This is a genomic window from Aliagarivorans marinus DSM 23064 (genome assembly GCF_000429485.1).
GTDB classification, from domain to species: domain Bacteria; phylum Pseudomonadota; class Gammaproteobacteria; order Enterobacterales; family Celerinatantimonadaceae; genus Aliagarivorans; species Aliagarivorans marinus.
Window position 1 is genome coordinate 57672 of record NZ_AUBY01000021.1, and the last position, 44860, is coordinate 102531.

The following is a 44860-nucleotide window of genomic DNA, read 5'->3' on the forward strand; positions in this document are numbered from 1 at the left end:
CGAAGCTCTTCCTGAACACGATTGCGTTCGGCTTCTACTTCGGTTTTACCTTGAGCGATGATTTTTTCGCGTTCACGATTGGCCTGTTCTTTGGCTTCATCGATGATTTGCGCTTTTCGTTTGTTCGCCTGATCGACGATCTTGTTCGCTTCAGCTTTGGCATCCTTGAGATGATCAGTTGCCTTTTCTTTAGCGAGTTTCAGATCCTTAACCGCACGCTGCGCGTCGGCCAAGCCATCGGCGATTTTCTTTTGACGGGCTTCGATCGCATCGATCAATGGTGGCCACACAAAGCGGTAGCAGAACCACACAAAGATGGCGAACGAGATCAACTGCCCGAACATGGTAGCATTGATATTCACAATGACACCTCCCTATGTTTCGGATTGAACGACGACTTAGCCCAGCAAACCGACAAAGGGATTAGCGAATACGAAGAACAGGGCAATACCTACGGCGATCATAGAAATCGCATCCAACAGACCTGCGATAATGAACATCTTGGTTTGAAGAGCAGGGGCGAGTTCAGGCTGACGAGCTGAGGCTTCTAGTAACTTACCACCCAGCAGAGCAAAGCCGATTGCAGTACCCAGTGCGGCCATACTCAGCATGATTGCTACGGCGATAATAGTAAAACCAACAACAGTTTCCATGACAAAATCTCCAATAAATAAATCGGTTTTTACGTTGTTAACTAGTGATCTTCATGAGCCAACGCCAGATAGACGATTGTTAGCATCATAAAGATAAATGCTTGAAGCACGATGACCAGAATGTGGAAGATCGCCCAAGGGACCGATAAGGTCCACTGGAACCACATAGGCACCAATGCCGCAATAAGGATAAAGATCAATTCACCTGCATACAGGTTTCCGAAAAGACGAAGGGCAAGTGAGAAAGGTTTGGCCAACAGGGTTACCGACTCCAACAAGAAGTTGAAGGGGATAAACGCCCAATGGTTAAAAGGATTGAGGGTCAATTCCTTGGCAAAGCCTTTCGCGCCTTTGACTTTAATGCTGTAGAACACAATCAAGATAAACACCCCAAGGGACATGCCAAAGGTAATGTTCAAATCGGTTGTCGGTACAATCTTAAAGTACTCGGCCCCCATCAGATGGAAGAGTTGAGGTAGCCAATCAACAGGCACCAGGTCCATCAAGTTCATCAGGAAAACCCAAACGAAAATGGTTAGACCCAGAGGTGCGATAAAACGGTCGCTGCGATGGAAGGCATCGCGCACGGCGTTATCAGCGAACTCGATAAGCATCTCAACGAAACATTGAAACTTACCGGGTACCCCTTCTGTTGCACGTTGTCCTACGTAATAAAATACTCCGAGGAACAAGGCACCTAAACCAACTGAAAACAGGAGTGAATCAATGTGCCAGGTCCAGAATCCGGCGTTCTCACAATGGTGATTGAATGCGATATGGCCATCAGCCATACACATTGAAGCATTCGTGAGGTGGTGCTGGATATAACCTGAAACAGAATCAGCAGCCATTTATCATCCTATTTTTGTTGCTTAAAAATAGTGAGGCAGTCCATTGCGTCATCGTGCTGAAGATAAAACCGAGCAGCAGCGCCAAAGGCACTACCTCGAGCAGGGCAAACGCCATTACGAATAGCATGGATACGAGGGTGAGTTTGAGAACCTCTCCAAGGTAAAAACTTAATACCACGTTTTTGCCCTGCCGCGCCCCGACGAATAAAAACGCCATGGCGGTGAACAGTGCATTGGGCAGTAAAAAAATTAATCCCCCGAGCAACACGGAAAGAGCCACTTCCTTGTCGAATAAGTAACCGCTTTTCAACGTGAGCAAGGCAACGAACCCGGTCTGAAAAGCTACGAAGTACAGCGCCTTAGTGCGCACTCCGTTGGCTAAAGTGTCAGACATCCTCTACCTCTCTGTCGTTACAGTCAGCCAGTTTACACTTTTTTTAGCGTGAGCAAAGTCACAATTAGCTAGCTAAAAGCAATTTGATTATACGATGAACCGGCGATGATGCAATCAAATGTTGCCAACAAGTGAAGGGTTTTTTAAGAAGTTAGAGGTAAAACGGGGGAAACCCCCCGTTTAGTGAGGAAAATTTAGCTTTTTGAGAACCTAAATGTAAAGTTAAATGTTAAAAAACAAACTCATCAAAAATAGATTAAATTGATGTTTCTTCATCTATCATTTGGTTCAAAATACCATCGAGCTGCTCCAAAGAAGCATATGATATCACCAGCTTGCCGTTTCCTTTTTTGCTTTGCTGGATCTTCACACCAGCACCAAAGCGTTCACTGAGGCGCTGTTCTAAACTTTCGATATTAGGATCGGCTTTTTCGACTTTAGTCTCAGGTTTCGGGTTTAGAAGTTTTTTTACTAACTTTTCGGTATCCCGAACAGTCATCGCCTTGGCCACCACGGTGCGCGCCGCATCACACTGAGCCTCATCTTCCAACGCCAGCAAGGCGCGGGCATGACCCATTTCGATATCGCCGTGCTCCAGCAAGCGCTTCACCTCGGCGCTCAAGCTGTTAAGACGTAGCAGGTTGGTTACCGTGGTTCGCGACTTACCGACCGCGTCGGCAACTTGCTGATGGGTCAGCTCGAACTCGTTCATCAAGCGGTCAAGGGCGACCGCTTCTTCCATGGCGTTAAGGTCTTCGCGTTGGATATTCTCGATCAATGCAATGGCAACGGCATTCTCGTCGCTGACATTCTTAATCAGGCAGGGCACTTCGTGTAGATGGATCTGCTGGGCGGCGCGCCAACGGCGCTCACCGGCGATGATCTCGAAGCTCTGCTCACCCAACTGGCGCACCACAATCGGCTGGATCACCCCTTGGGCTTCAATGGAGCGAGCTAGCTCCTCGAGCGCTTCCGAGGACATGTCCTTACGCGGTTGGTACTTGCCGGGGCTGAGCCACTCGATTGGCAGCTTACGCAGCTCTCCACGGTTGTTGTCGACCGTTTCCTGAGCGTTATCGGCCTTGGTATCTTCTTCAACCTGACGCTGCCTGGCGCTGCTGCTGGTGCTCAGCAGTACGTCCAAGCCCTTACCTAAACCACGTTTTCTCGCCACCATATTGTTTTCCGTGCTCATGAATTCGCCGCCAAGGCCAATGCTTCTTCTTCGTGGCGGCGAATAATTTCTCCCGCTAAAGCCAAGTAAGCCTTGGAACCATTAGATGTTTTATCATAATACATCGCTGGTTTGCCAAAACTAGGGGCTTCAGCCAGGCGCACATTGCGCGGAATGACGGTTCGGTAGACTTTTTTGCCGAAATGTTGCTTGAGTTGCTCACTCACATCCGCCGCCAAACGGTTACGCGGATCGAACATGGTACGCAGGATACCTTCCACTTTCAGATCGGGATTGACCACGGCCACCAGCTTGCTGATGGTGTCCACCAGTGCGGTTAAACCTTCCAGCGCGTAGTACTCGCATTGCATCGGCACCAACACGCTGTCGGCAGCGGCCATCGCGTTCACAGTCAGCATGTTCAGTGAAGGCGGGCAATCGATAAAGATGTAATCATACTGAGCGCGCACCGGTGCTAAGGCATTACGCAGACGCACCTCACGTGCAAACAGCTCCATCAGGCGGATCTCTGCGGCGGTCACATCGGAATTGGCAGCAATCAGATCGTATTGACCGGAGGTGCTCTCAACGATGACTTGCTCAATGGGATCTTCATCGATCAGCAGGTCATAGACGGTTTTAGGATCGTCGTACTTGTCGACGCCAGAGCCCATGGTGGCATTGCCCTGCGGATCGAGATCGATCAACAACACCTTGCGCTTGGTTGCCGCCATCGAGGCGGCCAGGTTGACGCTGGTGGTGGTTTTACCCACGCCACCCTTCTGGTTTGCTACTGCAATGACTCTTCCCACGCTATTGGCCTTCGCTCAGTTTGTTGATAATCACCAGATGCCGTTCGCCTTCAAGCTCTGGCACAACTAAAGAATGCAGTTTATCAACAATATAACCCTCGTCGAGTTGATCGAGTTCATGTTGATGAAGCTGCCCCTTCAAGGCATAAAACTTACCACCTTTGGCAGGGAGGTGAGAACACCAATTGAGCATATCGGAAATAGAGGCGAAGGCACGGCTAAGCACGCCATCGAACTGTTTGCCCTGAAACTCTTCAACCCGGCTCAACACTGGAGTCACGTTTTTCAGGTCCAGCGCATGCACCACTTGGCGGATAAAGCTGATCCGTTTTCCCAAGCTATCGAGCAACGTAAACTGCTTGTCTGGGTTGATAATCGCCAGTGGCAGACCCGGCAAGCCAGGTCCGGTACCCACATCAATTAAAGCGCCATCAGGTAAGTGAGGACTTACCACTAGGCTATCGAGAATATGTTTAACCAGCATCTCTTGCGGGTCACGCACCGAGGTGAGGTTGTAGGCTTTGTTCCATTTTGCCAGTAGTTCTACCAGCTGCACGAGTTGTGCTACCTGTTGCTCAGTCACAGACAGTTCTGTCTGAGCAAGCAGGTCTTCAAGACGTTGTTTTAACACCCGATCATCCTAAGCTGACTTTTTCGCCAGATCGTGTTTTTTCAAATATACCAGAAGCAAGGATATCGCAGCCGGCGTGATACCTGAAATCCGCGAGGCCTTACCCAGTGTTTCAGGGCGCGCTTCGCTGAGCTTGGCGATCACTTCGTTAGACAGGCCACTGATTTGGCTGTAATCGAGATCCTTGGGAAGGAGTGTGTTTTCGTGTTTTTGCGCTTTTTCGATCTCTTCGAGCTGGCGCTTGATGTAACCCGCATACTTGATTTGGATCTCTACCTGCTCAGCGGCGGATTGCAACTCCAAGCCCGGACCAAAGCCGTCGATTTCCATCAGTTGCTGGTAGCTCAACTCAGGTCGACGCACCAGCTCTTCCAAGCTGCTTTCACGGCCCAGCGGATGCTTGAGCATCGGGTTGAGCGCAGGCACTTGCTCAGAGTTAGGGTGTACCCAGATCCCACGCAGCCGTTGGCGCTCTTGCTCAACCGCTTCCATCTTCTGGTTAAACATTGCCCAGCGATGATCATCGATCAGACCAAGCTTACGGCCCTGTTCGGTAAGACGGATATCGGCGTTGTCTTCACGCAGTAGCAAGCGGTATTCGGCGCGGCTGGTGAACATGCGGTAAGGTTCTTTGGTGCCCAGAGTGGCAAGGTCATCGACCATTACGCCCATGTAAGCTTGCTCACGCCCAGGTGACCAGGCCTCTTTCTGCTGCGCTTCCAGCGAAGCATTCATACCGGCAATCAGGCCCTGCGCACCGGCCTCTTCATAGCCAGTAGTACCGTTAATTTGCCCAGCAAAATACAAACCTTTCAGGTACTTGCTTTCAAGGGTTTGGTGCAAATCACGGGGATCGAAGTAGTCGTACTCGATGGCGTAGCCGGGGCGCACGATGTGGGCGTTCTCCAGACCTTTCATCGAATGCACCAACTCTACCTGCACGTCGAACGGCAGGCTGGTAGAGATCCCATTAGGGTAGACCTCATGAGTGGTTAGGCCTTCAGGCTCGATAAAGATCTGATGATTGTTCTTATCGGCAAAGCGGGTCACTTTGTCTTCGATGGACGGGCAGTATCGAGGGCCGGTACCTTCAATCACACCGGTGAACATCGGGCTACGATCCAGGCCGTTGCGAATAATCTCGTGGGTGCGCTCATTGGTATGGGTGATGTAGCAAGGGATCTGCTGCGGGTGATCCTGTTGCGATCCGATAAACGAGAATACCGGGGTTGGCGTATCACCCGGCTGCGCCTGCATCACCGAAAAATCGATAGAGCGGGCGTCGATACGTGGCGGCGTACCGGTTTTAAGGCGCCCTACACGCAATGGAAGCTCACGCAAGCGGTCTGCCAAGGCAATCGATGAAGGATCGCCTGCACGGCCTCCTGAGTAGTTATTCAAGCCGATATGGATGGTACCCGCAAGGAAAGTGCCCACCGTAAGGACCACGGTTTTAGCACGTAGCTGCAATCCCGATTGGGTCACCACCCCGACAACACGCTCGCCTTCAACGATCACATCGTCACAGGCTTGCTGGAAAATGGTCAGGTTAGGCTGATTCTCTAGCTTTTCACGAATCGCTGCTTTGTAGAGGATCCGATCCGCTTGGGCGCGGGTTGCGCGAACAGCAGGGCCTTTACTCGAGTTCAAGGTGCGGAACTGGATCCCAGCTAAATCAGTGGCTTGAGCCATTAAGCCGCCCAGTGCGTCGATCTCTTTAACCAGATGCCCTTTGCCGATCCCACCAATCGCGGGATTACAGGACATCTGACCCAGTGTTTCCACATTGTGGGTTAACAGTAAGGTGTTGCTACCCATACGCGCAGCAGCGGCAGCCGCTTCGGTACCAGCGTGACCACCGCCAATAACGATCACATCATATTGCTGTTGATAGAACATCTGTACTTCCTCAATCGAGCCTGAGTAAAAAGGGGGCGATATTCTACTGCTTTAGCCTCTCAATGGGAATCATTCGATCGAAATCGGATCAAGGGCGATCCAATATAAAAATATAAGATCTATTTAAAGATCTTTTATTGGATCTACTATTAGGATCCACCCTTTCTGTGGAAAAGCCGTTTTTTTCTATAAGTATCATAGATATAACTCGGATCAATAGGTGTGAAAGATCCGGGATCTGATCGCGTATAAGCTGAGATCATTTTAGCTAGTTATACACAGAGCGATGGGGTCTCAAAGTTATCAACTTGAATAACTATGAGTAATTCAGCGGAAAGATCATGGTTTATCCACAGTTTAGATCGTGAAGTTTCTGCTTCCACTGGTCTAACCACTCTGATGCTGTGTCCTCAGGTAGAGCCTCTTGCTCGACATCGATTTCTATCAGTTCCACCAGTGCCGTTGCCCCTAGCGCTTGCAGCTGCTTATCAAAGGCATGTCCGGCGCCACAGAAGGTGTCATAGCTACTGCTGCCAATGGCTGCAACTGCATAATGGGTGCCAGCCAAGTTAGGTTGTTCGCTTAACAGTTGCTCATAGAGAGGTGCTAGGTTATCTGGAACGTCACCTGCACCGTGGGTTGAGGTACAAACAAGCCAAAACGCGCTGGGGTCGAGATCGCTCAATTGGCTATCAAGGTGCAGGGTGACCTGATGATCTTCCAGCTTTTGCGCCAACTCTTCGGCTACGTACTCCGTTCCACCCAAGGTGGATCCAACCAATAGATCGATCTTCACGCTAGTTGCTCCTGTAAAACTTATTCAACACCGTCATGGTGTAGCTAGTGTATAGCATGTGGGTATCTATATAGCTATATGCATAGGATCCTTGTTTAGATTCATCTTTTAGCGATAGTTAATGTGCAAAAGATCTATGCACAGGCCCGACTACTTGTTTGTTATTTGTTATGTTTTTGATAAAGAAATAAACTAGTATTGACCTGACGTTGATGTGCAACATGGAAAGTTGAAAGATGGATCGTTTGTTAAAAACAGGCGCACTTGCGCTTGCATTATTATGTTCTTCAGGCCAACTACTGGCTGATTCAATCGCTTCCTACCCAGAAAACTGGCGCGACTGGCCCGTCGTGAGCGAGAGTATGGTGCCGGGAAGAGATGTCGTGCTACCCGAGGATACCCCACTGTTTATCCAAGAGGCGGTAAGCGCCTACAACTGGATCAACGATGGCCAAGGCACCAAGCTCACGGTGCACGTTCACCCTGACAAGATCGAGCAATACAAAACCCATGGCCCCTATGATGATGGGATCACCGTGATAGGTGTGTACGAAACCCCCGGGGTGATCTTTGTGACCGAACATTTGGCTGGCCAGCCGCTCTATGGCACCTACGACTACCACGGTGTCGATATCAGTGAGCAGCACGCTACCTTTGCGCCAGAGTTCTGCGAGCGTTGTCATACTGCCTACCAAGATATCTGTATTAACGGCACCTGCAGTACTTCGGTTATCGAACTGTTCGATTGATACTGTGATGGCGAAGCAAGTACTGCGATTGTTAACCATCAAACAGATGCTGCTGTTGTCGCATCTGGTGTTGGTATTTGCGCTCGTCACCTCATTGAGCTTGTCTCGCTATCTGAGTGAGTGGCACAGCCAACTGGCCCAAGCCTCGGAGCATGCATTATCCGCTGCAAATCCGATCATCGATCTGGTATCGCCGGCTGCGGCGGGTCTTAACTACACCAATGTGAAACTCGAAGGCGCGATGGAGCTCTACCAGCAAACCCCGCGACTGGTGTATTTTCATGCCCATGCCTATTCCGATTTCAGCAGTCAGCCGTTTGGCTTTGCCTATGAGCGCGACAGTGAGCGAGCCTGGCAAACCAACTTGAGTCAGCAAGATTTAGAGGCTCAGCAGCTGCACGTTAAGTTGCTCAAGCATCGTTTGTCCTCCGGCGAAGGGGATCCAGTTAAATACGGCTTTTTGCTGCAGCGTGCCATCGAACGGCTGCAGCGGATCCGCGACGATATCCACCAAACCAAACGCGCTGAGTTTCTGCTCACTGTTCCGGGTGATGTTAAACGCGCCTATCTATTGGATGAGCCGAATCGCTTGATGATCTTCAGCTTGCCACTGCGTAATGCCAATCAAGGTGAACTGGTTATTGCTTTTGATATCAGCCGGTTACTTGAAGCAAGGCGGGCGATACAGCGACAGGTATTGGTTGAAGGCGGGATTGCCTTGCTGTTTTCCAGCCTACTGATTTGGGGCGTCACCTACTGGCTGGTGAGTCCGCTGCGCGCGCTGGCGGGGGCGATGAGCAAGAACGTTCGTGACGTTGACGCTGAGAAGATCCCCGGTTTGGAGCGTACCGATGAGATTGGGGTGTTGTCTAAGCGCTTTTCCCAGCTTATTCAAGAAGCCAATCTACAACTTGATGATTTAGAAGAAAAATCTTCGATCGATCACCTTACAAGATTGGGCTCGCGGCTGAAGTTTGCCTCGGTGTCCAGTTCGTATATTGGCCAGGCACAGCGCGCAGGACAATGCCTTGGCTTTTTGATCTGCGATCTTGACTACTTTAAGCGTTACAACGACAGCATGGGCCACCCGAAGGGGGATGAAGTGCTGCGTAAAACCGCCGCCACCATCGAAGTCACCCTGAAGCGCGAGAGCGATATGGCGTTTCGCCTCGGCGGCGAAGAGTTTGTGGTACTGCTGCAAACCACCGAGCCCGGACAAGTACACGATATCGCCATGTCGATCGTTGAGAACGTGGCCGAGCAAAACATCCTTCACCCCAACCATCCCAGCTCTTCGCGAGTGACTTTATCGGTGGGCTCGTTGGCGGTGAGCCACAGCTTGCTTGGCAAGGTTGAATCGGTGGAGCAGCTCTATCAAAGCGCCGATGAGGCGCTTTATCAGGCCAAAGAAGCCGGACGAAACTGTATTAAAGCGGTTAACTGGAACAACGTTGCGCAACTACCACAAGGAAAGGGGAATGCAGCAAACTAAGCAAAAGCGATTATGGATAGACACCGATATTACCCTGGGGGAGAAGAACACACCGATAAGCTACTGCGATGTCGACGATGCCTATGCACTTACCGCCTGTCTGCGCTCGGCGGAGGTTGAAGTAGTTGGAGTCAGCTCGACCCTGGGCAACAGCGACGATATCGCCACCACCACACGCATTGCTAAAGACTTTATTCAGCGCTTTGGACCTAACAGCGTCGAGGTGTATCAAGGCGCGGCGAGCGGCTATCAGCAGGCTCGCCAGCAGCCGATGCCAGAGGCGCTAGATGCCATGGCCAAGGCTTTAGAAGAAGATGAGCTCACCATTTTGTGTATCGGAGCCGCCACCAATATTGCCTTGCTGGTTGAGCATTATCCGCAGCTGCTGCGCAATATTAAAGAGATCGTGCTATTGGCGGGGCGACGCAGTGTCGATCAGCATTTTATTGCTGGTCACTGGCAGCCCAAGCCTTTCCGTGACCTTAACTTCGAGGTAGATGTTGCTGCGTTCGAGCGCGTACTCGATACCGCAATCCCGCTAACGCTGGTTCCCTATGAGGTCTGCACGTCCACCCAGATTGCTCAAAAGCAGCTGAATGAGATGCTCAAGGGCAGTGAGGTGTCGCGTTTTATCGCTGACAAGTCGGAGCCTTGGCTACATGAGTGGGAAATCATGTTTGGTGCAGGTCACTTTATCCCCTTCGACATGGTCGCCGCTGCCTATTGCATCAACCCAGAGTGGTTTAGCTGCCATCAATGGCAATGCCGTATCGAGCAAGCAGACAGTGACACTCAAGCCCACCAGCAAAAGGACTATCTGGTGTGTAACGCCGATATCCGGGATGGCTGGCGAGTGCGCTACTGCAGCGCCGCCAAACAGCCATTGCAGGATCCCTTGCTGCAGCGAATTTGTGCCCACGATATGCAGCACTTTGTGCTAGGGATGTCGCATATCAATATCATCGTTGACGATATCGCAACCGCTACCGCCTTCTATAGCAAGGCCTTGGGCTTTCAGTTAGCCCACGACCAAGATGGCCAGGCGATGGATTATCAGGGCGTTACCATGAGTAGCTTTGCCCTCGATGCGGGGATTGATGATGGCAAGGTGAATGTGGATGTGCGTTTCCTTCACCACCCGCAAGCGGGCCTCTACCTCGAGCTGATGTGTTACCACTATCCGCATGGGCGAAGTGAGTTACCTGCTCAGCCGCGCACCTACGATTTAGGTGGTCCTCGGCATATCGCCATGGAAGTGAGTAACTGCAACGAGGTGTTTAACTACCTAAAAGGCATTGAGGGGGTCAAGATGATCTCGAGCCGCGATAACTATCATCCCGGTAAACTCGATGGCTTCCCGATCTCCTTTTTCTACTGGATCGACCCCTACGGCGTACAGTGGGAGATGGAGGAAGGACGCCAAGTAGGCAGTAGTGTTCGTGGGATTATCTAGGTTCCGAGAGCAGTAAAAAGGGCGCCTGACGGCGCCCTTTTTTATCAGTAGTGAAGCCTTGCTTAGTGGTAGTTAAGCTCGGTCGCCTTACCGTGGAACACATAGTAGGCGTAGACGGTGTAAAGCAGAATCACCGGTACCACAATCACTGCTCCAATCAAGATAACGGTTAGCGCTTCCGGCGAGCTGGCTGCTTCCCAGATATCCAATTGGCCAGGCACTACTTCAGGGAAGAAGCTGAACGCCAGACCAACGAAGCACAGGATGAACACAGCAACAACTAGCAGCAGCGGCATCCAGCTGTGGCGGTCGTTAACCTTAGGCATACGACCCAGCAGGAAGTCATTGCCGATAAAGGCGGCGAAGCACAGGGCTGGGATAAGCAGGGCAAACATCACCAATGGGAAATCGAACCAGCGATCGAACACACCCGGGTTAACGATGGGGTTAACGATCGACACCGCGATCACGCCCAGCATACAGGTGCGACCGGCTTTGCGGGTCCAATCGACGGCGCGTTTCTGCAGTTCACCTTCGGTCTTCAGGATCAACCAAGCACCACCGATGTAGCAGTAAGCGGCAGTCACGCCCAGCGCGCTGAGTACCGCAAACAGCTTGGCGCTGATGCTTTGCTCAAAGCCCATGATGTACAAGCCCAGCATGTAGCCTTGCGATAGGGTGGTGATCAGCGAGCCTGCTTTAAAGGTGCGATCCCAGGTTTGCTTGTGGTCGATGGCCGCTTTAGCGCGAAAATCGAAGGCCACGCCACGCATAATCAGACCGATCAGCATAATTGCCACGGGCATATACAGGTGATAGAACACCAAGCTGTTGGCCGCCGGGAAGGCGATCAGCATCAAGCCTACCGCCAGTACCAGCCAGGTTTCGTTGGCGTCCCAAAACGGGCCGATAGAGGCGATCATGGTGTCGCGGTTCAGTTCGTCCTGTGCCGACAGTGGCAGCAGGATCCCTACACCCAAGTCATAACCATCGAGGATGGCATAGACAATCACTGCCAGCCCCATTAAGCCGATGAAGATTACCGGCAACCAATATGCGTCGATCATGCTTGTACTTCCTTAGTCTGATTGCCCAGGTTAGTCAGGTTGCCATCGGCAACTGGCTCGTTGGTCTCAAAATCTTCGATCTTCACAGCCTTCAATGCCATCGAACGAATGGTATGGATGTAGGCTGTTAGCAGCACTGCATACACGATCAGATACAAGGTGAGCGACAAGCCAACGTTGGCTGGCGGCACGGTGGTTACCGCATCGGCGGTCTTCAACACGCCGGTGACCAGCCATGGCTGACGGCCGATCTCGGTGACATACCAACCCGCCAAGGTCGCTACCCAACCAGAGAAGGTCATGGCTACCAGGCCTTGCAGCATCCATTTCGGCAGCTCGCCCCGCTTACGCAGCTGCCATACGCCATACCAGCTTAGGGCGATCATCAGCAGACCCAGGCCTACCATCACGCGGAAGCTGAAGAATACCGGCGCAACCGGTGGCTGCTCATCGGGGAAGTCTTTTAGGCCGCGAACTTCGCCGTCTAGCTCGTGGGTCAGAATCAAGCTGGCGAGATTCGGAATACCAATCTCGAACTTGTTACGCTGATTTTCCTGATCGGGAATCGCAAATAACAGCAGTGGCGCGCCATTCTTGGTTTCCCAAGCACCTTCCATCGCGGCAACCTTTTGTGGCTGATACTCAAAGGTGTTCAGGCCATGCAGATCACCGACGAAGGCTTGCACAGGCGCGAGCACTGCCGCAATCACCAAGCTGACCTTCAAGGTCATTTTCGGTGCACGCTTGGTATCACCTTTAAGCAGGCGATAGGCTGAGATACCCGCTACTAAGAAGGCTGCAGTCAGACCCGAAGCCAACAGCTTGTGACCTAAGCGGTAAGGGAATGAGGGGTTAAAGATAACCTCGAACCAGCTAGTCACGTGAGCCACGCCATCGCGCATCTCAAAGCCGGCTGGGGTTTGCATCCACGAGTCCAGTGCCAGAATCCAGAACGCTGACAAGGTGGTGCCAACGGCAACCATTAAGGTGGCAAAGGTGTGAACCTTTGGCGGCACCCGTTTGATACCGAACAGCATGATCCCTAAGAACGTAGCCTCAAGGAAGAAGGCGGTAAGCACCTCATAGCCAAGCAGCGGACCGGCCACGTTACCGACGGTCTCCATAAAGCCAGGCCAGTTGGTACCAAACTGGAACGACATGGTAATACCGCTCACCACGCCTAGCGCGAAGGACAGGGCAAAGATTTTTACCCAGAAACGGTAGGCACGCATCCACACTGGATCGCCAGTTTGGTCATGGCGTACCTTGAAGAACAACAGAATCCAACACAACGCAATCGTGATGGTTGGGAATAAAATGTGAAAGCTGATATTCGCAGCAAACTGAATGCGCGACAGCATTAGTGTATCAAGCATGGGACGACTCCGTTATCCTTGCTCTTTATCGAGATTGGTATCACTTCCATTTCCACCAACCACCTTCTCTTTGAGTTCGACAACTTTGCTAATCCCTGAGCCAAGTTTCATTAAGCTTTTCAGCGTTTCTGGTTTCAAGTTGTTAAGGCTGCTAGACCATTGGGTCAGCAAGCTAAGTAGATCATGGATCTCGGCCAACTTCTCCTTGGCATAAGGAGAGTCATCGGCTGAGTCGTCGTTCAAACATTGCTCCAACAAGTTGAGAGTGGGATCTATCTCCCGACGCCGGCGTTCTTCAAAGACAATCTTGCCCAGCTCCCAAATGGAACCGGCAACACTGAAGTACTCGCGGCGTTCCCCGACCTGATGGTGCAGTTTGACCAAGCGCCATGACTGAAGCTCCCTCAGCGCCATACTGACGTTGCCGCGGCTGATCCCCAACGCTTCTCGGATCTGCTCGGCATGCAATGCTTGCTCGTGCAGAACTAAGAGTGCCAGGACCTGACCAACGGAACGACTAAAGCCCCAATGGCTGGCCATTTCGCCAAAATGCAATACAACACTTTGGTTTTGCGCCGTTAACATCACTGTTTGAGGTCGTCCTTTTTTGTTAACTATTTTGAAGTTTCAGAAACAATTGAAAGTTTATCGATTAATTGATTTAAGTCAATTATCGAACAGCACTTGTTGCGCGATTTATGCACGGATTTTTGGACAGAAGCAGAAAGTTGCGACCAAGCAGGCTGTTTGGTCGCAACGATAGGAAGGGCTTATTTACCGATACAGAATGAGCTGAAGATGCGCCCCAGCAAATCATCGGAAGAAAACTCGCCGGTGATCTCGCTGAGTGACTGCTGACAAAGCCGCAGCTCTTCTGCCAGTAGCTCTCCGGCGTGGAACACCTGTAGCTGGGTCTTACCATTGTCGAGGTGCTCTGCGGCTTGTTCAATGGCTTGTAAGTGGCGTCGGCGGGCGGTGAATCCGCCTTCTGCAGCGCCTTGATAGCCCATGCAGTGCTTAAGGTGCTCGGTGAGCTGCTGCATGCCCAGACCGCTCTTGGCTGAGAGCTTGAAGACTGGGTGGCCATGGTCCATCACCACATCGAGGTTTTCACCGGTGACATCGGCTTTGTTGCGGATCACCGTCATGCCGATATGCGCCGGTAGCTTTTGCACGAACTCCGGCCAGATCTTCAGTGGGTCCAGCTCATCGGTGGTGGTGCCGTCGACCATAAACAGTACCCGATCAGCGTTATTGATCTCTTCCCAGGCGCGTTCGATACCGATTTGCTCCACCACGTCGGCATTGTCACGCAGGCCGGCGGTGTCGATGATGTGCAGCGGCATGCCATCGATGTGGATATGCTCACGCAACACGTCTCGGGTGGTACCGGCGATGTCGGTGACAATGGCAGCCTCTTTGCCCGCCAAGGCATTAAGCAGGCTAGATTTACCCGCATTAGGGCGACCGGCAATCACTACCTTCATCCCTTCGCGCATAATGGTGCCTTGCTTGGCTTGGGACTGAACCTCACTGAGCTCATTGATAATCGCTAGCAGGTCACCTTCAATCTTACCGTCGCTGAGAAAGTCGATCTCCTCTTCGGGGAAATCAATGGCCGCTTCCACGTAGATGCGTAAGCGGGTGACGCTCTCTACCAGCGAATAGATCTTCTTGGAAAACTCGCCTTGCAGCGAGTGTAGGGCGCTGCGGGCGGCTTGCTCGCTGCTGGCTTCGATTAAATCGGCGATTGCTTCTGCTTGTGCCAGATCGAGTTTGTCGTTGAGAAAGGCACGCTCACTAAATTCGCCAGGCTTGGCCATGCGCACGCCGTCGATGCGCGATATCTCGCGGATCAGCATGTCGATAACCACTGGGCCGCCATGACCTTGTAGCTCGAGTACGTCTTCGCCGGTGAACGAGTTCGGGCCTTTGAAGAACAGCGCAATGCCCTGATCGAGGGTTTCCCCTTCCAAGCTATTAAAGCTGAGGTAATCGGCGCGCCGTGGCGGCGGGCATTTTCCCAGTACTCGCTCGGCAACTTGGCTGGCAGCGGGGCCTGAGACTCGGATGATTCCTACACCACCTCGGCCGGGGGCGGTGGCTTGGGCAACGATGCTATCGGTTGAACTCATTTACTTACCTATATACAAAAAATGCCATCCAGCAGCACTGAATGGCATTTTAACCAGAGAGGCGACTGCTTACTTCTTAGTACTCAGGCCTTTCTTCTCCAGGTTGCGATAAATCAGGGTTTGCTGGATCAGGGTAACGATGTTACTCATCAGCCAGTATAGAACCAGACCTGCCGGGAACCACAAGAAGAACACCATGAAGATTAGCGGCATGAAGGTCATCATCTTCTGCTGCATTGGGTCGGTCACGGTGGTCGGTGACATCTTCTGGATCAGGAACATACTGGCACCCATCAAGATTGGCAGGATGTAGTAAGGGTCCTGAACTGACAGGTCAGTAATCCACAGGAAGAACGGTGCGTGACGTAGCTCAACGCTCTCCATCAGTGACCAGTACAGGGCAATGAAGATTGGCATCTGTAGCAAGATAGGCAGACAGCCACCCAGTGGGTTCACTTTCTCTTTCTTGTACAGCTCCATCATCGCTTGAGAAGACTTCTGACGGTCATCGCCATACTTCTCACGGATTTCCATAAGCTGAGGCTGCAGCATGCGCATCTTCGCCATCGAGGTGTACTGCGCTTTGGTTAGCGGGTACAGCGCACCTTTAACGGTGAAGGTAATCAGGATGATAGCCACACCCCAGTTGCCCACAATGCCGTGGAAGAAGTTAAGCAGTTTGAACAGGGGCTGTGCCAGGAACCACAACCAGCCGTAGTCTACGGTCAGGTTTAGGTGGCGGGCGGCTTTGGCCATCTCGGCCTGATCTTTTGGACCAATCCAGATAGCGCTGTCCAGCTGAACACTTTGCTGAGGCTGAATCACCGCTTCAGGGGCTTTGTAACCTATGAAGGCAAAGCCATTCTTGTTATCGCTGTACAATTCATTCTGCTGGTCTGGGTTTGGCAACCAAGCGCTAACGAAGTAGTGCTGCATCATCGCAACCCAACCACCTTGAGTGGTGATACTCAAGTTGTTTTTGGCCATGTCGTCGAAGCTGTACTTCTTGTAGCGCACTGAGTCGCTTGAGTAAGCACCGCCGCGGTATACCGGCATTACCATGCTACGGCCTTCGCTTGAGGGGTTCTGCTTGAGCTGCGCGTATGGCCGAACAGCGATGATCTGGTCGCTGTTGTTGGTAATGTTGTAATCCACCTCAACGCGGTAGCTACCACGGTTCAGGGTGAAGGTTTTTACAAATTCGTTGCCTTGCTCATCGCGGTAGGTCAAAGGCACAACCAGCTGGTCGGCATCGGCGTCCAGTTCAAAGCTGTCTTGCTCAACGGCAAAGATAGGACGACCGTTGGGATTCGCATCGGGACCGTTGCGGCCAATCAAACCACTTTGTGCGATGTAGGCGAAATCTGAGCTCTCTTCCAGCAATACGAACGGCTGGTCAGAGTCTTGCTCAACGGTGTGTTGAAGCAGTTTGGCTGAGGTAATGTCACCACCACGGGTGGTAATCTCAAGCTTTAACACATCGCTTTTGATCTCGATGGTTTTGCTGCTGGCTTCAGTTGCAGCCATATTCGGGCTGCTAGGAACATCCGTGTTGGTAGAAGAAGGAGTATCAAGGGTCTGCTCGACACTTTCAGAAACGGTTACTGGTTGCGGTCCGTAATCCATCTGCCATTGTTGGAAGATAAGAAAACTGACGAACAGCAAGCCAATAATCAAAAAATTACGTTGCGATTCCATAATTTAGTTATTCACTGTCAGTTCTTTTGGAACCTGGTACGGGATCTTCACCGCCAGGATGTAAAGGGTGGCATTTTAATAGACGTTGGCCAGTTAACCAACAACCTTTGACCACCCCATGAATTTTTATTGCTTCTATTGCATAGTCAGAACACGAAGGGTGAAAGCGACAGCGAGGCCCCAGCATTGGGCTTATCAGATACTGATAAAGCTTTATCGGGCCGATGGCGATTGCTCGAAACGCCGCCGTAATCTTTTCCATGACTTCTCCAATAGCTGGTTCAACTGCTGGTCATCAAGTTTGGACACTCCTGCTTTGGATATCACCACGATATCGACGTTAGGAAGTCGGTGTTGATGCAAACGAAAACTCTCACGCACATGCCGTTTGATTCTGTTTCGGCCGACAGCGAGTTTTTCACTTTTCTTCGAAATGGCTAAACCGAGTCTAGGATGACCCTGCTGGTTAGGGATTGCAAGAAAGGTAAGCTGTGGAGAACCCACGCGTTGGGGATTGTTGGAGAATACGTGTTTGAAATGCATGGGAGTTAACAGACGTAACTCCCTGCTGAACGAATGTCTTAGCACTTAATTAGGCAGACAGACGTGCACGGCCTTTAGCGCGACGACGAGCCAGAACCTGGCGGCCGTTCTTAGTAGCCATGCGAGCGCGGAAGCCGTGGCTACGCTTGCGCTTTAGTACGCTTGGTTGAAAAGTACGTTTCATAAGTAATTACTCTTGCTAGCTAGTTTTTACTATATAGAGGAGAAGTCTCTAGGAGAAATCCTACCCCTGGTAAAAAAGAGGCGAAATTCTAATCATTAGCCCAGTCCAAGTCAAACGAAAAGTGACATCGGCGTAGACTTCAGAATAAAAAAAGATCTAAAGGATCTTTTGCGCCGCAATTGTAGGTTAAATGTGGATCAAATCCCAGCCCTGATCAGCGGGTAAATCGCGCTAAAAATCGCTGGGTGCGTGGATCTTTCGGGCTGCCAAACACTTGTTCTGGCGATCCCTGCTCGACGATGCCACCATCGCTCATAAACACCACCCGATCGGCTACTTCTCGGGCGAAGGCCATCTCATGGGTCACGATGATCATGGTCTGTTTTTGCTCTGCCAAGCGCTTAATCAGGGTAAGCACTTCGCCAACCCATTCGGGATCGAGCGCAGAGGTGGGCTCATCCATCAATATCGCTTGTGCTTGGGTCGCCATCGCCCGGCCGATACCGATACGCTGCTGTTGTCCGCCGGAGAGTTGGCTTGGGTAGTGTTGGGCTTTATCGGCCAAGCCGATATCGCTTAGCACCTGCAGCGCGGTTTGCTCGGCTTGCTCGCGCGACTGCTTCCATACGGTTTTTAGCGGTTCGGCGATGTTTTGCACGGCGCTAAGGTTGGCGTACAGCGCGTAGTTTTGAAAAACGAAGGGGAGTTGTTTGCGTAACTCACGCACATCGTTGTCGTGGTTTTGTTTAGCATCAATGCTTAGTCCATTGATTGCAATCTGCCCGCTATCCGGCGTTTCCAGGAAACTGATGCAGCGCAGCAGAGTCGACTTACCGGTGCCCGATGGCCCGATGATCGCCACCACCTCGCCGGTGTTTACTTGCAGGCTGATATTGTTGAGGATGCTTTGCCCATCAAAGGACTTGCTGATGTTGCTGACGGTAATCATTAGTAAGCCTTAGACAGATGTGCTTCGAGTTTGCTTTGTAAATGGGTGCTGATGAGCACAATGCCCCAATAGATAAGCGCTACCGCAAGGTAGCTTTCGAAGAACTTGAAGCTCGACGATGCCTCCATTTGTGCCTTCGCCATGATCTCGGCCAGTCCCAGCGTGAATGCCAGCGAGGTGCTTTTTAGCAGATCGATCAGGTAGTTCATTAGCGAAGGCAGGGCTGTGCGCACGGCTTGGGGAAGTACGATACGGCGCAGGGCTTGAATCCGGGTCATGCCAAAGGCATAGGAAGCCTCCCATTGGCTGCGTGGCACCGCCTGAATCGCTGCGCGTAGGCTCTCTGCCATATAAGCCGAGAAGTGCAGGCTTAAGCCAATCACTGCGGCACTAAAGGCGTCCAATCCAATCAGCGCGGGTATCAGTTGGGGGAGACCGTAATAAAGGATAAACAGTTGGACCAGTAGTGGGGTACCGCGAAAGAACGAGATAAACACCACCACAAAGCTATTCGCCAGCGGGAGTTTAAACACCCGAATCAAGGCTAGCACCAGTGCAAGCGCCAGCGCGATGACCGAGGCCATCGCTGCCATTTGCAAAGTTATCCCCAAGTAGCGAAATAGGATTGGGAATAACCCTGCTAAGTAGTTGAAATCGAAGCTACTCATTTGCGAGTAATATCCCCGTCAAACCACTTCTGAGAAATCTCACTCAGGCTGCCATCCTCACGCATCGCTTGTAAGCTGGCATTCACTGCTTGCTGCAGTTGTTGGCCTTTGGCGTTATCCACAAATGGCATCGCGTTCTCGATCAGCTCAAAGGGTTCGCCTGCCATTGCCAAAGGTAGACCTGATTTTTTAATCAGGGCTAGCGAAGATACCCGGTCCATTACGAAGGCGTCAGAGCGGCCCAAGGCGACATCTTGCTCGATACCAGCGTCATAGGTAACGATATTGATTTGATTTTCTGTATCGTGCTTGCGCAGCAGCTGCTCAAAGTTGGAGCCCAGATTTACCGCCACTCGCTTGCCAGCCAGGTCATCGATACTGTTGATGCTTGCGTTACCTTTACGGACGACGATCTGTGCGCCATCAACCACATAAGGGGTTGAGAATAGGTACTTGGCTTTACGCTCGTCGGTCATGGTGATTTGGTTAGAGATGGTGTCGATACGACCCGTTTCCAGCAGACCAAACAAGCCAGAGAAGTTAGCGGTGACATATTCGACCTGCCAATCATTGCGTTTAGCTATCTCATCCCAGATATCAACTTCGAAGCCTTGCAGCTTGTCTTGCTGCACAAAGGTGAACGGGAAGTAGCGTCCTGACATGCCCACCTTGATGGTTTCTTGAGCAATGGTGGTCATGCTGGTCATAAGGAGCACCGATGCGGCTACATAGCGCAGTATTGATTGAAATTTAATCATAATATAGTCCCGATATATGAAATATAACTGGTGTAATAATCTATATATTTAGTAATAGATGGTTAAATATCGTTTTATGCTATCAAATAACCGTTAGTTTTTTAGGGCTGTAGACTTATTCACAATTACCATAATGATGTTGTGAATAATTGCGCTAAATCCTAGTGTTGATGGGCCCTTTCGGTATAAAATAGTCGGCCGTTTTAACGATATTGAGGGTACCCAGTGAGTGGATCTCTTTGGCATCAAATCTTGGCTCGATTGCAAGATGAATTGCCGGCAACAGAATTCAGTATGTGGATCCGCCCACTGCAAGTTGAACAGAGTCAAGATTTGCTAGTGCTGTATGCACCAAACCGTTTTGTTCTCGATTGGGTAAAAGATAAGTACGTTATTCGCGTTAACGCCTTGCTCGATGAGTTTTGCGGTAGCGATAAACCCTCTATCCGTTTTGAAGTTGGCAGCCGCCCTTTAAGTGCCAAACCGCAGATCAGTGGTGGCACGGTGCAAAGCCCGGCAAACTCGCCAGCGCCTTCTCAGCCAAAAGATACCCCGTCTATCCAAGAGAAGTCTTGGGATAAGGAGCCCGCAGTAAAGTCGGCGCTCGAGGCCAACCATCGCAACAATATCAATCAAACCTACCAGTTTGATAACTTTGTTGAGGGTAAGTCGAACCAGTTGGCGCGTGCTGCGGCTACCCAGGTAGCCAATAACCCAGGTGGTGCTTACAACCCCTTGTTCCTCTACGGTGGCACTGGTTTGGGTAAGACTCACCTACTGCACGCAGTAGGTAACGGGATTATCGCCAACAAGCAGAATGCCAAAGTTGTCTACATGCACTCTGAGCGTTTTGTGCAAGACATGGTGAAAGCGCTGCAAAACAATGCCATCGAAGACTTCAAGCGTTACTACCGTAGCGTTGATGCATTGCTTATCGATGACATTCAATTCTTCGCCAACAAAGAGCGCTCGCAGGAAGAGTTTTTTCATACCTTCAATGCGCTGCTCGAAGGCAACCAGCAAATCATCCTAACCAGTGACCGTTATCCCAAAGAGATTGATGGCGTAGAAGATCGCCTCAAGAGTCGCTTTGGCTGGGGACTTACCGTGGCCATCGAGCCGCCCGAGCTGGAAACCCGGGTAGCAATTTTGATGACCAAGGCGCGTGAGAATAATATTCGTTTACCCGATGAAGTCGCGTTCTTCATTGCCAAGCGCTTGCGCTCAAACGTGCGCGAACTTGAAGGGGCATTGAACCGAGTTATCGCCAACGCCAACTTTACTGGTCGCGCCATTACCATCGATTTTGTCCGAGAAGCGCTACGCGATTTGCTAGCCCTACAGGAAAAGCTGGTCACTGTGGATAACATCCAGAAGACCGTTGCTGAGTACTACAAGATTAAAGTGGCGGACTTGCTTTCTAAACGCCGCTCTCGCTCGGTAGCTCGACCAAGGCAGATTGCCATGGCGCTAGCCAAAGAGCTGACCAATCACAGTCTTCCGGAGATCGGTGATGCCTTTGGTGGTCGTGACCATACGACGGTGCTGCACGCCTGTCGTAAGATCAATCAGCTCAAAGAAGAGAGCCACGACATCAAAGAAGATTACCAAAACCTCATTCGAACTTTGTCATCTTAATAGAGGCAGTTGCTTAGACTATGCAATTTACTATCAATCGTGAATCGTTGTTAAAACCCCTTCAGCAGGTTAGTGCTGCACTTGGTGGGCGACCGACTATTCCCATTTTAGGTAACGTGCTGTTAGTTATTCGCGACAACTGTTTAGCGATGACCGGGACAGATATGGAGGTGGAGCTTCGCGCTTCTATCCAGCTTGAGCAGCCTTGTGTAGAAGGCGAGGTAACGGTACCGGCGAAAAAGTTTGTCGATATCTGCCGTGGTCTACCCGATGGTTGTGAGATTGCCTGTAAGGCAGAGGATAACCGTTTGGTGCTGCGCTCCGGTCGTAGTCGTTTCTCTTTGGCAACCTTAGCCGCCAGTGACTTCCCGATGGTTGATGATTGGGACGTGCTGCAAGAGATCGCCTTGTCGCAAGGTCAGCTTCGTTCGCTCATCGAGAGCACGCAGTTTTCTATGGCCAGCCAGGACGTACGTTACTACCTAAACGGTATGCTGTTTGAAACCTCGGAGAGCGGCCTAAAAACGGTGTCTACCGATGGACATCGCCTCGCTCTTTCGGAGCTGAAAACCGAACAAGCGCTATCGCCTCAGCAAGTGATCGTACCGCGTAAGGGCGTGATGGAGCTATCGCGCATGCTAGATAGTGAAGACGCAAATGTTGTGCTGCAAATCGGCGCCAACAACATTCGCGCCAGCGTTGAAGGTTTCACCTTCACCAGTAAGTTGGTAGATGGCCGTTTCCCTGACTATCGCCGGGTTATCCCCAATGCTAGCGACAAGTTACTTACCTCTGGAAGGGAAGAGCTGCGTCAGGCATTTTCGCGAGCAGCGATCTTGTCTAACGAGAAGTTCCGTGGTGTTCGACTTCAGGCAGAGAATAACACGCTACGCATTACTGCGAATAACCCTGAGCAAGAAGAAGCGGAAGAGATCCTCGATGTGGACTATAACGGCGAAGCTATCGAGATTGGCTTCAACGTTGTGTATGTGTTGGATGTTCTTAACACCTTAAAGTGCGATCAGATCCGTCTTAGCATGAGTGATAGCAACAGCAGCGCGTTGATTGAGGATGCGGACTCTCAAGACGCGATGTATGTGGTCATGCCGATGAGATTGTAATCTAACGATGCAACTCAATCTGTTGCGCTTGGTTAAGTTTCGCAACTTGAGCCAAGCCGAGCTTCCCTTGCACCCACGACTCAACATCATTGTCGGTGACAACGGTAGCGGCAAGACCAGTATTCTGGAAGCGATACATTTTCTTGGGCTAGGCCGTTCGTTCAGAACCAACCGTCCTAGCAAAGTGGTCCAGCACGAGCATGATGACTTCGTAGTGTTCGCAGAAGTAGGCGAGCACAAAGTAGGGCTCAAGAAGACCCGAGGCGGAGATACCGTCTTAAAGCTTGATGGTCAAACCTTACAAGGGCAGGCAAGTATTAGCGCAAGCTTGCCAATGCAGCTGCTGCAACCCAATGGCTATGGGATTGTAGATGGCAGCCCCAAAGAACGTCGTGCGTTTCTAGATTGGGGAGTGTTCCACGTGGAACAACGTTACTACCCGGTTTGGCAAAACTTGAGACGTTTGTTAAGGCAAAGAAATGCGCTGCTAAAAACTGCACGCAGTTACGCAGACCTAGCACCCTGGGATAGGCAGTTTTGCGAACTAAGTATTTCCACCGCGCAGATGCGCGAAGAGTACTTGGCAAGGCTACGGCCTTATCTCGAGGAGATGCTTGAGATGTTCTTGCCCGAGTATGTGTTTCACGTGGAACACTTTCGCGGTTGGGATAAAAAGTCTGAGTTGAGTGAGCTACTAGCTCGCAGCTTCGACCGAGACAAACACATGGGCTTCACGCAGTACGGGGCTCACAAAGCTGACCTTAGGTTGAAACTCGATAAGCGCAATGCGCAGGATGTAGTTTCACGTGGGCAGTTGAAGCTATTAGTATGCGGGCTTAAATTGGCCCAAGGTAAGCTCAACTACCAAGAGCTGAGCAAGCGAACCATTTATCTAGTCGACGACTTTGCAGCGGAGTTAGACAAGCACAAGCGCACACTGCTAGCAAAGCAGCTGATGCAAACTGAAGCTCAAGTGTTTGTGACTGCAATCGAACAGAACCAACTAGATGGATTTGATTTAACAGAATGCGGGGTGTTCCACGTGGAACATGGCAGCGTTCGAAACGAAAACTAGAGAGTTAAACATGGCTGAAAACGAATACGGTTCTTCCAGTATTAAGGTACTGAAAGGACTAGATGCAGTAAGAAAGCGTCCTGGTATGTACATCGGCGATACTGACGATGGTACCGGCCTACACCACATGGTATTCGAGGTGGTAGATAATTCCATCGATGAAGCCTTGGCAGGACACTGTAAAGACATCGTTGTAACCATCCATGCCGATGGTTCGGTTTCGGTTTCGGATGATGGCCGCGGTGTACCGGTTGATATTCACCCCGAAGAAGGTGTGTCGGCTGCTGAGGTAATTCTTACCGTACTGCACGCCGGTGGTAAATTCGATGATAACTCCTACAAAGTATCGGGTGGTTTGCACGGTGTAGGTGTTTCAGTAGTGAACGCACTGTCAGAGAAACTGAAGCTGACGGTTCGTCGCCAAGGCCATGTTCACGAACAGACTTACCACCACGGTGAGCCTAAAGAGCCACTAAAGGTGGTAGGCGATACCCAGCAGACCGGTACTTCTTTGCGTTTTTGGCCAAGTGCTGAAACCTTCTCAGATACCAATTTCCACTATGACATCTTAGCGAAACGTCTGCGCGAACTGTCGTTCTTGAACTCCGGTGTGTCCATCATCCTTAAGGATGAGCGCGACGACAAGCAAGACCACTTTATGTATGAAGGTGGCATCCAGGCTTTCGTAAACTACCTAAACAAGAACAAGACGCCTATCCACGATGGCGCCTTCCACTTCTCAACTGAACGAGAAGATGGTATTGCGGTTGAGGTATCGATGCAGTGGAACGATGGCTTCCAAGAGTCCATCTACTGTTTCACCAACAACATTCCACAGCGCGACGGTGGTACTCACCTTGCGGGCTTCCGTGCTGCGCTAACACGTACCTTGAACTCCTACATGGACAAAGAAGGTATCAACAAGAAAGAGAAGGGCAACACTTCAGGCGATGATGCCCGTGAAGGTCTGACTGCGGTTATCTCGGTTAAAGTACCTGATCCGAAGTTCTCTTCTCAAACCAAGGACAAGCTGGTTTCGTCAGAGGTGAAGTCGGCGGTTGAGCAAGCGATGGGTGAGCGCCTGTCTGAGTTCCTGCTGGAGCACCCGCAAGACGCTAAGATCATTACCCAGAAGATTATCGATGCTGCTCGTGCTCGTGAAGCTGCCCGTAAAGCACGTGAGATGACTCGTCGCAAAGGCGCATTGGATCTGGCTGGCCTGCCTGGTAAGTTGGCTGACTGCCAAGAGAAAGACCCTGCGCTTTCTGAACTGTACATAGTGGAGGGTGACTCTGCAGGCGGTAGTGCCAAGCAGGCCCGTAATCGTAAGAACCAAGCGATCTTGCCGCTTAAAGGTAAGATCTTGAACGTCGAGAAGGCGCGCTTCGACAAGATGCTGTCTTCTCAAGAAGTGGCAACACTGATTACCGCTTTGGGCTGTGGCATTGGCCGCGACGAGTATGACCCAGAGAAAACCCGCTACCACAACATCATCATCATGACCGATGCTGATGTCGACGGCTCGCACATTCGAACGTTGCTGTTGACCTTCTTCTACCGTCAAATGCCAGAGATTATCGAACGCGGTTACGTGTACATCGCTCAGCCTCCTCTTTATAAAGTGAAGAAAGGTAAGCAAGAGCGCTATGTGAAAGATGAAGAAGCGCTGACTGAGTATCTGACCACCATTGCGCTTGATAACGCTGGCCTGCACGTCAACCCAGATGCCCCGGCTATTTCTGGTGCGCAACTTGAGTCACTGGTAGTGAAGTACCGTAAGGTATGGAAGAACAACGAACGCCTGTCTCGCCGTTACCCGATTGCGCTACTGAGCCAGATGCTCTATCAAGGTAAGCTTGCCGAAGACGAGCTTAACGATGAGCAAAAAGTAAAGCAGTGGGCAGAGCAGTTGATTGCTCCGGTGAACGAGCAGCTACCAAGTGGCAACTTCTACGCGGTTGAGGTGGTTAAGCACGAAGAGCGCGACATTTTCTTCCCTCAGGTAGTACTGCGCCAACATGGTGTTGAGCACAACTACACCTTCGACCCAGAGTTCTTCGCCTCTAAGGACTACCTGGAGATCTGTGAACTACACGAAAGCCTGGACTCGCTAATCGAAGAGGGCGCTTACGTGAAGCGTGGTGAGAAGACCAAGCCTGTGAATGGCTTCGAGCAAGCGCTTAACTGGCTGATGGCCGAGTCGCGTCGCGGTCTATACATCCAACGCTATAAAGGTCTGGGTGAGATGAACCCTGAGCAGCTTTGGGAAACCACCATGGACCCAGAAGTGCGTCGTATGCTGAAGGTGACCATCGAAGATGCGATTGCCTGTGACCAGTTGTTCACCACCTTGATGGGCGACCAAGTAGAACCTCGTCGTGCATTTATTGAAGAGAATGCGCTTAACGTTGAAAACTTGGACGTATAAATTGGCACGAGTCAGCTAGAGCCTAACGGGCTGAATAAAGAAAAACCTGCACCTGTGTGCAGGTTTTTTTATGGGCGATCACTTGAAACTGAGTTGGGCCATCTCCATATAGTTAAACAGGTGAGGGACAACAGTCATCACCGCCGGCTAAGCCCAACAGGATTAGCCACTTTTACGGACGCCAGCTACTGGGTCCAACAATTTAATTTATTGCTCAAATGAGGATAAACACTATGCGTAATCAATACGACTTTTCACCCCTTTACCGCACTGCTATTGGCTTCGACCGTCTGGCTTCGCTGCTTGAGTCTGCCAGCAGCAACAGTGCACAGAGCCAAGGTTACCCTCCGTATAACATTGAAGCTGTCGATGAGAACCACTACCGCATCACCATTGCTGTAGCAGGTTTTAGCGAACAGGAGCTAACCATTACCTCTCAAGACAATGCCTTGCTAGTTAAAGGTGTGAAAGAGAAGAAGGGTGAAGCGAAGGTGAACTACCTGCATCAAGGAATTGCAGAACGTGGCTTTGAACGCCGCTATCAACTTGCCGACCATGTGAAGGTTAAGTCGGCCGCTTTGGTAAATGGCCTGCTCAACATCGATCTTGAGCGTGAAATCCCAGAAGCCCTGAAGCCAAAGAATATCCCAATCAGCTCTGGTCACTCAGAAACCATCGAGCATCTGAATAAGCAAGCGAGCTAATCACTCGACGCTAAGTTAAAAAAAGGCGCATCAGCGCCTTTTTTTGATCGTTAATTAGCGCGGCGTGTTAATCGGGAAGCAGAGGATTAACGGTCTCGGCCAGGATGGCAATCGCGCGATCGACCACCTCTGTTTTCGCGGCATAGTTAAGGCGGATGCACTGCTGGGTATGCGGCCAGGTCTTGTCGATACCTGGGAAGAAATAGCTACCGGGTACAATCAACAGTCCTTTTTCCTTGAGCCGTTCATAGAGCGCTTGTGAGCTTATCGCCAAGTCTTCAAACCATAACCACAGGAACATGGCACCCTCGGGCTTATGAATACGGAAGTGCGGCGAGGGGATTGCTTGTTGCAGCGCTTGCAGGGTACGTTGGGCTCGTTGCTGATAGAAGGGCGCTATGACTTCCTTACTTAGCGACAATAGCGAGCCATCTTCAATCATTAGGCGTGCGATGGCGGGCCCAATCCCCCCGGGGGCGAGGTTGATAATACCGCTTAGATTACCCATTGCTGCGATGATATCGGAATTCGCAATTACAATACCGCAGCGTGTGCCGGGCAGACCGAGCTTAGAAAGGCTTAGGCATAGAATGGTGTTGTCATTCCAAAAGGGCGTAGCGTCATTAAATACGATGCTCGGGAAGGGCAAACCATAGGCATTGTCGATCAGTAAGGGTATCTGGTGCGCTCTGGCTAGCTCATCCAGTTTAGCCAACTCACCATCGGTAATGACATTACCGGTGGGGTTGGTGGGGCGAGACACGCAGATAAGCCCAATATCATCGTCGATACTCACTTGGTCAAAATCGATGTGATACTTAAACTGTCGCTCGGGCAGGTACTCGATGGTTGGCTTGTAGGAGCAAAACAGGTTCTCAGTCAGACCGCTGTCCTCGTAGCCAATGTATTCAGGCGCTAAGGGGAACAGAACTTTCTTGTGGCCGTTACTGCTTTCACCGGCGAACAGGTTAAACAGATAGAAGAAGGCGCTTTGGCTGCCATTGGTTAGCGCGATGTTGTTAGGAGATAACTCCCAGCCAAACTGACTTTTGAGTAGGGCTGCTAAGCTCTCGATAAAGGCTTGGTTGCCCTGTGGCGAGTCATAGTTGCAGAGTGCATGTAGCAATGAACCATCGCCGAGACCTTGATTGAGGTGTTTAGCAAACTCGCTCTTTAGTGCTGGGATGTCGGCCGGGTTGCCGCCGCCTAACATCAACATATTTTCGCCGGCGCGTAAGCCTTCATCCAAATCGGACATTAGCTGAGTGATGCCGGCGTGCTTAGTAAATTTTTCTCCGAATTTTGAGTACATCTTCCCCTCCTGATTGCCCCATACCTTAACAGCGTGAAAAAATAGCGGCAAACAAAAAGGCGAGCTAATGCTCGCCTTATCTTAGTGACGGTATGATCGGTCTATTGCATACCGAAGTAGGCAACCACAACCTTGCTGTCATCAGTGCTTCGTTCAAATACATAAGGGCTGGTGCTTAGCTGCTTATGCGTGCCGGTTGCCACTGCATTGTGGCGTCTACGGAAGTTCAGCACGGTTTGCCAATGCGACAATACCTCAGCTTTCTCTCCCTCTAGCTCATCCCAGTTCATGGGGGAGCGAGTTGCCTGATGACGGTCTGAACTACGCGGTCCTTTGCTTCTGGCGCTCTCATCGCCATAAAACACTTGGATAGCACCCGGTAACAGCGCAAATGCGGTGCCCAGTTGCTGATGCTGCTCTGGCGTTTTAGAGATGCTGCCATAGGCAAGTTTAGTGTCGTGTGAGGAAATATAAGAAAGAACCTGTTCCTCGCGACCACCTAATACATCAGCGTAGCGCTGATAGGTGGACTGCATCTCCGCCAGGCACCCAACGCCCTTGCTGGCATCGTCTTCTTGGAAGCTGAAGTTGATCAGCGAGTCGAAGCCCTTAGCATAAAGCGGTGAATGATTGATGCCTTGCCCCCAGAACTCGCCAGTCATCCAGAACGGATTGTCATCGAGCACTTTATCCGGGTTGGCTTGCTTCCAATCTTCGAATGCACGACTAGCGGCAAGCTTAAGCTCGAGCCACGCTTCAGGTTCCACGTGTTTAACGGTATCGGCTCGGAAGCCGTCGATGCCATACTCACGTACCCAGTCACTAAGCCAGGTTATCAGGTAGTCACGCACCGTCGCACCCGGTATCTCCACAGCCTTGGTATCAGGCTTGTTCTGATAGAAGTTGGGGAGTCCGACAGCGTCCAAGGACTCGGTTTTAAAGTCAGGCAGGTAGGCCAGCGACATGGTCAGATCGCTTGGGCCGGGAGCTGGGTAGCCACTGATATCGGTGCGCACCCAATCTTTGCCCCACCAACGTTGCCACGCCTCGCGATCGCCATAATCGATATAGTCGTTAAAGCTATGCCAGGTCTCGCCCTTACCGGGACTCCAGTCGCTCCAGTTCTCTCCAAGGTATTGCTCGATACCGCCGTCGTATTCTTGGGTCGCACCGAAGCCAAACTGCTGCATATCTGCCAACGTGGCGTAACCGGTATGGTTCATCACGATGTCCATTACCACGCGAATACCGCGTGCATGGGCGCTATCGACGAACTGACGAAGCTCGTCTTCAGTCCCCATGTTTTGGTCCATGAGTGTGTAGTCTTGGACGTAGTAGCCATGATAACCGTAGTGTTTAAAGTCCCCGCGCATACCACCACCGACCCAGCCGCGGATCTGCTCATAGGGCGCGGTTATCCAGATCGCATCGATACCCAGTTCACCCAAGTAGTCTAGCTGAGCGGTTAGACCCGCTATATCGCCACCGTGGAAGGTGCCAATCTCGTTTTTACCGTCTTTGCTGCGGCCATAGCTGTTATCGTTGTCTGGATTACCGTTGTAGAAGCGGTCGGTGATAACGAAGTAGACGCTCGCGCTGTCCCAGCTAAACGCATCTGGAGTGTGAGACTCCGCTTCCAGCAATACTAAGCCTTGGCTTTGCTCGGCAGGTACTAGTGTGACCTTGCCGTCGGCGACGGTTACAAGTTGCTGGCTATAGAAGTCGCGAAGCTGCTGACCCTCTGCGAAGCTCGAGGATACATCAATGGTGACGGGGCTGACGCCATCCCACAACTGGCAGGCTGCTGCGCTGGCATTGGCTACAGCGGCTTCTGTGCCGCTAGCAGAGCTTGATGAAGAACTAGGTGTACCTGAGCTTGCACAGGCAGCGATAGTCGCGCCAAGCGCTGCGCTAATCGCGATACGAAGAAGAGTATTCGACATAAGAACATCCGTTTACTTGCTGACACAAATCGAAGAAAAAAAAAGCCCCATGCGGGGCTTTTTGGGGTAGGTAAGTGCTTACATCTCTTCTTTTTCGATGTAAACAACAGGGAGCTCGCCGCTCCAATCTAGGAAGAAGCGGTATACGCCATCTTCTTCAGGAGTGAACTTGAAGTTGTCGAATGCTGAACACTTGTTGGACTCACGGCGCTCGCCTAGAGCAATATCAGCTTCTCCAGAAAGGAAGCCAAAGTTGGTACCACATTGCCATGCTGCATCACCGAACTTCCACTCGTAAGGTTGGCCATCAGCAATCAGTGGCTCGTCCAGTGGAGAGGTTGCGCTCCACACGTTTTCTTGACCTTCAACAGGTTGCAGCTTGAATTGAGGCTCAGCATCCCACCATGTGAATACGCCGCGAAGGAACACATCGCGTGGCAGCTTACTCGCAGAGTCACCTGAAGACGCACAACCCGCTGCAACAAGTGCGACCATTGCAAGCACACCTGCTCTGAATAAGTTCTTTAGCATAATCCTTTTCCTTTAATAGTTATTTCGTTATTCCATTGCCTTGAATGACAATTCATTACGTAATGAGATGAACTCATGCACTTTTATAGCCGAGGAAAACGAGGAAAAACGTGCCAAGCTCACAGTAAAAAAATGAAAAGGATTTCAACATTTCAGGGCAAAATGGAGATCTGTGAGGGGGATCAAAAAAGCCACCGAGCAAGGCTGGGTGGCTTTCAATGATACGCTGAGAAGTTATTGAATCAGCGAGATATCTGCAATTTCTAAGAACAGCGCGCGAAGTTGGCTAAGCAGGGTCAGACGGTTGATCTTCACCGCTTCGTCATCGGCCATTACCATCACGTTGTCGAAGAAGGCGTCCACTACCTCACGTAGGCTAGCCAGCTTGGTCAGTGCTTGCTGATAGTCGGCTGCAGCCAATACAGGTGCTAACTCTATCTGCAGGCCACTTAGGGCGGCATACAGCGCTTTCTCTTGCTCGCTTTCAAACAAGGCTTGGTCGACCTCTGGCTTAACGAAGTCAGGGTTTTTAGCCAGGATATTGGATACACGCTTGTTAGCTGCAGCCAAGGCTTCAGCTTGCTCAAGTTCACGGAACTGGGCAACTGCTTTGATGCGCTTCTCAATATCGATTGGGCGAGTTGGCTTGCGCTCGAGTACCGCCGAAATCACGCTGGCATCGATACCTTGTTCTAGGTAGCTGGCGCGCAGACGTGCATAAACAAACTCAATCAACTGCTGCTTAACCTGTTGCTGCTGTTCTTGGCTTAGCTCAAGCGGCTGCAACAGTAGTGCGTTAGTGAACAACGTATCCAGATCCAAGGCAAAGCCTTTTTCAATGATGATACGCAGGATACCCAAACTGGCACGGCGCAGTGCGAATGGGTCTTTATCGCCTTTTGGCAGCTGGCCGATGGCGAAGATACCCACCAGAGTGTCGAGCTTGTCAGCAATCGCTACGGCGGCAGCAACACCGGTTTCTGGCAGTTTGTCGCCAGAGAAGCGTGGCCAGTACTGCTGGTTAAGTGCAGTGGCAACTTCTTCGTGCTCACCGTCGTGGCGCGCATAGTACATGCCCATCACACCTTGCACGTCTGGGAACTCCAGTACCATTTCACTGCCCAGATCTGTCTTAGATAGCAGCGCTGCGCGTTGTGCGTGCTGCACATCGGCATCGATCTCTGCTGCTAGCTGAGAGGCCAGTTCAGCGATACGCTTGGACTTGTCCAGCATGGTGCCAAGTTTTTGCTGGAACACCACTTTACCCAGTGAGTCCAGGCGGTCTTCTAGCTTGGTCTTGCGGTCAGTGTTGAAGAAGAACTCGGCATCGGCCAAGCGCGGGGTGACCACCTTCTCGTTACCAGAGATAACTTGCTGAGGGTCTTTGCTGACGATGTTCGATACAAAGATAAAGCGCGGCAGTAGTTGGCCTTGCTTGTCGAGGATCGGGAAGTACTTCTGGTTGTCCTTCATGGTGTAGATCAGCGCTTCGGCCGGTACATCCAAGAACTTCTCGGCGAAGCTACCCACCATGGCAACGGGCCACTCAACCAGCGAACACACTTCTTCAAGCAGATCTTCATCGATATCGGCAACGCCGTTCTCGCGGGCCGCCTCAGCTTCAACTTGCTCGCGGATGATCTCTTTACGGCGCTCGTAGTTCACGATGACTTTGCCGCGCTGATCCAGTTGTTGCTCGTAGTCTTGCGCGTGGTTCAACTCGAACTCTGCTTCACCCATAAAGCGGTGACCGCGAATGGTGCGCGCTGATTCAATACCCAGCACTTCGCCTTTAACCAGCTTGTCGCCGTACAGCATGGTGATGGTGTGAACCGGACGGATAAACTGGGTGCTGTAAGCGCCCCAACGCATCGGTTTAGGGATAGGCAGCTTGGCCAGCGCGTCAGCCACCAGTGAAGGCACCAACTCGTATACGCTTTGGCCTTTCACTTCGGCTTTATGCAGCAGCCACTCACCTTTATCGGTAACCAGACGCTCGGCTTGCTCTACGGTAATGCCGTTAGAGCGTGCCCAACCTTCAGCGGCCTTGGTGGCCTTACCTTCGGCGTCGAAGGCGCTGCTAACTGCAGGGCCGCGTTTTTCAACGATTTTATCCGGGGTCTGCTCGGCCATTTGGTCGATTAGCAGTGCCAGGCGGCGAGGAGCAGCGAACCACTTAATCTCGCCATAGGCCAGGCCGGCTTTCTCAGTGCCCGCTACAAAGTTGTCACGGAAAGCTTCTGCCAGTTTGCGCAGGGCTTTTGGTGGTAGCTCTTCGGTGCCAATCTCGACTAACAATTTATCTACGTTCATTACTCGCTACCTTATTTTTGTTTGTTGCACAGTGGGAAGCCAAGCTCTTCACGCGCAGCGTAGTAGCTTTCGGCAACAGCTTTAGCCAAGGTGCGAACACGCAGGATAAAGCGCTGACGCTCGGTAACCGAGATCGCGTGGCGGGCATCAAGCAGGTTAAAGGCATGCGAGGCCTTCATCACTTGCTCGTAGGCAGGTAGCGGTAAGCCAGCTTCAATCAGCTTCTGGCTGTCTTTCTCACACTGATCGAACTGCTTAAACAGTGCATCGGTGTCGGCGTGCTCAAAGTTGTAGGTACTTTGCTCAACTTCGTTCTGATGGAATACATCGCCGTAGGTCACTTTACCCATTGGGCCGTCGGTCCATACCAGGTCGTAGATGCTGTCTACGCCTTGGATGTACATCGCCAGACGCTCCAGGCCGTAGGTAATCTCACCGGTCACCGGCGCGCACTCTAGGCCACCCACTTGTTGGAAGTAAGTAAACTGGGTGATTTCCATACCGTTTAGCCAGATTTCCCAGCCCAGACCCCAGGCACCCAACGTCGGGCTTTCCCAGTTGTCTTCAACGAAGCGGATATCATGAACTTCAGGGTTAATGCCCAGCTCAACCAACGAGCCCAGGTACAGTTCCTGGATGTTGTCGGGAGATGGCTTCATTACCACCTGAAATTGATAGTAGTGTTGCAAGCGGTTTGGGTTTTCCCCGTAACGACCGTCGGTTGGGCGGCGGCATGGCTGCACATAGGCCGAGCTCATTGGCTCTGGACCGATGGAGCGCAAAAAGGTTTGAGGGTGGAAGGTACCGGCGCCAACTTCCATGTCGAGAGGCTGCACGATGACACAGCCTTGACGAGCCCAATAATCCTGTAAGGCCAGGATCAGTCCCTGAAAGGTCTTAATATCGTATTTTTGCATGACAACTATCGCGCGTATGATTTAATCAATGGTTTAACTGACGGAGTATACCTCAGCTCTCCCTAAAGCCCTAGACTGTATGGCTTTTAAGCGGCGCTTTCAGACGAAAAAAACAGTGATTAATCGCGGCTTGGGCTTCTGACAACGGTTTTTCGCAAAGTCATCTGCCGAAGAGACCTACTTTGCTAGTCGAAGAGGTGCTGCAAGCGCCCTATTGGCCCTTGCGAATTAGGTACAAATAGGGGGATTGCTCGATCTGCTGCGCCACTAAGGTGTGGTCCATAAAGCGGCAGAAACTAGCGATATCACGGGTGGTGGAAGGGTCGTCGGCCTTAATACACAGCACTTGGCCCAACTCCATCTGACGAATCATCTTTCTTACCATCATCACCGGTTCTGGGCAGCGTAGGCCCATGGCGTCTAAGTGAAGATCAGCAGTGGAAAAATCAGTTTCGGTCATAACTATCGGTGGTTCTCTGTGAGTTATTCGGCTTAGTGGGTGCTTTTAGCATCTAGCGACAGCATACGCAAAAACCGCGTGTCTGTCGCGGCTGCTTAGTTGACATGGGGTAGCTGCAATTTTACCTCCAGGCCGCCCTGGGGGAGGTTCTGTAAGGTAACATCACCGCCGTGGGCGTGGGCAATGTTGCGGGCAATGCCCAAGCCCAGGCCGCTGCCATCTTTGTCGGTAGCCAGGCGCACGTAGGGGTTGAATACGTCCAAGTGATGCTGCTCGGGAATGCCCGGTCCATGGTCAACGAACAGCAAACATAGCTCTTCTTCATCGTCTAATACGTAGACTTCCACTTGTTTGCCGTACTTAATGCCGTTATCGATGAGGTTAGCAATGCAGCGCTTAATCGCTAACGGCTTACCGCGGTAAAACGCCTCGGTACTGCCTTTTACAGCCACCTTACCTTGGTAGGGCTCAGTGATATGTTCCAGATGGCTCATGATGTCGATATCGCTGAGGTTTTCATGGATATCGGTCTCTTTGACCGTCTGTAAGGCCCCTTTCGCCAGAAGCTCAAGGTCATCTAAGTCTCGGTTAAACGCGTCAATGGTGTGTTCGTCATCGAGCAGCTCAGCACGCAGCCGCAAACGAGTGATGGGGGTTTTTAAGTCGTGAGAGATGGAGCGAAACAGCAGTTCCCGATCTTCAATATAGCGTTTGAGCTTGCTCTGCATGCTATTGAAGGCGCGGGTTGCTTGGCAGATTTCATCGCTACCTTCTTCCTTTAAAGGCGGCTGGAACAGATCAATGGTGAGTGATGAAGCGGCTTTGGCTAATCGACGAAGTGGCCGGGTCTGACTGCGGATCAAGCTAAAGGTGAACAGCAACAAGAAGGTGGTCATGATCCCCATAAACCATGCCAGCTCCTGACCAAAATAGTTTTTGCTGAGCTCGAAATAGGGGGGCGGCAGGAGTGATACCACGGCGAGCCACTGCCCATTGGGCTGCTTGAGTTGCAATACAATCAGGCTTGGATCGGGACGATAGTCGTTAAATACTGTGGCCGACCAAATCGTAGGCAGGTTTAACTTTGGCCCATGGCGCATTTGGCGTGTCAGCTGATTGTAGGGCATCACCCACAATGAGATATCCTTTGTGGCCGCCAACTCTTGCTGGAAGTCGCTCTCTAGTTGCTCGAGTAGGTCGAGCGAGTGGCGATTTTGCGGGCTGACTTGAAAGCTCAGCGGACTGTTTAGGGAGGTAAAACTGTATTGATTCCCACCCAAGCGGCGGCGTTGCTCAATGGTCTCTTGCTGTTGCTGTTCTGGTAGCTGCTGTAGTTGCTTGATGCTAGCGGATATATCCTGAGCCAGATAATGACTGCTCTCGAGCAAGGTGCGGCTATGGTATTGGCGCACCTGGAAGTACCACAAAAAACTGCTTAGCGCTTGTGCCAACACAATCGCCACTAGCATTAGCACCAAGGTGCGAGCTAGCAGCGAGCGAGGGAGTATCCGATTAGTCGTTTGCCTAAAGCTCATGACTGACTTGGGCCACCAACATATAGCCGACACCACGGATGGTGCGAATCAAACGTGGGCTCTTGCCGTCGTCTTTCAGGCGCTGGCGCAGGCGACTGATCTGCACATCAATACCACGCTCCATCGGCAGGCTTTCCCGGCCACGAGTAGCATCGCTAATGGTGTCGCGATCCAGCGTTTGATTGGGGTTCTGCAAGAACAGCTGCAGCAAGCGGTAGTCATTGCTCGATAGCTCTAAACTGTCGCCATCATCATGCAGCAGGTGTTGAGTTTGGGTATCCAAACGCCAGTTGCCAAAGCGAATATATCGAGTCGCCTGCGCCGACGCACTGGCAGCTTGAGTGCGTCGCAACAGGGCTTTGATACGGGCTAGCAGTTCACGCGGGTTAAACGGCTTGCCGATATAGTCGTCGGCACCCAGCTCCAAGCCTACGATGCGGTCCATCTCATCAGAGTTGGCGGTCAGCATGATAATCGGCACATTGGACTGTCGTCTGATCTTCTGACAAAGCGTAAAGCCATCATCACCGGGGAGCATGATATCGAGGATAATCAGCTCGGGATGATTATCCTCCAGCAGCTTTGACATCTCTTCACCGTCATTGGCGCTGATAACGCTGAACCCTGATTTACTCAGGTACTGCTCTAACAGGCTACGGATCTCCTGATCGTCATCGACTACCAGAAGCTGCTTGGTTTGGGTCATGGGCGTTGTTGCTGGATTTGATAAGTTTGAGCAAAGGATAACAAATTTCCATCATAGCCCAAAAAAACTTCGCTAAATTAGCAACAAGGGAGCCGAAGCTCCCTTTATTGATGTTTTTGTTGCTATTTTAAGGGCGTTCAATCACCGTTGCGATGCCCTGACCGAGGCCAATACACATGGTCGCCAGACCCAGTTTGGCATCATTGGCTTCCATCAGGTTGATCAGCGTGGTGGTGATACGCGCGCCCGAGCAGCCCAATGGATGGCCAAGGGCAATGGCGCCGCCATTGAGGTTTACCTTGCTGTCGACCACTTCGCTTAGCCCTAGGTCTTTGACCACTGGCAGTGCCTGAGCGGCAAAGGCCTCGTTGAGCTCGAACAGGTCGATGTCGGCAACGGTTAAGCCGGCACGCTTAAGCGCCTTCTTCGACGCGGGAACCGGGCCGTAGCCCATGATGGAGGGGTCACAGCCGGCAATCGCCATTGACTTCACCCGTGCCCGGATGGTCAAACCGAGTTCCTTGGCTTTGTCTTCAGACATCACCAACAAGGCGGCGGCGCCGTCGGAGAGGGCGGAAGAACTTCCTGCGGTGACCTTGCCGTTGGCTGGGTCGAATACCGGGCGCAGTTGCGATAGCCCCTCAACGGTGGTTTCTGGGCGAATGACTTCATCGTGCTCAATCAGACAGCGGGCGCCGTCAGCGTCGTGACCTTCCATCGGGTAGATCTCTGCGCTAAAGCGGCCTTCGACAGTCGCTTGGTGGGCACGTCGGTGCGAGCGAGCAGCAAACTCATCCATCTGTTGGCGCTCAATGCCATGCAGCTGCGACAGTAGCTCCGCGGTCATCCCCATCATTCCGGCGGCTTTGGCTACCGAGGTGGCCATGCCGGGGTGGAAGTCGACACCATGATTCATCGGAACATGGCCCATATGCTCAACGCCACCGACGATAAACATATCGCCTTGGTCGGTCATAATCGCTCGGGCCGCATCATGCAACGCTTGCATCGAAGAGCCACACAGGCGGTTAACAGTAACCGCGCCGACTTCATGGGGAATGCCGGCCAGTAATGCGGCGTTACGGGCCACGTTAAAGCCTTGCTCCAGGGTTTGCTGGACACAGCCCCAATAAATGTCTTCGATGTCGCTGGGGTTAACTTGTGGATTACGCTCCAGCAGACCTTTCATCAGGCTGGCTGATAGGTCTTCAGCGCGTACATGGCGGAAGCAACCGTTCTTTGAGCGTCCCATGGGGGTGCGAATGCAATCTACGATAACTGCGTTTTTCATAATAGTGACTCCCTGTTATTGCTCAAAGTAGCGTTCGCCAGCGGCGGCTTTGGCACGCAAGCCATCGGTGACTTGGTAAAGCGGGCCGAGCTCTGCGTATTGATCGGCCAGTGCCACGTAGTTATCCAAACCAATGGTGTCGAGATAGCGGAATACCCCGCCACGGAATGGTGGGAAGCCAAGGCCATAGACCAGCGCCATATCGGCCTCAGCCGGGCTTTGTACGATGCCTTCTTCCAAGCAGCGCACCACCTCGTTAATCATTGGGATCATCATTCGAGCGATAATGCCGTCTTGGTCGAATTGCTGCTTGTTGCCAATCAGCCCTTCCAATAACTGGTAAGACTCGGGGGCAGCAGACTTTTTCGGTTTACCGCGCTTGTCGGTGGTGTAGGCATAAAATCCGACGCCGTTTTTCTGGCCAAAACGCTCGGCTTGATACATCACATCGATGGCATCTGGCTTGTCTTTGCTCATACGCTCGGGGAAGCCTTTGGCCATTACCTTGGCGGCGTGGTGGCCGGTGTCGATACCGACAACGTCTAGCAGGTAGGCCGGGCCCATTGGCCAGCCGAAGCGTTTCTCCATAACCTTGTCGACCTCAACAAAGTCGGCACCATCTTCTAGCAGGCGGGCAAAGCCGAAGAAATAGGGGAACAGAACTCGGTTAACAAAGAAGCCCGGGCAGTCATTGACCACCACCGGGGTCTTGCCCATTTTGGCGGCGTAGGCCACCACGGTGTCTATGGTTTGCTGCGAGGTCGTCTCGCCACGGATCACCTCAACCAAGGGCATACGGTGCACCGGGTTAAAGAAGTGCATGCCACAGAAGTTCTCTGGTCGTTGTAGGTTTTGCGCCAGCAAGCTAATTGGAATGGTGGAGGTATTGGAGGCAATAATCGCATCCTCACCCACCTGCTGCTCGACCTCGGCCAATACGCTGGCTTTGATCTTCGGATTCTCAACCACCGCCTCGACCACGATATCGCTGCTAGCAACGCTCTGGTAGTTAAGGGTAGGGGTAATGCTGGAGAGCACTTGGCCCATCTTCAAGCCATCGATGCGGCCGCGTTCGAGTTGCTTGTTCAGCAGCTTGGTCGCCTCTTGCATGCCCAGCGCCAGCGCATCTTGGTTGATGTCTTTCATCACTGCCGGTACGCCACGGCTGGCACTTTGGTAGGCAATGCCGCCGCCCATAATGCCGGCACCCAGCACAGCGGCTTGCGCAACATCGCTGGCTTGTTTGCTGCTTTGCTTAGCCAGGCCTTTGAGCATCTGGTCGTTAAGGAAGATGCCGACCAACGCTTGGGTTACATCCGATTTCGCTAGGCCGACAAAGTATTGGCCTTCTAGTTTTAGGGCTTCTTCACGATGACAACGCGCAGCTTTCTCAATGGTTTTTACTGCAGTCAAAGGGGCTGGGTAGTGAGGGCCGGCTTTAGCGGCCACCATGCCCTTGGCGACGTTGAAGCTCATGGTCGCTTCGGTGCGATTGAGTTTAAGCGGAGAGAGCTTGGCGTTGCGTCGCGCCTGCCAATCTAGCTTGCCATCGATGGCTTGGCTGAGCATGCGTAGTGCACATTCGCGCAGTTTGTCCGGGTCTACAACCGCATCGACTACACCGGTGCTTAGGCAGTCTTTGGCTTTAAAGTCGCGACCGGTGGTAATCCACTCCATCGCGTTATCAGCACCAATGATCCGTGGCAGTCTCACTGTGCCACCGAAGCCGGGCATGATGCCGAGCTTGGTTTCCGGCAACCCGATGCGCGCGCTGCTGTCTGCAACCCGGATATCGGTAGACAGGATCAGTTCACAACCACCGCCCAGGGCATAGCCTTGGATTGCGGTAACGGTTGGAACGGGCAGGTCTTCTAGTGCGTTGAATACGTCATTGGCTTTGACCAGCCAGCTTGCCAGCTCGTCATCGGGCAGGGCGAACAGACCAAGGAATTCAGTGATATCGGCGCCAACGATAAAGGCGCTTTTTGCTGAGCTTATCAGCAGCCCTTTGAGCTGGGTCTCTGCGCCCAGCGCCTCTAAGGCTTCACCAAGCGATAACAGGGTGGCGGTATCGAGTTTGTTCACACTGCCGGCTGCATCGAAGCACAGCTCGGCGATGCCATCTTGCAAGTAGTCGACGCTCAGGTTTGCACCTTGATAGATCATGCTACTTCTCCTTGTTTGCAACCGCCTCTAGCGGGCGGGTTTATGTAGGTACAGATGAAATGTTAATAAATTGCTAAAGCATTAAAACAAATATAACAAGTGATTTAAACGGTTGTTTGAATAATTTTTGTTAACTCTAGTTTACTCGGCTAACAAAGGGCTGCATCTGCGTAGTGTCGGGATTGTCGGGTTGGTTGGATTGCAATAGTTAAATCAATGATATGCTTAACGGAATGAACTATCAGATAGCAGAGGAAGGCTATGCTGACTATCGATCAAACTTATCAGCAACACCTAGAGACCCTTCAGCAACGCGCCGAGGCGGTCATGGACCAACAGCAGCTAGATGCGCTGATTATCCATTCAGGCTACCCCTTACCGGTATTCTTGGACGACAACCACTATCCGTTTAAGGCGAACCCTCATTTTAAACACTGGTTGCCGCTGTGCGAGCATCCCCATTGTTGGTTGATCATTGTATCCGGCGCTAAGCCGGTGCTGGTGTATCACCAAAGCGACGATTACTGGCACAGCGATAAGCCGCTTGCTGGTGATTGGCTGTCCCACTTCGATGTGAAGATGATGCGTCAACCGCAAGATGTGGAGCCGTTTTTACCGGCCGAGCGCAATCGTTGCGCCTATCTTGGTGACCACCCAGAGCTGGCCGAAGCCCTTGCCATCGGCGAGCGCAATCCAGAAGCAGTATTGAACTACCTACATTATTACCGCAGCTACAAAACCGACTATGAGGTGGAGTGTATCTCCATGGCCAATGGCCGGGCGTTGCGGGCACACTCTGCCGCCAAGGAAGCATTCTATGCCGGCGCTTCGGAGTTTGAGATACATCTGGCCTATCTGTCGAGCCTGGGCGAGGGAGAGAACCAATTACCTTATCCCAACATTGTTGCGCTGAATGAGCATGCTGCGGTGCTGCACTACGATCGCCAGTTACCCCATGCGCTGCCAGAAGCCAAGCTGCATTCCTTCTTATTGGATGCTGGCGCGCAGTATCGCGGCTATGCGGCAGATATCACCCGTACTTATGCCTACAGAAAAGGCGTTTTTGCCGAGCTGGTAGCGGAGATGGACAGCCTGCAGCAAAGCTTGGCGAATGCCATTGCGCCGGGCAAACGCTTCTTGGATCTGCATAACAAGACCCACCGACTTGTCGCCAAGCTTTTGGTGGACTTCCAACTCATTCGTTGTGGCGCGAGCGCTGCGGTGGAGCAGGGACTAACCCGCTACTTCTTCCCCCATGGCCTTGGGCATTTTCTTGGGTTGCAGGTGCACGATGTTGCCGGTTTTATGCAAGACCCACAGGGAACGCATTTGGCGACACCTGATAATGCACCATTCTTGCGCTGCACCCGGGTACTTGAGCCAAGCCAAGTGCTAACTATTGAACCGGGGCTGTACTTTATCGACAGCCTGCTGGCTAAGCTGGCCGAATCAGAGTTTGCCGGCGAGGTGAACTGGGAGCAGGTGGACGAGCTTCGTCGCTATGGCGGTATTCGTATTGAAGATAACGTGTTGGTCACCGACAATGGCGCGCGTAATCTGACCCGCGAGCTAGAACACTGAGTATGAAACTTGATTATGCGATCCCTGCCCAAGGAGTGAGCTTCGAAGAAACCATCAAAAAGAGCCGATTTATCACCTTGCTGGCTCACGCTGCTGACCGCCAACAGGCCAATGCCTTTGTCGCCAATACCCGGCAGCAACACCCGGAGGCCCGTCATCACTGTTGGGCCTTTGTAGCTGGCGCCCCCACTGATAGCCAGTGCTTAGGCTTTAGCGACGATGGCGAACCCTCGGGGACGGCGGGCAAGCCGATACTGGCGCAGCTGCAAGGCAGTGGCGTGGGGGAGATCGTTGCCGTAGTGGTGCGCTATTCTGGCGGCATTAAGCTTGGCACCGGTGGCTTGGTAAAAGCCTATGGCGGCGGTGCTCAGCAAGCGTTAAAGCTGTTGGAAACAGACACCAAGGTGGCGATGGAGCGAGTAACCCTCACCTTCGATTACAGTCACAGCGGCACGGTGGAGCGAATGTTAGAGCTACACCAAGGCGAAAAGCTCGCTAGCGACTTTGGCAATCAGGCGGTGTTTGAGGTTCAGGTGCCTTGCGCCAATGTGGCTGGATTTGAGCAGCAGTTGGTTGATGCCAGCAAAGGGGCTATCACCATTAAACGGGAGCAGCCGTGAGTTGTTCTCCTTTAGTAAATGCTTCAAGATACCCAACTATCTAAACCAATGAGTTATTTAAAGAGTTAGGATGCAAATCCGAGCGATTATCCGGATTGTGGGTCTGTTGGTGATGCTGTTTAGCTTCACCATGATCATCCCCGCACTGGTTGCTGCCGTGTATAAAGACGGTGCAGGTAAGGCCTTTATGGCCGCGTTTTCCCTATGTGTATGTGCCGGCTTTTTGCTGTGGTTCCCTCATCGCTATAAAAAGATGGAGCTCAAAGCGAAAGAGGGCTTCTTAATTGTGGTGTTGTTCTGGACGGTACTGGGGAGCGTGGGGGCAATGCCGTTTATCTTTGCCAGCCAGCCAGATCTCAGTGTCACCGACTCCTTCTTTGAGTCCTTCTCTGGGCTGACCACCACCGGGGCGACTGTGATTGTCGGCATCGATGAACTGCCCAAAGCAATCTTGTTTTATCGGCAGATGCTACAGTGGCTCGGCGGGATGGGGATCATTGTACTGGCCGTGGCGATTCTGCCTATCTTAGGTGTAGGGGGAATGCAACTCTACCGCGCCGAGATCCCGGGGCCGGTTAAAGATAAGAAGATGACCCCCCGAATAGCCGAAACCGCCAAGGTGCTGTGGTACATCTATCTGGCGCTCACGGTTATCTGCGCGCTGGCCTATTGGCTGGCCGGAATGAGTATGTTCGATGCTATCTGCCACTCCTTCTCAACCATCGCGATTGGTGGCTTCTCCACCTACGATGCCAGCCTGGGGCATTTTGACAGCTCGCTGATCAACACCATCTGTGCGGTGTTCCTGATTATCTCGGGGATTAACTTCTCGCTGCACTTTGCAGTGATTAATGGGCCAAGGCCAACCCTACGCTACTACTTGATGGACCCTGAATGCCGGGCGTTTTTAGGTATCCAGTTAGCGCTTACCGCGGTGTGTGCGCTGATCTTGGTGGGCAACCAGGTCTATGATTCCTATGGTTTGGCCATCGACCAAGCCTTTTTCCAAGCGGTGTCTATCTCAACCACCGCGGGTTTTACCACCTCCAGCTTCTCTGAGTGGCCGCTATTTCTGCCCATCCTATTAGTATTCTCTTCGTTTATTGGTGGCTGCGCCGGCTCTACCGGTGGCGGTATGAAGGTAGTGCGGGTGCTATTACTTAGCCTGCAAGGGATGCGTGAGCTAAAACGCTTAGTGCATCCGCGTGCGGTGTACCAAATCAAGATTGGCAATAAAGCACTGCCGGATCGCGTCATTGATGCGGTGTGGGGCTTCTTCTCTGCCTATGCACTGGTGTTTGTGCTTTGTATGCTCAGCTTGATTGCCTTTGGTATCGATGAGCTGACCGCCTTCTCGGCAGTGGTTGCCTGTTTGAACAACCTCGGCCCCGGCCTGGGTGACGTAGCTGTTCACTATGGTGAGCTGGCTGACAACGGTAAATGGGTATTGGTACTGGCCATGCTGTTTGGGCGTTTAGAAGTGTTTACCTTATTGGTGTTGTTCACACCAGTATTTTGGAAGAGTTAGTTATGAAGCTATTAGTGGTGTATTCGAGCTGTGATGGACAGACCCTAAAGATTGCTAAACATATAGTAGGCAAACTGCGCACCTCGTTCGAGCAGGTTAACTACGTCAACTTGGCAGATACGCCGGTAGAGCAAATTCAGCTGGCCGGTTATGACAAGGTGATTATTGGCGCGTCGATCCGCTACGGTAAGTTTCGCCCCCATCTATACGACTTTCTTTCCCAGTACCGCGAAACATTGGCAAAGCTGCCTTGTGTATTCTTTGGCGTATGCCTGACTGCACGCAAAGCCGAGAAGGCGACGCCCGAAACCAACCTCTATATGAAGAAGCTAAAACTGAATGCGGTGTGGCTGCCTGAACAACAAGCGGTGTTTGCTGGGGCTCTTTTGTACTCTCGCTACAACTGGTGGCAGACTCGCTTGATTCAGCTGATTATGAAAATCACCGGCGGAAGCACCGATACCTCTAAAGATATTGAGCTTACCGACTGGGCCAAAGTCGATGAGTTTGCGCTGAAGGTAGAAAAACTCAGTTGATTTGGTGTTTTATTCGCCTAAATCGGCCTGTTTTGTTGCTTTTTTCTGCGGTTAAACCATTGGGAAGCAAAAAAGCCGATTTTCTTCAAAAAAACGCTTGCGCAAAAGAATCCGATCCCTATAATGCACCTCCGCTGACAGGGCAAACGCCCACGGTTAGCAAGGCGTCAACA

The 44860-nt window shown here is 51.8% G+C and carries 42 protein-coding genes (1 of these 42 running past the window's edge); 12 read left to right on the forward strand and 30 right to left on the reverse strand.

The genetic code is table 11. The annotated features are described in order from the left end of the window. The 9 genes from atpF to mioC form a co-directional block, all read right to left on the reverse strand. Positions 1-362 carry the 5' portion of a F0F1 ATP synthase subunit B gene (gene atpF, locus G461_RS0110200; RefSeq protein WP_026959417.1) on the reverse strand. It extends 112 nt beyond the left edge of the window, so only the first 362 of its 474 coding nucleotides appear in the window; it begins with the start codon at positions 360-362; the stop codon falls past the left edge of the window. Between the two features lie 36 nt (positions 363-398). Next, positions 399-653, reverse strand: a complete 255-nt coding sequence (gene atpE / locus G461_RS0110205; RefSeq protein WP_026959418.1) for a F0F1 ATP synthase subunit C — start codon at positions 651-653, stop codon at positions 399-401. Positions 654-694: 41 nt separating this feature from the next. Beyond that, the gene (gene atpB / locus G461_RS0110210; protein WP_026971760.1) at positions 695-1504 is read right to left on the reverse strand and encodes a F0F1 ATP synthase subunit A; all 810 of its coding nucleotides are present in this window, start codon (positions 1502-1504) and stop codon (positions 695-697) included. Next, positions 1494-1898 (reverse strand): ATP synthase subunit I, encoded by a 405-nt coding sequence (locus G461_RS23900; RefSeq protein WP_051326742.1) that lies wholly within the window; start codon positions 1896-1898, stop codon positions 1494-1496. Before G461_RS23900 ends, atpB begins: the two co-directional genes overlap by 11 nt. A 256-nt stretch (positions 1899-2154) precedes the next feature. Beyond that, entirely contained in the window at positions 2155-3075 is a 921-nt protein-coding gene (locus G461_RS0110220) for a ParB/RepB/Spo0J family partition protein (RefSeq protein ID WP_026971761.1), read from the reverse strand. Between the two features lie 14 nt (positions 3076-3089). After that, complete coding sequence (locus G461_RS0110225; RefSeq protein WP_026959421.1) at positions 3090-3884, reverse strand: ParA family protein; 795 nt, start codon at positions 3882-3884, stop codon at positions 3090-3092. A 1-nt stretch (position 3885) separates the two neighbouring features. Further along, positions 3886-4515, reverse strand: coding sequence for a 16S rRNA (guanine(527)-N(7))-methyltransferase RsmG (rsmG, locus tag G461_RS0110230; protein WP_026971762.1), 630 nt, complete (start codon positions 4513-4515; stop codon positions 3886-3888). 9 nt (positions 4516-4524) lie between these two features. Next, the gene (gene mnmG, locus G461_RS0110235; protein WP_026971763.1) at positions 4525-6414 is read right to left on the reverse strand and encodes a tRNA uridine-5-carboxymethylaminomethyl(34) synthesis enzyme MnmG; all 1890 of its coding nucleotides are present in this window, start codon (positions 6412-6414) and stop codon (positions 4525-4527) included. A 346-nt stretch (positions 6415-6760) separates the two neighbouring features. Beyond that, positions 6761-7210, reverse strand: a complete 450-nt coding sequence (gene mioC / locus G461_RS0110240) for an FMN-binding protein MioC (protein WP_026971764.1) — start codon at positions 7208-7210, stop codon at positions 6761-6763. Between the two features lie 236 nt (positions 7211-7446). Between mioC and G461_RS0110245 the strand changes: the two genes are divergently transcribed. The 3 genes from G461_RS0110245 to G461_RS0110255 are packed head-to-tail and all read left to right on the forward strand — an operon-like array spanning position 7447 to position 10904. After that, positions 7447-7959 (forward strand): hypothetical protein, encoded by a 513-nt coding sequence (locus tag G461_RS0110245; RefSeq protein ID WP_026971765.1) that lies wholly within the window; start codon positions 7447-7449, stop codon positions 7957-7959. A gap of 7 nt (positions 7960-7966) precedes the next feature. Next, complete coding sequence (locus tag G461_RS0110250) at positions 7967-9451, forward strand: GGDEF domain-containing protein (RefSeq protein WP_026971766.1); 1485 nt, start codon at positions 7967-7969, stop codon at positions 9449-9451. Then, positions 9438-10904 carry a nucleoside hydrolase gene (locus G461_RS0110255; RefSeq protein ID WP_035480007.1) on the forward strand — a complete coding sequence of 489 codons (1467 nt, stop codon included), beginning with the start codon at positions 9438-9440 and terminating at the stop codon, positions 10902-10904. The genes G461_RS0110250 and G461_RS0110255 overlap by 14 nt, the downstream gene beginning before the upstream one ends. A gap of 62 nt (positions 10905-10966) precedes the next feature. Here the strand turns inward: G461_RS0110255 and G461_RS0110260 are convergent, their stop codons facing one another. The 11 genes from G461_RS0110260 to G461_RS0110300 all read right to left on the reverse strand — a co-directional run bounded on the left by G461_RS0110260 (position 10967) and on the right by G461_RS0110300 (position 20282). Beyond that, positions 10967-11971, reverse strand: a complete 1005-nt coding sequence (locus G461_RS0110260; RefSeq protein WP_026971768.1) for a cytochrome d ubiquinol oxidase subunit II — start codon at positions 11969-11971, stop codon at positions 10967-10969. Continuing rightward, positions 11968-13347 carry a cytochrome ubiquinol oxidase subunit I gene (locus G461_RS0110265; protein ID WP_026959428.1) on the reverse strand — a complete coding sequence of 460 codons (1380 nt, stop codon included), beginning with the start codon at positions 13345-13347 and terminating at the stop codon, positions 11968-11970. Before G461_RS0110265 ends, G461_RS0110260 begins: the two co-directional genes overlap by 4 nt. 12 nt (positions 13348-13359) lie before the next feature. After that, on the reverse strand, positions 13360-13932 hold the full coding sequence (locus tag G461_RS0110270; protein ID WP_157360280.1) for a GbsR/MarR family transcriptional regulator: 573 nt from the start codon (positions 13930-13932) through the stop codon (positions 13360-13362). A 185-nt stretch (positions 13933-14117) separates the two neighbouring features. After that, complete coding sequence (gene mnmE, locus G461_RS0110275; RefSeq protein ID WP_026971770.1) at positions 14118-15482, reverse strand: tRNA uridine-5-carboxymethylaminomethyl(34) synthesis GTPase MnmE; 1365 nt, start codon at positions 15480-15482, stop codon at positions 14118-14120. 69 nt (positions 15483-15551) lie between these two features. After that, positions 15552-17180, reverse strand: a complete 1629-nt coding sequence (gene yidC / locus G461_RS0110280; RefSeq protein ID WP_026971771.1) for a membrane protein insertase YidC — start codon at positions 17178-17180, stop codon at positions 15552-15554. 7 nt (positions 17181-17187) lie between these two features. After that, on the reverse strand, positions 17188-17442 hold the full coding sequence (gene yidD / locus G461_RS25865) for a membrane protein insertion efficiency factor YidD (RefSeq protein WP_084429142.1): 255 nt from the start codon (positions 17440-17442) through the stop codon (positions 17188-17190). Next, positions 17394-17768, reverse strand: a complete 375-nt coding sequence (gene rnpA, locus G461_RS0110285) for a ribonuclease P protein component (RefSeq protein ID WP_026959433.1) — start codon at positions 17766-17768, stop codon at positions 17394-17396. Before rnpA ends, yidD begins: the two co-directional genes overlap by 49 nt. A 4-nt stretch (positions 17769-17772) precedes the next feature. Next, on the reverse strand, positions 17773-17907 hold the full coding sequence (gene rpmH / locus G461_RS25870; protein WP_055733490.1) for a 50S ribosomal protein L34: 135 nt from the start codon (positions 17905-17907) through the stop codon (positions 17773-17775). A 214-nt stretch (positions 17908-18121) separates the two neighbouring features. After that, positions 18122-18856 carry an amino acid ABC transporter ATP-binding protein gene (locus G461_RS0110290; protein ID WP_026971772.1) on the reverse strand — a complete coding sequence of 245 codons (735 nt, stop codon included), beginning with the start codon at positions 18854-18856 and terminating at the stop codon, positions 18122-18124. Further along, positions 18856-19524, reverse strand: coding sequence for an amino acid ABC transporter permease (locus G461_RS0110295; protein WP_026971773.1), 669 nt, complete (start codon positions 19522-19524; stop codon positions 18856-18858). Before G461_RS0110295 ends, G461_RS0110290 begins: the two co-directional genes overlap by 1 nt. Next, positions 19521-20282 carry an amino acid ABC transporter substrate-binding protein gene (locus tag G461_RS0110300; protein ID WP_035480010.1) on the reverse strand — a complete coding sequence of 254 codons (762 nt, stop codon included), beginning with the start codon at positions 20280-20282 and terminating at the stop codon, positions 19521-19523. The genes G461_RS0110295 and G461_RS0110300 overlap by 4 nt, the downstream gene beginning before the upstream one ends. Positions 20283-20507: 225 nt before the next feature. Between G461_RS0110300 and dnaA the strand changes: the two genes are divergently transcribed. From dnaA to G461_RS0110325, 5 genes are all read left to right on the forward strand, one after another. Then, positions 20508-21920, forward strand: coding sequence for a chromosomal replication initiator protein DnaA (dnaA, locus tag G461_RS0110305; protein WP_026971775.1), 1413 nt, complete (start codon positions 20508-20510; stop codon positions 21918-21920). Positions 21921-21940: 20 nt separating this feature from the next. Then, entirely contained in the window at positions 21941-23041 is a 1101-nt protein-coding gene (gene dnaN / locus G461_RS0110310; protein ID WP_026971776.1) for a DNA polymerase III subunit beta, read from the forward strand. A 7-nt stretch (positions 23042-23048) separates the two neighbouring features. Continuing rightward, entirely contained in the window at positions 23049-24116 is a 1068-nt protein-coding gene (gene recF, locus G461_RS0110315; protein ID WP_026971777.1) for a DNA replication/repair protein RecF, read from the forward strand. Positions 24117-24126: 10 nt separating this feature from the next. Beyond that, positions 24127-26544, forward strand: coding sequence for a DNA topoisomerase (ATP-hydrolyzing) subunit B (gene gyrB, locus G461_RS0110320; protein WP_026959440.1), 2418 nt, complete (start codon positions 24127-24129; stop codon positions 26542-26544). Positions 26545-26777: 233 nt separating this feature from the next. Next, positions 26778-27248, forward strand: a complete 471-nt coding sequence (locus G461_RS0110325; protein ID WP_026971778.1) for an Hsp20 family protein — start codon at positions 26778-26780, stop codon at positions 27246-27248. Positions 27249-27315: 67 nt separating this feature from the next. Here the strand turns inward: G461_RS0110325 and G461_RS0110330 are convergent, their stop codons facing one another. The 10 genes from G461_RS0110330 to fadB form a co-directional block, all read right to left on the reverse strand. Then, positions 27316-28560 (reverse strand): valine--pyruvate transaminase, encoded by a 1245-nt coding sequence (locus G461_RS0110330; protein ID WP_026971779.1) that lies wholly within the window; start codon positions 28558-28560, stop codon positions 27316-27318. A gap of 101 nt (positions 28561-28661) precedes the next feature. Further along, positions 28662-30503 (reverse strand): alpha-amylase, encoded by a 1842-nt coding sequence (locus G461_RS0110335; protein ID WP_051333493.1) that lies wholly within the window; start codon positions 30501-30503, stop codon positions 28662-28664. 78 nt (positions 30504-30581) lie between these two features. After that, complete coding sequence (locus G461_RS0110340) at positions 30582-31034, reverse strand: early set domain-containing protein (protein WP_026971781.1); 453 nt, start codon at positions 31032-31034, stop codon at positions 30582-30584. A 234-nt stretch (positions 31035-31268) separates the two neighbouring features. Continuing rightward, on the reverse strand, positions 31269-33347 hold the full coding sequence (glyS, locus tag G461_RS0110345; RefSeq protein WP_026971782.1) for a glycine--tRNA ligase subunit beta: 2079 nt from the start codon (positions 33345-33347) through the stop codon (positions 31269-31271). Between the two features lie 11 nt (positions 33348-33358). Then, positions 33359-34264 (reverse strand): glycine--tRNA ligase subunit alpha, encoded by a 906-nt coding sequence (gene glyQ / locus G461_RS0110350; RefSeq protein ID WP_026959445.1) that lies wholly within the window; start codon positions 34262-34264, stop codon positions 33359-33361. A 211-nt stretch (positions 34265-34475) separates the two neighbouring features. Then, positions 34476-34724, reverse strand: coding sequence for a sulfurtransferase TusA (tusA, locus tag G461_RS0110355; protein ID WP_026971783.1), 249 nt, complete (start codon positions 34722-34724; stop codon positions 34476-34478). Positions 34725-34819: 95 nt separating this feature from the next. After that, a complete protein-coding gene (locus tag G461_RS0110360) occupies positions 34820-36259 on the reverse strand; it encodes an ATP-binding protein (protein WP_026971784.1) in 1440 nt (479 codons plus the stop codon). Continuing rightward, positions 36249-36965 (reverse strand): response regulator, encoded by a 717-nt coding sequence (locus tag G461_RS0110365; RefSeq protein ID WP_026971785.1) that lies wholly within the window; start codon positions 36963-36965, stop codon positions 36249-36251. Before G461_RS0110365 ends, G461_RS0110360 begins: the two co-directional genes overlap by 11 nt. 127 nt (positions 36966-37092) lie before the next feature. After that, positions 37093-38256 (reverse strand): acetyl-CoA C-acyltransferase FadA, encoded by a 1164-nt coding sequence (gene fadA / locus G461_RS0110370; RefSeq protein WP_026971786.1) that lies wholly within the window; start codon positions 38254-38256, stop codon positions 37093-37095. A 15-nt stretch (positions 38257-38271) separates the two neighbouring features. Next, positions 38272-40422, reverse strand: a complete 2151-nt coding sequence (fadB, locus tag G461_RS0110375; protein WP_026971787.1) for a fatty acid oxidation complex subunit alpha FadB — start codon at positions 40420-40422, stop codon at positions 38272-38274. Positions 40423-40683: 261 nt separating this feature from the next. Here fadB and pepQ point away from each other — a divergent pair, with 261 nt between their 5' ends. The 4 genes from pepQ (at position 40684) to hemG (ending at position 44687) form a co-directional block, all read left to right on the forward strand. Further along, positions 40684-42003: a Xaa-Pro dipeptidase gene (gene pepQ, locus G461_RS0110380; protein ID WP_026971788.1), complete on the forward strand. Its 1320-nt coding sequence runs from the start codon at positions 40684-40686 to the stop codon at positions 42001-42003. A gap of 2 nt (positions 42004-42005) precedes the next feature. Beyond that, positions 42006-42623 (forward strand): YigZ family protein, encoded by a 618-nt coding sequence (locus G461_RS0110385; RefSeq protein ID WP_026971789.1) that lies wholly within the window; start codon positions 42006-42008, stop codon positions 42621-42623. Between the two features lie 70 nt (positions 42624-42693). After that, positions 42694-44151, forward strand: coding sequence for a TrkH family potassium uptake protein (locus G461_RS0110390; protein ID WP_026959453.1), 1458 nt, complete (start codon positions 42694-42696; stop codon positions 44149-44151). 2 nt (positions 44152-44153) lie between these two features. Continuing rightward, entirely contained in the window at positions 44154-44687 is a 534-nt protein-coding gene (gene hemG / locus G461_RS0110395; RefSeq protein WP_026971790.1) for a menaquinone-dependent protoporphyrinogen IX dehydrogenase, read from the forward strand. Positions 44688-44860 lie beyond the last annotated feature (173 nt).

Excerpts from the sequence above, each read along its gene's own strand:
- fadB (WP_026971787.1), bottom strand. The coding sequence starts at position 40,422 with ATGATCTATCAAGGTGCAAACCTGAGCGTCGACTACTTGCAAGATGGC.
- rpmH (WP_055733490.1), bottom strand. The coding sequence starts at position 17,907 with ATGAAACGTACTTTTCAACCAAGCGTACTAAAGCGCAAGCGTAGCCAC.
- G461_RS0110270 (WP_157360280.1), bottom strand. The coding sequence starts at position 13,932 with ATGTTAACGGCGCAAAACCAAAGTGTTGTATTGCATTTTGGCGAAATG.
- mnmE (WP_026971770.1), bottom strand. The coding sequence starts at position 15,482 with ATGAGTTCAACCGATAGCATCGTTGCCCAAGCCACCGCCCCCGGCCGA.
- G461_RS0110245 (WP_026971765.1), top strand. The coding sequence starts at position 7,447 with ATGGATCGTTTGTTAAAAACAGGCGCACTTGCGCTTGCATTATTATGT.
- G461_RS0110365 (WP_026971785.1), bottom strand. The coding sequence starts at position 36,965 with ATGACCCAAACCAAGCAGCTTCTGGTAGTCGATGACGATCAGGAGATC.
- mnmG (WP_026971763.1), bottom strand. The coding sequence starts at position 6,414 with ATGTTCTATCAACAGCAATATGATGTGATCGTTATTGGCGGTGGTCAC.
- G461_RS0110295 (WP_026971773.1), bottom strand. The coding sequence starts at position 19,524 with ATGAGTAGCTTCGATTTCAACTACTTAGCAGGGTTATTCCCAATCCTA.
- G461_RS0110300 (WP_035480010.1), bottom strand. The coding sequence starts at position 20,282 with ATGATTAAATTTCAATCAATACTGCGCTATGTAGCCGCATCGGTGCTC.
- G461_RS0110290 (WP_026971772.1), bottom strand. The coding sequence starts at position 18,856 with ATGATTACCGTCAGCAACATCAGCAAGTCCTTTGATGGGCAAAGCATC.
- G461_RS0110385 (WP_026971789.1), top strand. The coding sequence starts at position 42,006 with ATGAAACTTGATTATGCGATCCCTGCCCAAGGAGTGAGCTTCGAAGAA.
- yidC (WP_026971771.1), bottom strand. The coding sequence starts at position 17,180 with ATGGAATCGCAACGTAATTTTTTGATTATTGGCTTGCTGTTCGTCAGT.
- fadA (WP_026971786.1), bottom strand. The coding sequence starts at position 38,256 with ATGAAAAACGCAGTTATCGTAGATTGCATTCGCACCCCCATGGGACGC.
- glyQ (WP_026959445.1), bottom strand. The coding sequence starts at position 34,264 with ATGCAAAAATACGATATTAAGACCTTTCAGGGACTGATCCTGGCCTTA.
- yidD (WP_084429142.1), bottom strand. The coding sequence starts at position 17,442 with ATGGAAAAGATTACGGCGGCGTTTCGAGCAATCGCCATCGGCCCGATA.
- G461_RS0110330 (WP_026971779.1), bottom strand. The coding sequence starts at position 28,560 with ATGTACTCAAAATTCGGAGAAAAATTTACTAAGCACGCCGGCATCACT.
- dnaN (WP_026971776.1), top strand. The coding sequence starts at position 21,941 with ATGCAATTTACTATCAATCGTGAATCGTTGTTAAAACCCCTTCAGCAG.
- G461_RS0110260 (WP_026971768.1), bottom strand. The coding sequence starts at position 11,971 with ATGATCGACGCATATTGGTTGCCGGTAATCTTCATCGGCTTAATGGGG.
- G461_RS0110360 (WP_026971784.1), bottom strand. The coding sequence starts at position 36,259 with ATGAGCTTTAGGCAAACGACTAATCGGATACTCCCTCGCTCGCTGCTA.
- atpB (WP_026971760.1), bottom strand. The coding sequence starts at position 1,504 with ATGGCTGCTGATTCTGTTTCAGGTTATATCCAGCACCACCTCACGAAT.
- G461_RS0110220 (WP_026971761.1), bottom strand. The coding sequence starts at position 3,075 with ATGGTGGCGAGAAAACGTGGTTTAGGTAAGGGCTTGGACGTACTGCTG.
- recF (WP_026971777.1), top strand. The coding sequence starts at position 23,049 with ATGCAACTCAATCTGTTGCGCTTGGTTAAGTTTCGCAACTTGAGCCAA.
- G461_RS0110335 (WP_051333493.1), bottom strand. The coding sequence starts at position 30,503 with ATGTCGAATACTCTTCTTCGTATCGCGATTAGCGCAGCGCTTGGCGCG.
- pepQ (WP_026971788.1), top strand. The coding sequence starts at position 40,684 with ATGCTGACTATCGATCAAACTTATCAGCAACACCTAGAGACCCTTCAG.
- G461_RS0110250 (WP_026971766.1), top strand. The coding sequence starts at position 7,967 with ATGGCGAAGCAAGTACTGCGATTGTTAACCATCAAACAGATGCTGCTG.
- G461_RS0110325 (WP_026971778.1), top strand. The coding sequence starts at position 26,778 with ATGCGTAATCAATACGACTTTTCACCCCTTTACCGCACTGCTATTGGC.
- G461_RS0110265 (WP_026959428.1), bottom strand. The coding sequence starts at position 13,347 with ATGCTTGATACACTAATGCTGTCGCGCATTCAGTTTGCTGCGAATATC.
- gyrB (WP_026959440.1), top strand. The coding sequence starts at position 24,127 with ATGGCTGAAAACGAATACGGTTCTTCCAGTATTAAGGTACTGAAAGGA.
- tusA (WP_026971783.1), bottom strand. The coding sequence starts at position 34,724 with ATGACCGAAACTGATTTTTCCACTGCTGATCTTCACTTAGACGCCATG.
- G461_RS0110340 (WP_026971781.1), bottom strand. The coding sequence starts at position 31,034 with ATGCTAAAGAACTTATTCAGAGCAGGTGTGCTTGCAATGGTCGCACTT.
- G461_RS0110255 (WP_035480007.1), top strand. The coding sequence starts at position 9,438 with ATGCAGCAAACTAAGCAAAAGCGATTATGGATAGACACCGATATTACC.
- G461_RS0110390 (WP_026959453.1), top strand. The coding sequence starts at position 42,694 with ATGCAAATCCGAGCGATTATCCGGATTGTGGGTCTGTTGGTGATGCTG.
- hemG (WP_026971790.1), top strand. The coding sequence starts at position 44,154 with ATGAAGCTATTAGTGGTGTATTCGAGCTGTGATGGACAGACCCTAAAG.
- G461_RS23900 (WP_051326742.1), bottom strand. The coding sequence starts at position 1,898 with ATGTCTGACACTTTAGCCAACGGAGTGCGCACTAAGGCGCTGTACTTC.
- glyS (WP_026971782.1), bottom strand. The coding sequence starts at position 33,347 with ATGAACGTAGATAAATTGTTAGTCGAGATTGGCACCGAAGAGCTACCA.
- atpE (WP_026959418.1), bottom strand. The coding sequence starts at position 653 with ATGGAAACTGTTGTTGGTTTTACTATTATCGCCGTAGCAATCATGCTG.